The 57,671-nt window shown below is 68.9% G+C and carries 41 protein-coding genes and 2 pseudogenes (1 of these 43 running past the window's edge); 14 read left to right on the plus strand and 29 right to left on the minus strand.

Annotated features, from left to right (window positions below; all coding sequences use genetic code 11):
• The 4 genes and pseudogenes from HF519_RS05800 to HF519_RS05810 form a co-directional block, all read right to left on the minus strand.
• A partial coding sequence (locus HF519_RS05800; protein ID WP_169410849.1) for a serine/threonine-protein kinase occupies positions 1-1,244 on the minus strand: 1,244 nt, incomplete at its 3' end.
• A gap of 184 nt (positions 1,245-1,428) precedes the next feature.
• Positions 1,429-1,674: pseudogene (locus HF519_RS33505) on the minus strand (transglycosylase family protein); the annotation flags it as partial.
• 300 nt (positions 1,675-1,974) lie between these two features.
• A pseudogene (locus HF519_RS05805) lies at positions 1,975-3,408 on the minus strand (glycoside hydrolase family 140 protein); the annotation flags it as partial.
• A gap of 342 nt (positions 3,409-3,750) precedes the next feature.
• Positions 3,751-5,184 carry an aldehyde dehydrogenase family protein gene (locus HF519_RS05810; RefSeq protein ID WP_169410853.1) on the minus strand — a complete coding sequence of 478 codons (1,434 nt, stop codon included), beginning with the start codon at positions 5,182-5,184 and terminating at the stop codon, positions 3,751-3,753.
• Positions 5,185-5,448: 264 nt separating this feature from the next.
• Between HF519_RS05810 and HF519_RS05815 the strand changes: the two genes are divergently transcribed.
• Positions 5,449-5,883, plus strand: a complete 435-nt coding sequence (locus HF519_RS05815) for a CBS domain-containing protein (protein WP_169410855.1) — start codon at positions 5,449-5,451, stop codon at positions 5,881-5,883.
• A gap of 119 nt (positions 5,884-6,002) precedes the next feature.
• Here HF519_RS05815 and HF519_RS05820 read toward each other — a convergent pair whose 3' ends face one another.
• Positions 6,003-6,638 carry a mycothiol-dependent nitroreductase Rv2466c family protein gene (locus HF519_RS05820; RefSeq protein WP_169410857.1) on the minus strand — a complete coding sequence of 212 codons (636 nt, stop codon included), beginning with the start codon at positions 6,636-6,638 and terminating at the stop codon, positions 6,003-6,005.
• Between the two features lie 209 nt (positions 6,639-6,847).
• On the opposite strand from HF519_RS05820, the gene pepN reads away from it, so the two are divergent.
• Positions 6,848-9,430, plus strand: coding sequence for an aminopeptidase N (gene pepN, locus HF519_RS05825; RefSeq protein ID WP_169410859.1), 2,583 nt, complete (start codon positions 6,848-6,850; stop codon positions 9,428-9,430).
• Positions 9,431-9,568: 138 nt separating this feature from the next.
• On the opposite strand, the gene HF519_RS05830 is transcribed toward pepN, so the two are convergent.
• From HF519_RS05830 to ctaJ, 8 genes are all read right to left on the minus strand, one after another.
• Positions 9,569-11,965 carry a bifunctional polysaccharide deacetylase/glycosyltransferase family 2 protein gene (locus HF519_RS05830; protein WP_312859925.1) on the minus strand — a complete coding sequence of 799 codons (2,397 nt, stop codon included), beginning with the start codon at positions 11,963-11,965 and terminating at the stop codon, positions 9,569-9,571.
• A gap of 3 nt (positions 11,966-11,968) precedes the next feature.
• Complete coding sequence (locus tag HF519_RS05835; protein ID WP_169410861.1) at positions 11,969-12,580, minus strand: hypothetical protein; 612 nt, start codon at positions 12,578-12,580, stop codon at positions 11,969-11,971.
• A gap of 179 nt (positions 12,581-12,759) precedes the next feature.
• Positions 12,760-16,980 (minus strand): Pls/PosA family non-ribosomal peptide synthetase, encoded by a 4,221-nt coding sequence (locus tag HF519_RS05840; protein ID WP_169410863.1) that lies wholly within the window; start codon positions 16,978-16,980, stop codon positions 12,760-12,762.
• Positions 16,980-18,167 (minus strand): aspartate kinase, encoded by a 1,188-nt coding sequence (locus HF519_RS05845; RefSeq protein ID WP_246242605.1) that lies wholly within the window; start codon positions 18,165-18,167, stop codon positions 16,980-16,982. Before HF519_RS05845 ends, HF519_RS05840 begins: the two co-directional genes overlap by 1 nt.
• A 2-nt stretch (positions 18,168-18,169) precedes the next feature.
• Entirely contained in the window at positions 18,170-19,564 is a 1,395-nt protein-coding gene (locus HF519_RS05850) for an aspartate aminotransferase family protein (protein WP_169410867.1), read from the minus strand.
• Positions 19,565-21,521: 1,957 nt separating this feature from the next.
• A complete protein-coding gene (locus HF519_RS05855; protein ID WP_169410869.1) occupies positions 21,522-22,205 on the minus strand; it encodes a response regulator transcription factor in 684 nt (227 codons plus the stop codon).
• Positions 22,206-22,353: 148 nt separating this feature from the next.
• Complete coding sequence (locus tag HF519_RS05860) at positions 22,354-22,857, minus strand: DUF5130 family protein (protein ID WP_312859926.1); 504 nt, start codon at positions 22,855-22,857, stop codon at positions 22,354-22,356.
• A complete protein-coding gene (ctaJ, locus tag HF519_RS05865) occupies positions 22,844-23,086 on the minus strand; it encodes an aa3-type cytochrome oxidase subunit CtaJ (protein WP_169410940.1) in 243 nt (80 codons plus the stop codon). Before ctaJ ends, HF519_RS05860 begins: the two co-directional genes overlap by 14 nt.
• A gap of 288 nt (positions 23,087-23,374) precedes the next feature.
• On the opposite strand from ctaJ, the gene HF519_RS05870 reads away from it, so the two are divergent.
• Both HF519_RS05870 and HF519_RS05875 read left to right on the plus strand, forming a co-directional pair.
• Entirely contained in the window at positions 23,375-23,695 is a 321-nt protein-coding gene (locus tag HF519_RS05870) for a phosphatase PAP2 family protein (RefSeq protein ID WP_169410941.1), read from the plus strand.
• Between the two features lie 230 nt (positions 23,696-23,925).
• A complete protein-coding gene (locus tag HF519_RS05875) occupies positions 23,926-24,594 on the plus strand; it encodes a methyltransferase domain-containing protein (RefSeq protein WP_169410873.1) in 669 nt (222 codons plus the stop codon).
• A gap of 284 nt (positions 24,595-24,878) precedes the next feature.
• On the opposite strand, the gene HF519_RS05880 is transcribed toward HF519_RS05875, so the two are convergent.
• A complete protein-coding gene (locus HF519_RS05880; RefSeq protein ID WP_169410874.1) occupies positions 24,879-26,222 on the minus strand; it encodes a UDP-glucose dehydrogenase family protein in 1,344 nt (447 codons plus the stop codon).
• Between the two features lie 281 nt (positions 26,223-26,503).
• On the opposite strand from HF519_RS05880, the gene HF519_RS05885 reads away from it, so the two are divergent.
• The 3 genes from HF519_RS05885 (at position 26,504) to HF519_RS05895 (ending at position 29,550) form a co-directional block, all read left to right on the plus strand.
• The gene (locus HF519_RS05885) at positions 26,504-26,773 is read left to right on the plus strand and encodes a hypothetical protein (protein ID WP_169410876.1); all 270 of its coding nucleotides are present in this window, start codon (positions 26,504-26,506) and stop codon (positions 26,771-26,773) included.
• A 543-nt stretch (positions 26,774-27,316) separates the two neighbouring features.
• Entirely contained in the window at positions 27,317-28,462 is a 1,146-nt protein-coding gene (locus HF519_RS05890) for a lipid II:glycine glycyltransferase FemX (protein WP_169410878.1), read from the plus strand.
• Positions 28,463-28,494: 32 nt separating this feature from the next.
• Positions 28,495-29,550: a right-handed parallel beta-helix repeat-containing protein gene (locus HF519_RS05895; RefSeq protein WP_169410880.1), complete on the plus strand. Its 1,056-nt coding sequence runs from the start codon at positions 28,495-28,497 to the stop codon at positions 29,548-29,550.
• Between the two features lie 11 nt (positions 29,551-29,561).
• Here the strand turns inward: HF519_RS05895 and HF519_RS05900 are convergent, their stop codons facing one another.
• From HF519_RS05900 to HF519_RS05930, 7 genes are all read right to left on the minus strand, one after another.
• Positions 29,562-30,602 carry a GNAT family N-acetyltransferase gene (locus HF519_RS05900; RefSeq protein WP_169410882.1) on the minus strand — a complete coding sequence of 347 codons (1,041 nt, stop codon included), beginning with the start codon at positions 30,600-30,602 and terminating at the stop codon, positions 29,562-29,564.
• Positions 30,599-31,573, minus strand: a complete 975-nt coding sequence (locus tag HF519_RS05905; protein WP_169410884.1) for a glycosyltransferase — start codon at positions 31,571-31,573, stop codon at positions 30,599-30,601. Before HF519_RS05905 ends, HF519_RS05900 begins: the two co-directional genes overlap by 4 nt.
• A gap of 12 nt (positions 31,574-31,585) precedes the next feature.
• The gene (locus HF519_RS05910) at positions 31,586-32,845 is read right to left on the minus strand and encodes an O-antigen ligase family protein (RefSeq protein ID WP_211169603.1); all 1,260 of its coding nucleotides are present in this window, start codon (positions 32,843-32,845) and stop codon (positions 31,586-31,588) included.
• A 239-nt stretch (positions 32,846-33,084) separates the two neighbouring features.
• Positions 33,085-34,692: a lipid II flippase MurJ gene (locus tag HF519_RS05915; RefSeq protein WP_169410888.1), complete on the minus strand. Its 1,608-nt coding sequence runs from the start codon at positions 34,690-34,692 to the stop codon at positions 33,085-33,087.
• Positions 34,686-35,558, minus strand: a complete 873-nt coding sequence (locus HF519_RS05920; RefSeq protein ID WP_169410890.1) for a GumC domain-containing protein — start codon at positions 35,556-35,558, stop codon at positions 34,686-34,688. Before HF519_RS05920 ends, HF519_RS05915 begins: the two co-directional genes overlap by 7 nt.
• A complete protein-coding gene (locus tag HF519_RS05925) occupies positions 35,555-36,661 on the minus strand; it encodes a DegT/DnrJ/EryC1/StrS family aminotransferase (RefSeq protein WP_312859927.1) in 1,107 nt (368 codons plus the stop codon). Before HF519_RS05925 ends, HF519_RS05920 begins: the two co-directional genes overlap by 4 nt.
• Entirely contained in the window at positions 36,658-37,734 is a 1,077-nt protein-coding gene (locus HF519_RS05930; protein ID WP_169410893.1) for a Gfo/Idh/MocA family protein, read from the minus strand. Before HF519_RS05930 ends, HF519_RS05925 begins: the two co-directional genes overlap by 4 nt.
• A 297-nt stretch (positions 37,735-38,031) precedes the next feature.
• On the opposite strand from HF519_RS05930, the gene HF519_RS05935 reads away from it, so the two are divergent.
• The 5 genes from HF519_RS05935 (at position 38,032) to HF519_RS05955 (ending at position 43,942) form a co-directional block, all read left to right on the plus strand.
• A complete protein-coding gene (locus tag HF519_RS05935) occupies positions 38,032-38,694 on the plus strand; it encodes a sugar transferase (protein ID WP_169410895.1) in 663 nt (220 codons plus the stop codon).
• Between the two features lie 447 nt (positions 38,695-39,141).
• A complete protein-coding gene (locus HF519_RS05940; RefSeq protein ID WP_169410897.1) occupies positions 39,142-40,272 on the plus strand; it encodes a hypothetical protein in 1,131 nt (376 codons plus the stop codon).
• The gene (locus tag HF519_RS05945) at positions 40,269-41,513 is read left to right on the plus strand and encodes a carboxylate--amine ligase (RefSeq protein ID WP_169410899.1); all 1,245 of its coding nucleotides are present in this window, start codon (positions 40,269-40,271) and stop codon (positions 41,511-41,513) included. Before HF519_RS05940 ends, HF519_RS05945 begins: the two co-directional genes overlap by 4 nt.
• 330 nt (positions 41,514-41,843) lie before the next feature.
• Complete coding sequence (locus HF519_RS05950; protein ID WP_169410901.1) at positions 41,844-42,587, plus strand: RraA family protein; 744 nt, start codon at positions 41,844-41,846, stop codon at positions 42,585-42,587.
• A 395-nt stretch (positions 42,588-42,982) separates the two neighbouring features.
• Complete coding sequence (locus tag HF519_RS05955) at positions 42,983-43,942, plus strand: NAD-dependent epimerase/dehydratase family protein (RefSeq protein WP_169410903.1); 960 nt, start codon at positions 42,983-42,985, stop codon at positions 43,940-43,942.
• Positions 43,943-44,114: 172 nt separating this feature from the next.
• Here HF519_RS05955 and HF519_RS05960 read toward each other — a convergent pair whose 3' ends face one another.
• Positions 44,115-45,041 (minus strand): polysaccharide deacetylase family protein, encoded by a 927-nt coding sequence (locus HF519_RS05960; protein ID WP_169410905.1) that lies wholly within the window; start codon positions 45,039-45,041, stop codon positions 44,115-44,117.
• 200 nt (positions 45,042-45,241) lie between these two features.
• On the opposite strand from HF519_RS05960, the gene HF519_RS05965 reads away from it, so the two are divergent.
• Positions 45,242-46,090: a polysaccharide lyase family 20 protein gene (locus HF519_RS05965; RefSeq protein WP_169410907.1), complete on the plus strand. Its 849-nt coding sequence runs from the start codon at positions 45,242-45,244 to the stop codon at positions 46,088-46,090.
• Between the two features lie 31 nt (positions 46,091-46,121).
• Here the strand turns inward: HF519_RS05965 and HF519_RS05970 are convergent, their stop codons facing one another.
• Positions 46,122-47,135 (minus strand): GNAT family N-acetyltransferase, encoded by a 1,014-nt coding sequence (locus HF519_RS05970; protein ID WP_169410909.1) that lies wholly within the window; start codon positions 47,133-47,135, stop codon positions 46,122-46,124.
• Positions 47,136-48,011: 876 nt separating this feature from the next.
• On the opposite strand from HF519_RS05970, the gene HF519_RS32190 reads away from it, so the two are divergent.
• Complete coding sequence (locus tag HF519_RS32190; protein WP_169410911.1) at positions 48,012-48,995, plus strand: polysaccharide lyase family 20 protein; 984 nt, start codon at positions 48,012-48,014, stop codon at positions 48,993-48,995.
• Between the two features lie 37 nt (positions 48,996-49,032).
• On the opposite strand, the gene HF519_RS05980 is transcribed toward HF519_RS32190, so the two are convergent.
• The 6 genes from HF519_RS05980 to HF519_RS32195 all read right to left on the minus strand — a co-directional run.
• Positions 49,033-50,184 carry a glycosyltransferase gene (locus HF519_RS05980; protein WP_169410913.1) on the minus strand — a complete coding sequence of 384 codons (1,152 nt, stop codon included), beginning with the start codon at positions 50,182-50,184 and terminating at the stop codon, positions 49,033-49,035.
• Between the two features lie 4 nt (positions 50,185-50,188).
• Positions 50,189-51,322, minus strand: a complete 1,134-nt coding sequence (locus HF519_RS05985) for a glycosyltransferase (protein ID WP_211169605.1) — start codon at positions 51,320-51,322, stop codon at positions 50,189-50,191.
• A gap of 97 nt (positions 51,323-51,419) precedes the next feature.
• The gene (locus HF519_RS05990; RefSeq protein ID WP_211169606.1) at positions 51,420-52,589 is read right to left on the minus strand and encodes a glycosyltransferase family 4 protein; all 1,170 of its coding nucleotides are present in this window, start codon (positions 52,587-52,589) and stop codon (positions 51,420-51,422) included.
• A 1-nt stretch (position 52,590) separates the two neighbouring features.
• On the minus strand, positions 52,591-54,045 hold the full coding sequence (locus HF519_RS05995; protein ID WP_246242627.1) for an O-antigen ligase family protein: 1,455 nt from the start codon (positions 54,043-54,045) through the stop codon (positions 52,591-52,593).
• A 130-nt stretch (positions 54,046-54,175) separates the two neighbouring features.
• Entirely contained in the window at positions 54,176-55,648 is a 1,473-nt protein-coding gene (locus HF519_RS06000) for a polysaccharide biosynthesis tyrosine autokinase (protein WP_169410917.1), read from the minus strand.
• 167 nt (positions 55,649-55,815) lie between these two features.
• Positions 55,816-57,671, minus strand: partial view of a lipopolysaccharide biosynthesis protein gene (locus HF519_RS32195; protein ID WP_211169607.1) — the 3' portion only. Its footprint extends 568 nt past the window's final position; only the last 1,856 of its 2,424 coding nucleotides appear in the window; its start codon lies off the right edge, out of view — the gene reads right to left on this strand; its stop codon occupies positions 55,816-55,818.

The raw sequence follows: 57,671 nt of genomic DNA on the forward strand, positions 1-57,671 counted from the left end.
GTGGTGGGGGCCGCGGTGGTGGTCCGTGGGGCCGCCGAGGTGGTGGGCGCGGCCGTCGGGATCGGCGCCGCAGGTGTCGGAGCCGGGGCGGCTGCCGGGGTGTCGGAGGACGTGCGCGCCACTCCGATGACGACGCCCGCCCCCACCACCAGTAGCGCGATGAGCGCCAGCAGCACGATCATCCGGCGGTTGCGACGCGGGCGGGGCGCCGCGGCCGCAGGCACGGGCCCGCCCCCACCTCCGGCCGGCGGCGGACCGGTGAAGGCAGCGGCCGGGAGCTGGACCTCGGAGAGCGTGCGCGGGCCTTGCGTGACGGCCGCGGGCGCCGCGGCGCCCGCGCCCACCGAGAGCACCGCGGTACCGGTGACGCTGCCGGCGCCCTCCGGAACCGCGACCGCCGGGGTCCGCCCGGCCGCCACGGCGGCCAGCGCGTCGCGTGCCTGCGAGGCCGTCGGGCGCTCCTCGGGTTCGTTGCTGAGCAGCCGCATGAGCAGGGCGGTCAGCGGGCCGGCCTCGGTGGGCGGGCGCACGGCACCGGTGGCCACCTTGTGCAGCAGGGCGTAGGCGTTGTCGTCGAGGCCGAACGGCGGCTGGCCCTCGACGGCCGCGTAGAGCGTCGCGCCCAGCGCGAACACGTCGGACGCACTGGTCGGCTCCTGCCCGCGGGCCACCTCGGGGGCGAGGAAGGCCGGCGTCCCCGCGATCATCCCGGTCCGAGTGAGCTGCACGTCGTCGACCGCGCGGGACACCCCGAAGTCGGTGATCTTGGCCCGGCCGTCCTCGGCGATCAGCACATTGCCCGGCTTGATGTCGCGGTGCACCACGCCGGCGGCGTGCGCTGCGGCCAGCCCGTCGGCGACCTGCTGGCCGATGGCGGCAGCCTCCCGCGGGGCCATCGGCCCCTTCTCCCCGAGCACTGCGGCCAGCGAGCGCGACGGCAGGTACTCCATGACCAGCCACGGCCGCTCGTCGTGGACGACCACGTCGAACATGCTGATGACGTGGGCGTGCTGGAGTCGCGCGCCGATCCGGCCCTCCCGCAGGATCCGCTGCCGGGACTCCTCGACAGCGTCGGCCGCTCCGGCCGCCGACACCGCGGCCGCCAGCAGCTCCTTGATCGCGACGGTGCGGTTCAGCAGCTCGTCGGTGCCGCGCCACACCGCGCCCATGGCGCCGGCGCCGATGCGTTCATCGAGCCGGTAACGGTTCCCGATCCGGAGGGACTCGGAATCGGACGGGCTCATGAAACTCCAGCGTAGGGATCGCAGGGTGAACTCGGGGCACCGGCGGACCCATCCTATCGATCGGCCAGGTGTCCCCCGGTCCAGTGGCCGGGGCGGCGCTGATCACCCGTTGACGCCGCGGTCCGTGCCGGGCCGACCTGGGATGATGTTGCCGTACCCCGGCCCCGGACGGAAGTCACGACGCTCAGCGGGGCAGGCCGAGCTTTTTCGAGCACGCCGGCCACGAGCCGTAGCCGCCCCGGTCGTCGCGTACCCGGGTGGCCACCGCGATCTGCTGCTCCCGGGTCGCCTCGTCGGCGCGCGGCGCGAACTCGGTCCCGCCGTACCCCCGCCAGGTGGCGTCGTCGAACTGCAGGCCGCCGTAGTAGCCGTTGCCCGTGTTGATGGACCAGTCGCCGCTGGACTCACACCGGGCCAGGCGGTCCCAGACCGGTTCGGCGGTGGGTCCGGGTCCCGGAACGGCTTCGGGCTCGGGGCTGGTCTCGGGCTCATCGTCGGGCTCGCTCCTGGGCTCGTCCGTGGTCCTGAACCCGGGCTCGGACCCGGACCGAAGCTCGATCACCGACTCGGGTGATGGGGACGGGGTCGGGACCGATCGCGGGGTGGCTCCCGGCGTGCCCGTGGCCGCCGCAGCGGTGGGCGGTACGCCCCGGTGCGGGCTGCCGGAGGCCGCGCCGTCGACCGCCTCCCCCGGCGGCCCGTACCCGGCAGTGACGTCGTCCAGGACCAGTACCCAGTCCTGCCCGCTCGCGCCCCCGGGTGGCGCGAACACCGCGCGGCCGCTGCTGCCCAGCGGCTCCAGTTCTGTCACCTCGCCGGTCCGCGGGTCGAACCAGGACGGCCGCAGGGTCGCGCCGGACAGCGCGTCCAGGTCCACCTCGACCTCCCGGCCACCGGCGGTGTAGGCCATCAGGAAGGAGCCGTCGGCCGCGATCGTCGCCGCGATCCGGTCGGGCCCGCTGCCCACGTCGCCGGGCAGCACGCCCCGGCCGGGGTCCGCGCGCTGGTACGGCCGGGAGTGCAGCAGAGCCCGCAGGTGGCGCATCTGCTCCGCCGCGGGATCGTCGAGTGCCGCGGTCCAACCCTGCGGGGCATCGGTACCGAACTGCCGGACGGCGTCGTGGCCGTAGCTGTGCCCCGCGGCGCCGCCCAGGACCGCCCAGTAGGCATCGCGGCGCGCGTCGAGCGCGGTCGCGTGACCGCGCGGCGGGTCGTCCCGGCAGTAGGAACGGCCGGCGTGGATCGGCTCGCCGTCGAGGAACGGCTTGGCCGGCTCGGCGGCGCGGGTGGCCTCGATGAGCTCCCGGCGCTGCCCGTAGCGCAGGCAGTGGCCGCCGTGCAGCAGATGGAAGCCCAGCCAGTCCTCGGTGGCGAACCAGTCGGCCGAGGTCTGGCCGGCCCGGGGGAAGTAGCTGATCAGGGCGCTGCTGCCGCCTTCGCGGATGCCCGCTGCCAGTTCCCGCCAGACGTCCTCGGCGCCGTCGGCCGGAGCGTCCCCACCCATGATCCAGACCACCGGGGCGTCGGCGTAGCGCTCACCGAGGAAAACACCGTAGGACCGGGCGTTGGATTCCGTCACGAGGCTGCCCACGAGCGCGTCCGCCCATACCGGCAGCAGCGCGACACGCAGCCCGCGCTCGGCGGCCGCGGCGAGAACGACGTCGACGTGATCCCAGTAGTCGTACTGCCCGTCGTCGTCCACATCGGCGCCGTCGGTGACCGGCAGCCGGCCGAGGTGGCCCTCGAAGGGCCGGTCGCCGTAACGGTTCGCCCCCGTGCCCCGGACATGCGGGAAGATCAGCGCTGCCTGGATCACCGTGAACCCCTGGGCGGCCCGGGTGTCCAGGTAGTGGAGGGCCTCCGCCCGGTCGAGGTCGGTGAACAGGCTCCAGGCCGTGTCCGCGAGCCAGAAGAACGGCGTGCCGTCCGGGAGCGCGAAGTAGCGGCCGTCCACCGTGAGCGGCGGCAGCATCCCGGGCGGGCATGCCTGGTCGGTGTCCCCCGCACCGGCACTCCCGCCGGCCGGTGCGGCGGCACCGGCGGCACGATCCTCGGGTGGCGCGGCGGTGCATCCGGCGACCTCGGCGAGCGGGGTCACGGAGGGCACTCGCAGGTACCCGCCCAGCACCACGGCCACCAGCACGAGAGCCGTGCCGGCCACCATCGCGGTCACGACATGGCGCGGCAGAACCCGGTCGACAGAGCGCACGTCCCACCTCGCGCCCCGCCGGGGGGCGGGGCATCGGCGGATCGCCGGCCGGGTCGCCGGGCGCTCCCGTCGCGCCGCGGCGCCGTCTCCCGGACCGGCGATCCTGAGCGGCGGCACCGTCGACCGGTCAGGGGCGCCACCGCGGCTGGACGCCCACGCTCGCAGGGCGCCCGCCCGGCCCGGGCCCGTTCCAGGACACGGGTTGCGATGGTGAACGCCCCGCACAGCAGAAGAGCCGCTCTCCGCCAGGACGTGACGGGAGAGCGGCTCCTGCGATCAGCCGGACGAACCGGCGGGTCAGCGCTGGATGGACTTCACCTCGAGGAACTCCTCCAGACCGTATCGTCCGAGCTCGCGGCCGTTGCCGGACTGCTTGTAGCCGCCGAACGGTGCCATCGGGTTGAACGCGCCGCCGTTGACGTCGACCTGGCCGGTGCGCAGCCGCCGGGCGACCGCGATCGCGTGGTCCTGCTCGCCGAACACGGCACCGGCGAGCCCGTAGATCGTCGAGTTCGCGATCTCGACGGCCTCGTCCTCGGTCGAGTACGGGATCACCGACAGCACCGGGCCGAAGATCTCCTCCTGCGCGATGACGGCATCCGGCGCGACGTTGCCGAAGATCGTCGGACGGACGTACGCACCGCGGTCGAGGCCCTCGACCGAGCCGGGCCCGCCGAACGCGACGGTCGCGCCGTCGGCCACGCCGCGCTCGATGTAGGCGTTCACCCGCTCCTGCTGGGCGACCGAGGACATCGGCCCGATCCGGGTGGCCTCGTCGGTCGGGTCGCCGACGGTGTACTTCGCCGCGGCCGCCGCGGCCAGCTCCAGTGCCTCGTCGTGCTTCGCGGCCGGCACCAGCATCCGGGTCCACGCGGTACAGGTCTGGCCGCCGTTGATCCAGGCGTTGGCCAGTCCGACCTTGACCGCCTTGGCCAGGTCGGCGTCCTCCAGGACCACGTTGGCCGACTTGCCGCCCAGCTCCAGGGCGACCCGTTTGACGGTGTCGGAGGCGACGACGGAGACCCGCTTGCCCGCCCGGGTGGAACCGGTGAAGGACACCATGTCCACATCCGGGTGGGCGGCGATCGCCTCGCCGACCACCGGGCCGGTGCCGTGCACGACGTTGAACGCGCCCGCCGGCAGGCCCGCCTCGGCGGCGACCTCGGCCAGGACGGCCGCGGTCAGCGGGGCGATCTCCGTGGGCTTGAGCACGATGGTGTTGCCGGCCAGCAGCGCGGGCGCGACCTTGGCGACGATCTGGTGCAGCGGGTAGTTCCACGGCGTGATCGCGCCGACGACGCCGATCGGCTCACGCATGACCAGCGAGTTGCCGATCTCCTCGGTCCACGGGAAGTCGGGGGCGAGCGACGCGACGCCCGCCGACGTGGCCACCGGCATGGTCGCCTGCACCTTGCGCGCGAACGTGATGGGCGAGCCCATCTCGGCGGTGATCGAGGCCGCGATGTCCGCGGCGCGGGCCTTGAGGCCGTCGGAGATCCGCTGGACCACAGCGGCGCGCTCGGTGATGTCGGTCGTCGACCAGGCGGGGAACGCCGCCTTCGCCGCGGCGACGGCCCGGTCGACGTCGGCGGGGGTACCCGCAGGAACCGCCGCGACGGCCTCGCCGGTGGCGGGGTTGATCACCTCGATGCGGTCCGCGCCACCGGCGACGGCCTCGCCGCCGATCCAGTGCCCGGGTTCAGTGGTCGTGGGAGTCGTGGGGGCAGCCATCGGGCCATCCTCACACGTCGCGGCGTCACGTTGGTGTCGCATGTCCGGGAACCGCGACTCCGGCATCCGGTTGCCATGGCATCTCTCCCCGCCGGCGGTACCGCTTCCCCCACAGGACCCGCAGCTCGAGGCGTTGTTCATCGCCTCGGGGCGGCCATCTGCCCCGCAGCTACGCCGAGGGAGTGACAGGGAATTCGTTGACAGCTTTCCGGGGGTCCCGAGGCGCACCATTGACGGACCGTCGCGGAACGGAGGAAAAACCGAATGAAAATTGCGGACATCCTCGACGCCAAGGGTCGAACGGTGCATACCGCGCTGCCGTGGATCACCGTTGCGGAAGCGGTCGCACGGCTCAACAGACACCGAATCGGCGCTCTGCTGGCGTGCGACGCCGATCGCAAGATCTGCGGGATCCTCTCCGAGCGCGACATCATGCGCGGGCTGGGCCGGTACGGCAGCGAACTGCTCGACATGAAGATCGACGACGTGATGACCCACCACCCGGCCACCGTCAGCCCCGAGGAGACGGTCGCGCAGGCCATGGCCCAGATGACCCGGGGCCGCTATCGGCATCTTCCGGTCGTCGACCAGGGGGCGGTGGTCGGCATCGTGAGCATCGGGGACCTCGTGAAGCACCGGGTCAAGGAGATGGAGTTGGAGACGGGCGTCCTCCGCGACGCCGTCATCGCCCGCTACTGACGGCCCCTTCACGGCGGCGGCCCGCGTCAACCCTGAATGCAGCAAGGTGGCCTTGCTCCGAACCAGTCGGAGCAAGGCCACCTTGCTGCGTCGAATGTGCCGGGATCCGGCGACGGGGCTCAGTCGAACTGCGGGTCCTCGGTGCGGGTCCGCTTCAGCTCGAAGAAGTGCGGGTTCTCGGCCAGCAGCCGCGCCCCGTCGAACAGCCGCCCCGCCTGCTCCCCCGTGGGGACCTTGGAGATGACCGGGCCGAAGAAGGCGACGCCGTCGACGTGGATGGTCGGGGTACCGACGTCGAGGCCGACCGGGTCCATGCCGCGGTGGTGGCTCGCCTTGAGCTCCTCGTCGAAATCGGTGCTCCGGGCGGCGTCGGCGAGCGACGCGGGCAGATCGAGCTCGGCCAGCGCCTCCTTGACGACGACGTCGAAGTCCTTGTTGCCACCGTTGTGGATGCGGGTACCCAGCGCCGTGTACAGCGGCTCGAGGACTTCCTGGCCGTGCTGACGGGCGGCGGCGATGCAGACCCGGACCGGGCCCCATGCCTTCTCCATCAGCGCCCGGTAGTTCTCCGGGAGGTCACGGCCCTCGTTCAGCACGGCAAGGCTCATGACATGGAAGTTCAGCTCGATATCGCGCACCTCGCGGACCTCGAGGATCCAGCGCGAGGTCAGCCAGGCCCAGGGACACAGCGGGTCGAACCACAGGTCGACGCGGGCGCGTGCCGTCTCGGTGCTGGTCACGGGTTCTCCGATCATGGTCGTGCGGCGGTTTCGTGAGCGTTCCTACGATGGTCAACAACACCGCCGGACGCACTGTTCCCGCAGCGCGCCCCGGCCTGCTGCACTTTTTCGCGGCGCCCGCCGCGCCCACGTGGTTGGATCGACTGCCTTCGTGCTGGTGAACCGCTCGCGAACCGGCACAGAGCAGCATCGAGCCGCACTGCCAAGGAGTACTGAGGAGATTCGTGGCCCCGCCCAACCTGACCCGTACCGATGCCGAGCGGCGCGCCGCGCTCCTCGAGGTCGCCGACTACGACGTCGACCTCGACCTCACCGACGGCGACGGCAAGCCCGGTGACGCCACCTTCGCGACGACGACGACCGTCCGCTTCAGCTGCCGGGAACCGGGCGCCGACAGCTGGATCGACTTCGTCGGTGCCGGTGTCGAGTCCGCCACGCTCAACGGCGCCCCCCTGGACGTCTCCGGCTACCGGGAGGAGGACGGCATCGCGCTGCCCGGTCTCGCCGCGCAGAACGAGCTGACGGTCGTCGCCACCGGGCGGTACATGAACACCGGCGAGGGCCTGCACCGCTTCGTCGACCCGGTCGACGGCGGTGTCTACCTCTACAGCCAGTTCGAGACCGCCGACGCCAAGCGCATGTTCGTCTGCTTCGACCAGCCCGACCTCAAGGCGCGCTACCAGCTGAACGTGACCGCGCCGGCGGACTGGAAGGTCGTCTCGAACGCCGTCATCGAGCAGACCGAGCCGGCCGAGGCCGGTGCCGCCCGGCACCGTTTCGCCACCACCGAGATCATGTCCACCTACCTGGTGGCGCTGATCGCCGGCCCGTACAGCGAGTGGCGCGACGAGCATGACGGCATCCCGCTCGGCCTCTACTGCCGCGCCTCGCTGGCCGAGCACATGGACGCCGAGCGGCTGTTCACCGAGACCAAGCAAGGGTTCGACTTCTACCATCGCAACTTCGGTGTCCGGTACCCGTTCGGCAAGTACGACCAGCTGTTCGTGCCGGAGTTCAACGCCGGTGCGATGGAGAACGCGGGCGCGGTGACGTTCCTGGAGGACTACGTCTTCCGGTCGCGGGTCACCCGGTTCCTGTACGAGCGCCGCGCCGAGACCGTGCTGCACGAGATGGCGCACATGTGGTTCGGCGACCTGGTCACCATGCGCTGGTGGGACGACCTGTGGCTGAACGAGTCGTTCGCGACCTGGGCGTCGGTGTACTGCCAGGCCGAGGCGACCGAGTACACGCAGGCCTGGACGACGTTCGCCAACGTCGAGAAGTCCTGGGCATACCGCCAGGACCAGCTGCCCTCGACACACCCCATCGCCGCCGACATCCCGGACCTGCAGGCCGTCGAGGTCAACTTCGACGGGATCACCTACGCCAAGGGCGCGTCGGTCCTCAAGCAGCTCGTCGCCTACGTCGGCATCGAGCCGTTCCTGGCGGGGCTGCGCAGCTACTTCGCCGCGCACGCGTGGGGCAATGCGACGTTCGCCGACCTGATCGGCGCGCTCGAGGAGGCCTCGGGCCGCGACCTGTCGGACTGGGGCGCGCAGTGGCTCAAGACCACCGGGCTGAACATGCTGCGGCCCTCCTTCGAGGTCGACGACGAGGGCCGGTTCACCCGGTTCGAGGTCGTGCAGGGCGGAGCGCGGCCGGGCGCCGGTGAGCTGCGCACGCACCGGATCGCGGTCGGGATCTACGACGACGAGGCCGGCGAGAACGGGGACGAGATCCACGCCGGTTCGAAGCTCGTGCGCACGCACCGGGTCGAGGTCGACATCAGCGGCGAGCGCACCGAGGTCGGAGAGCTCGTCGGGGTGCCGCGGGGCAAGCTCATCCTGGTCAACGACGACGACCTCACCTACTGCGCGCTGCGCCTCGACCCGGACTCGCTCGCGGTGCTGGTCGACCGGATCGGCGACATCGCCGATCCGCTGCCCCGGACGCTGTGCTGGTCGGCGGCCTGGGAGATGACCCGGGAGGCCGAGCTCAAGGCCCGCGACTTCACCGCCCTGGTGGCGGGTGGTTTCGGTGCGGAGAGCGAGGTCGGCGTCGTGCAGCGGCTGCTGCTGCAGACGCAGACCGCGATCGGGTCCTACGCCGACGAGCAGTGGGCCGCCGAGCGGGGCTGGCCGCTGCTGACCGACGCGCTGCGGTTCCGGCTGGACACCGCGCCGCCCGGCTCGGATGCCCAGCTCACCACGGTCAACGCGCTGGCGGGCAGCGTCCTGGATCGGTCCATGCTGGACCGGATGAAGGGCTGGCTGCTCGACGTGGATGTGCCCGAGGGGCTGACCGTCGACACCGACCTGCGCTGGCGGCTGCTGCAGGCCCTCGCGGCGCACGGTGCCGCGACCGAGACCGAGATCAACGAGGAGTTGCAGCGCGATCCGACGGCGACCGGGCAGCGGCAGGCCGAGCGGGCCCGCGCGTTGATCCCGACCCCGGAGGCGAAGGCCCGGGCCTGGGACCGCGCGGTGCACGACGACGACCTGCCGAACGCGGTGAACGAAGCGATCATCTCCGGGTTCAGCCACCCGTCGCAGCGGGCCCTGCTGGCGCCGTACGTCGAGCGCTACTTCGCCGAGGTGGCCGACGTGTGGAACCGGCGGACCAGTGAGCGGGCACAGTCCGTGGTCCTGGGGCTGTTCCCGTCGTGGGCGGTGGACAAGGCGACGGTCGACGCCGCTGACGCCTGGCTGGCCGACGAGTCGCGGCCGCCGGCGCTGCGCCGGCTGGTGTCCGAGGGCCGGGCCGGGATCGTGCGGGCACTCGCCGCCCGGGAGTTCGACCGCTCGTAACGGTGTCGGCGCTCGTGCGCGGTATCGGCTGCGGTCGATACCGCGCACGAGGTGCGGGTGGACAGCCGCCCGGCCGCGCAGCCTGCGCCCGCGCACCGGCCGCGCGGACGGCGGTCCCGGCCGGCGGGGCCGCCGTGATCAGCGGCCGTCCCCGCCTCGCACCGGCTGCGCGTCCGGCCGCCGCTGCGACGGGACGACGGGCTCCGCCGGCGGGGCGGCGGGCCGCGGTGGCCCGCCCGCGGATCCCCCGCGGGGCGGCGGGGGCGGGGCCTGCCCGGGCCGCGCCGGGCCCGGCCGCAGCGGCACGTCCGTCCGCCGTGTCGGCGGGCCCGCCACGACGCGCGGGCCCGGCGCTGCTCCCCGGGGCGGGGCGGGTCGGCCGGGCACCGGCGGGACCTGCGCGCGCCCACCACCGAGCTCGGCGGCCAGCGCGGCGTTGGCCGCACCGCTGCGGTGCATCTTCTGCCAGCGCAGCCGCACGCCCCCGACGGCGGTCGCCGCCGACCGGACCAGCACCGCGTACATGAGCTGGCGGTAGGCCACCTGCTGCAGCGGCAGGACCAGCAGCCCGCGCGGTGACTCCCGGTCCAGCCCGAACGCGAGCGCGGCCACCCCGAACTGAACGATCAGTACGCTCCCCCAGCCCACCAGCGTCGCCAGCGGGTCCAGGTACAGCAGCCCGTAGATCAGCAACACGTCGATCAGCGGCGCCAGCAGCGGCAGGGCCACCTGGAACAGGGCGAGATGGGCGAGGGCCAGGCGGCCGAAGTGCCCGCCGTCGCCGCCGGCGAGCGCGGAGCGCCGGTGCTTCCACATCGACTGCATGGTCCCGTAGCTCCACCGGTAGCGCTGTCGCCACAGCTGGGACATCGTCGCCGGCGCCTCGGTCCAGGCGATGGCGCGCTCCTCGTAGACCACCCGCCACCCGGCCGCGCACACCGCCATCGTCAGGTCGGTGTCCTCGGCCAGGGTGTCGTCGCTCAGCCCGCCGACCTCGCGCAGCGCCGAACGCCGGAACGCCCCGACCGCGCCCGGAACGGTCGGCATGCACCGCAACAGGTCGTAGGCGCGGCGGTCGAGGTTGAACCCGATGACGTACTCGATGTGCTGCAGCTTCGCGACCAGGCCGGTGCGGTTGGCGATCTTGGCGTTGCCCGCGACGGCGCCCACCTCGGGGTCGGCGAAGGGCTGGACGAGGTGCCGCACGGTCGTGGGTTCGAAGACGGTGTCCCCGTCCATCATCACGATGATGTCGTGCCGGGCGTACGCGATGCCGGTGTTGAGCGCCGCGGGCTTGCCCGCGTTGCGCTGGCGGATGACCCGGACCCCCGGCAGACCGAGACCCTCGACGATGTCGGCGGTGCCGTCGGTCGAGCCGTCGTCGACCACCACGATCTCGATCGGATGATCGCTGGCAAGCAGCGACCGGACCGTCGAGGCGATGCACTCCCGCTCGTTGTAGGCGGGCACGACGACCGAGACGGGCCCGGTGACCGGCCGGCCCCAGGACCATCGGTCGGGCCGGCGCTGCCGCCTGTGCCGCACCGCGAGCACGATCACCACGAGCAGCCGCAGGAAGATCAGGACGACGGCGACGATCAGCAGCCACCCGAGCCCGTCGACGACGGTGGTGGCGATACCCACCGCCGTCAGCAGGACGGCCCCCTCCTGCCGGTGCGCCTGCGTCGCGGGCTGGTTGGCCGGCGGCAGACCCATCCCCTGGGTCACCGTGGTGAACCGGTAGCCGCGCTGCTGCAGTTCCGGGATCAACCGGTCCAGCGCGGCGACGGTCTGCTCCCGGTCGCCGCCCCCGTCGTGCAGCAGCACGATCCCGCCACGCCCGTTCTCGGGGACGGAGCTTCTGACGATCTTGTCGACGCCCGCTCGTTCCCAGTCCCGGCTGTCCACGTCGCTCAGCACCGTCAGCTGCCCGACCTCGGCCAACTGGCGGATGGTGTCCAACTGCGTGTTCGTGAGCGAGGACGCGCCTGACGAGTAGGGCGGGCGGCTGAGGTAGGTCGTCTCCCCGATCGCGCCGGCCAGCACCAGCTGAGTCTGCGCCATCTCGCGCTGGACGGTCTCGGCGGGCACCGTCGCCAGGTCCACGTGGCTGAACGTGTGCAGCCCGACCTCGGCCCCGGCATCGCGCATCTGCCGCACGACATCCGGGTACTGCGCGACCTGCGAGCCGACGACGAAGAAGGTCCCCGGCACGCCGTGTTTCTGCAGCACCCGGAGCACCTCGGGGCTCCATCGCGGATCCGGGCCGTCATCGAAGGTCAGGGCGACGGTGCGGTCCGGCATGCCGGCGGAACGCAGCCGGCCATCGGCGGCGTCGATGACCGGGCCACCGGAGCGGATCTCGCCGGGGACGGCGTCGAACGCCGGATCCTGTGGGACGGCCTCCGCATCGACGCCGATCGTCGCGCGCACGAAGCCGTCCACCATCAGGATCGAGACGAAACCGGCGAGCAGCAGGGCGACGACGATCCAGGCGGGACGCGGGATGCGGACCCTGGGGATTCGAGCTGCCACGGATCAGGACCCGGTCGGGGCGCCCGCCCCGTCCATCGACTCTCCGCCGGCCTGCGGCCGGCTTCCGGTCGGCCCGTCCGGGCTGGTCCCCCCGGTGGTCGGCCGCGACGTCGGCGACGTGGTATCCGGGGTCGTCGGAGCCGGCGTGGTCGCCGGGGGCGCCACGCTCGTGGGAGCGGCCGGGACCGCCGCAGCCGGTGTCGGAGCAGGCCGCGGCGATGCGGCGACCGGGGCCGGGGTACGGGTGGCGGCCGCGGTCCTCCTCGGCTTCGCCCGGGTGACGGCGTCGGCCGACTTGGTCGCCTCGGACTCGTCGGCCGGCGCGGGCTCGGGGCTGGCTGCGGCAGGCAACAGGCCGTCCACACCCCCGAGCAGCGGGTTCACCGATCCGCGGGCGAGGCTCAGCCCGGCCAGCACCATGTACACCGCGCACACCGCCGCGACCGCGTAGCTGATCAGGACGAGGCGCCGGCGGCGCCGACCGCTGTCGTCGACGAAGACCGGCGGCACGCGAGCGCCCGCGATCGCCGTCGTCGGGGAGTCGAGGTCCGTCGCGGACGGTCCGAGGACCGCCGTCGGGGAGTCGATTGCCGTCGTCGGCGAGTCATCGGTCACGAGGAAGCCGTCCTTACCTGTGGTTCCCCCGTCTCGGCACGCCCTGCGACAACCGGCTGCCATAGACGGAGAACGCGTTTCCCGGTGACGGAGGAGCTGGGGGTCGCACCACAGGGCTTGTCGAACGCCAGGCCCGCGCGTTACACGTTCGAGTGACAATCTGGCTCGCAAATCTCACTCTACGTGCCTAAAGGGACGTACCGCCCTCCTCGTTCGGCGGCATCACCGCTCATGGCCACCCCCTGGGCCGGCTCGGCCCTGACGCTGCGGGGGAGGCTGGCCCGGTTCTCTACGAGCGTGCCGTGGCGGATCTCCGTGGCTGGATTGCCCCGCCAGCACGCGCCGGGCGCGACCTCCTCGCCCTTCATCAGGAACGAGTCCGCGTCGATCACCGCCCCGGAACCCAGCGTTGTGCCGTAATGCACGAACGCCTTGACACCGAGGGTGCTGCGGGGCCCGATCACGATGCGGTCGGACTTGAAGGTGCCGTCCTCCATCGAATGGCACTGCACGACCGAACCCGCGTTCAGGTTGCAGTCGTCCCCGATGGTGACGAGGGACTTCTCCGGCATGCCCGTCCCGTCGTCGAAGACGCGGCGGCCCATCCGCACGCCCAGCAACCGCCACAGCACCGGCTTGAACGGGGTGCCGTTGAACAGCGCGAGGGCGCCGGACGCACTCAGCTTCCAGAACCGTTCGTGCCACCAGAAGTAGGGCTCGTAGATCGAGCAGAACCGCGGCCGGAGCGCACGGAAGCCGGCGACGCCGCGTTCCTGGAGCACCGCGAACGTGATCGCGAACAGCGTCATCGCGAGGATGCCGACGGCGATGACCACCTCGCCGAACCGGTCGTAGTAGTCCATCGCGATCAGGCCGATCAGGCTGACGCCGTAGACGTTGAGCCACCCGAGGAACAGCGCGAGCAGGATCGTCGCGATGTTGTAGCGGTTCTTGGCCGCGAGCCGGCGGCGGAACTCCTCGCCGGTCTTGAGGTGGTCGAACCGGGTGTCGCGCTGGACGGTCCGCGGGATCTCGAAGGCCGGCGAGCCGAGCAGGCCGACGTCGCGCCGGACGGGTCCGTCGATGGGGATCATGACCTTCGTCCCGAGCAGGCAGTTGTCACCGGTCCGGCCGCGGGAGGGATAGGCGATGTCGTTGCCGAGGAAGCTGTGCGACCCCAGCGACGTCCGCCGGACGCGGAAGGAGGTGTTCGAGTAGTCGGCGTTGAGGAACGTGAGCCCGTCGGAGACCATCGTTCCGCGACCGACGGCGGACAGGTACGGGATGTCGTGACGGACCTGCATCCCGAAGTTGGAGCCGGTCTGCTCCACGTGCGAGAGGTCGTACCCCACCCCCCGCAGGTACGTCACGATGTAGGAGCTGTCGCCGAACAGGCCCGTGAACATGGCCGAGTTCGTCATCCGCGTGATCACCCGCTGGATGTAATGGCGGAAGCCGTAGAGGCGGTAGACGGTGTCGGGCTGCAGGAACCGGAACAGCACCCGGGGAACCGTGACGATGAACAGCAGGGCCAACAGCACGCCGCCGAAGAACAGGACCGCCGTGTAGACCAGTACCTCCAGGTAGAACGCCCCGGTCGCAGGAGCCTCGTGGCCGGGACCCAGCAGGGTGCGCAACCACGGGATGTCCTCGAGGAGCGTGTACACGACGGCCAGCGCCACCGGGCCCAGCAGCACAACGCTGAGCAGTTGGACCGCACTGAACAGGAACCGGCGCAGCCCGCTGACGCGCAGCCGGCCGACCGCCCGGTAGTCGACCGTGGTCGGCTGGGCCGGCGATCCGTGCCAGCGCTCGCCCGCGGGCACGACCTGGCCTTCGTGCAGCGAGGACGCGTGACCGAGCTGGGACCGGTCACTCATCGTGGCGCCGATGTCGAGGACGGTGTGCTCGCTGACGACCACGTCGCGGCCCAGGGTGACCGGGCCGGTCTGGATCATCCCCCCCTGCGCCCGGTAGCCGCTGAAGAACACCTCCCTGCGGATGACGGTCCCGTCGCCGATGGTCAGCAGGTCGGTGCAGACCGGCACCGTGCGGGAGAGGATCACCACGTCGCGGCCGATCCTGGCGCCGAGCGCCCGCAGGTAGACCAGGTAGAGCGGGGAGCCGGCGAACATTGCCATCGGGTTGGCCCGGATCAGCGTCTTGACGACCCAGAACCGTACGTAGCGCAGGCTCCAGATCGGGATCTCCGTGGGCTTCCACCTCCCGATGAGCAGCCATTTGGCCGCGATCGGCAGACAGCAGTAGGCGACGAATGTCGCGGCCCCGAACCCGACCGAGCGGAGATAGGCGTCGACCCAGCCGGTCGCGGCGGACACCCACAGGAAACCGCGTTCGAGGACGACGGCCGCCAGATAGGTGGAAGCGAGGAACAACATCAGCTGCAACGCGCCGCACATGGCCCACCGGACACCGCGGACGGGTGCCCGCATGCTCCCGCCGCTCACCGCGACCGGGGGCGCCTCGGGCGGGGGCCCGACCGTGCCGAGCGCCGCGGCGAGGCTCCGGACGGTCGGATTGAGGTAGACGTCTCGCATCGACACCGCGGGAAGATCCGCCCGCTTGCGTACCCGGGCGCAGAACCGCGCCAGGAGCAGGGAGCTGGCGCCGAGATCGTCGAAGAAGTGGTCGGTGACGGAGACCTGTTCCAGCCCGAGGGCCGCGGCGAGGGCGTCGGCCAGACCGGCCTCGGCGCCGGTGCCGGGCTCGGCGTAGGTCGTCGACGCAACGGCGGAACGCCGTGCGGTCGGTGGGGGCAGTCTCTTGCGGTCGGCCTTGTCCGAGGTGGTCATCGGAATGGCCTGGAGGTGCTCCAGGTAGGCCGGGACCATGTAGGCCGGCAGACCGGCACGGAGCCGGGCGTAGACGGCGTCGCGGTCGAGCGGGGGGTGGCCGCTGCGCAGGCTGTAGTAGCCGACCAGCTCGACGATGCCGGGCTCGGGTTCGTAGGTGTCGACGACTGCGGCGGCGATGCCGGGCACCTGCAGCAGCACCGACTCGATCTCGGTCAGTTCGATGCGGTAGCCGCGGATCTTGACCTGGGTGTCGATCCGGCCGTGGTACTCGATCTCCCCGGCCGGGGTGACCCGGCCCAGGTCCCCGGTCCGGTAGATCCGCCCCGAGGGGTTGCCCGCGATCCCCAGAAAATCCGGGATGAACGCCTTCGCGGTCAGGTCCTCGCGATTGAGATAGCCGGTGGCCAGCCCGACCCCGGCGATCCCGATCTCCCCGATCTCGCCGTGGGGCAGCGCCCGGTACGGGTCGTCCGGGTCCAGGATGACCGTGGCGTAGGTGGGCAACGGCACCCCGATGGTGACCGGACGGTCCGGATGCACCACGGTCCAGGTCGCCGACACCGTCGCCTCGGTGGGCCCGTAGACGTTGAGGAACCGCCGCCCGGGGCGGTGCCAGCGCGCGATCAGGTCCTGCGGGCAGGCCTCTCCTGAGACGAGCAGGAACCGCAGGTCGGGCAGGTCGTCCTCGATCGTGGCGAGCAGGGTCGGCACGCAGCACATCGCGGTGACCCGCTGCTCGACGAGGAACCTGTGCAGATCCACCCCCAACAGGCTCGAGCCCGCCGGCTTGGGCACCAGCGTCGCGGCGGCCATCCAGGACACCCAGATCTCCTCGACGGAGAAGTCGAACGCGATCGTCATCCCCTGGTACATGCGGTCCTGCGCGCGGACCCCGTACACCTCGGCGGCGACCCGCACGAAGTTGCAGATGCTGGGGTGCCCGATCGCCACCCCCTTCGGCCGGCCGGTGGTGCCCGAGGTGTAGATCAGGTACGCCAGATCGTCGACCGGCTCGCCGCGCTCGGCGTCGGCCAGCCGGCGGTGGTCCTCGCGGCCGATCCGGCCCGCCATGTCGTCGACGCAGACGAGTAGTGCGCGGACCTCGCGCAGGTGGCCCCGCAGGTGCGACAGCGTCAGCACGACCACGGCCCCGGCGTCGGCCACGATGTAGGCCAGCCGGTCCGTCGGGAAGCCCGGGTCCAGCGGCACGTACGCCGCGTTGACCTTCAGCACCGCCAGCATCGCGATGTAGGACTGCACGGGGTCGTCGAACAGCAGTGCCACCCGGTGGCCGCCCCGGATGCCCCGGGCGAGCAGGTGCCGCGCCAGTTGGTTGGCGCGGGCGTCGAGCTCGTCGTAGGTGAGCGCACCGGTGCCCGCGTCGACCGCGAGGGCGTCGCTGCGGCCGTCGGCCCACAACTGATCGCACCGATCCTCGAACAGCCGGTCCAGCCGCTCCCCCGGCCGCCAGCGGACGTCGCCCGGGTCATCGGGGCAGACGAGCAGGAGGTCGGACGGCAACGGGGTGTCGGGCCCCCCGACGGGGAGGTCACCGACGTCCCGCGGATCGACGGTAGTGCTCATCAAGCCGACCGGACCGCAGCGGGCAGGTCCGGGGCGTGCAGGCCGAACACGCTGTGCAGGAGCCGGACCGCGTGCTGAACAGCCGCCACCGGGATGTGGAACGAGACCCGGCTCGGGGTGCTCGTCACCAGCTGCGGCTGGATACCGACGTCCGCCAGGGCGCCCAGGGCGCGCGCCGCCACCTCGGGGCGGCGGCTGATCCCGGTGCTGACGACGCTGACGGTGCCGAGCGCGTTCTGCACCGTCATCCGGGCACCGGTCGCGACGAACGCCGCGGCGACCTCGGTCTCGTCCAGCCCGGGCACGGTGAAATGGACCGCGCCGCCCTGGCGGACGATGGCGCCGAAGGCCGCGCCACGCTGCGCCAGCACGGCCGAGATCGTCGCCGGCGACATGTCACGCACTGTGTAGAGGGCCTCGCGCTCCCGATGCGCGATCCCGGTGATGTCGGATGCCTCGAACATCGGCCTCTCCTCCAGGATCCAGGTGCCGGCATCGGTCGTGAAACTCGATCGCACGTGGATGTCGACGTCGTGGGCCATGGCCAGCTCCACGGCTCGCGGTTGCAGAACACCGGCTCCGGCGGAGGCCAGCTGGAGCATCTCCTCGCGGCTGAGCGCGCTGAGCAGTCGCGCATCCGGGACCACCCGGGGGTCCGCGGTGTACACGCCGGCGACATCGGTGAAGATCTCGCACTCGTGCAGGTCCAGCGCCGCGGCGAGCGCCACGGCGGATGCCTCCGAACCGCGCCGGCCCAGGGTGGTGACATCACCTGTGGGCGAGAGCCCCTGGTAGCCCGTCACGAGCACGATGGCCCCGTCGTCGAGGGCCGAGACGATCCGGTCCGGCCGGATCTCGTGCAGCCGGGCGTTGCCGTGGCTCTCGTCGGTGGCGATCCCCGCCTGGGGGCCCGTCAGGGGGACGGCGTGTACCCCGAGCTCGTGCACGGCGATCGCGGCGAGCGCACACGAGATGCACTCCCCGACCGACAGCAGCGCGTCGAGCTCGCGCAACTGGTCCGTCGACGAGCCCATCGCCGAGAGCACCGCGACGACCCGGTGGCCCTCCCGGTGCGCGGCGACCATGCCCTCGGCGCCGGCCCGCAGCCGCTCCGGATCCGCGACCGACGTGCCACCGAACTTCCACACCACCAGCGGGCGGGAACGGAGGTCTGGCTGACGTGGCATGGTCACGGAACGACCGAGAGAGTCCCGAGCGAGGGCGGCGCGCACTGTTCGAACGCGTCGAGCAGGATTGCGCAGGCCTCGCTGATGACCTCGGCGGTCACGTTGAGCGGCGGCAACATCCGGACGACGCCGTCGTCACGGCCGCCGAGCTCCAAGATGAGACCGTGACGCAGCGCCTGGGTCTGGATGGCCTGCGCCAGCGCGCCGGCCGGTCGACCGTCGAGCGGGTCCGCCAGCTCGACGCCCCACATCAGCCCGCGCCCGCGGACCTCCCGCACCCAGGGGTGGCTACGCAGTTCTCCGAGCAGCTGCTCGAGCTGCTCGCCGCGCGCCCGCACGTTCGCCAGGACGTCGTCGCGGCGCACGATGCGCACCGTCTCCGCCCCCGCGGCGAACGCCAGCTGGTTGCCGCGGAACGTCCCGGTGTGCGCTCCAGGAGCCCAGGCGTCGAGCCGCTCGTCGTAGATGATGATGGCGACGGGAGCGCCGATCCCGCTGAGCGCCTTCGACGCGATGATCACGTCCGGCTCGATGTCGTACTGCTCGAACGCGAACCACGTGCCGGTCCGCCCACACCCGGTCTGCACCTCGTCCACGACCAGCGGTATGTCGAGCTCGCGGGTCAATGCCCGCAGCCGGCGCACGAAATCCGGGCGGGCCGGAATCACCCCGCCCTCACCCTGCACCATTTCCAGCACCACGGCGGCCGGCAACGGGACGCCCCCGTTGGGGTCGCCCAGCGACCGTTCCAGCAGGCCGATGCAGTTGGTCGCGCACAGGTCCGGGTGCAACCCCATCGGGCACCTGCTGCAATAGGAGTACGGGAAGAAGTGCACGCCGGGCACCCCGTTCGCGACCGGCCTCTTGTGGGCCACCAGGCCGGTGAGAGCCATCGCGGCGTGGGTGGTCCCGTGGAATCCGCCTTGGAAAGAGACCACGTCGCCCCGGCCGGTCGCGGTCTTGCAGAGCTTGAGGGCGGCGTCGACGGCGTTCGCCCCCGTCGGCCCACAGAAATGCAGCTTCATCCGGTCCCGCATGGCCGCCGGGAGCATCGACAGCTGCGCCGTGGTGAACGCGTCCTTCGCCGGCGTCGGGAAGTCGAGACCGTGGGTCAGCCGCCCGAGCTGTCCGGTCACGGCCGCCACCAGTTCGGGGTGGTTGTGCCCGAGCGAGAGGACTCCGGCGCCTGTCAGGAAGTCGATGAAGACGTTGCCGTCGAGATCGCGTACGAAGCTGCCGGCGGCCTCGTCGATCGCGATGGGGAGGTGACGTGGGTACACCCGGGCGTTGGACTCGCGGCGGCTCTGGCGCTCGAGGAGTTCAGCGGAGCGAGGTCCCGGTACCGCTCCGTACACGTGGGGCCGGGTGGCCCCACCGAGATGATCGAGAAGGGTCATCCGGACCTCCTGACATGTTGGGTGCGTGCGGGAGCGACTGCGGTGCGCTCCGCGCGTCTCCGGCAGCGGGTGCCGTCAACCTCATCCCCGACCTGCACGGGGGTTGGAGGCGTCTCCCCGACCGGGGAACGGTTGCCGTCCCTACTCGTTCCGGAGAGGCCGCCCTGCTTCCGATAAGCGACTGGGCGGCTCTCACTGTGGACATCGAACAGTTCGATGGTGATGTTTCGCTCATCCGAGATTGACCACTCGAACGGCGCTGATGAGCAAGCGCTCACCCGAACGGGTCAGGAGGCCCGCTCACCGGAACAGACGAGGGATTCTGCACCTACCGCTCCCCGATCAGCGGCCTGTTAACAGCAAATCATGGTCCGAGCGGGTTGTTCCCTTCGCCATCGCAAATAACGCCTCGGAATCGATCCGATACGCAGCGCGAAACGGAACCGCAAATCTATGTCAGGACGCCGTGGCCGGCCTCGCCGGCCGAACGGATTCGCCTTCCGCAGCCCGGCAGTGGCCGCCGTCGGGGAGCGTGACCACGCCGGGGCGGCCCGCGGGACCCCTGGGCGTGTGGAATCCGATCGGGACCCCCACGCGGGCGGTCGGTCCTCGGCCGATGTGCGGTCCGAAGCCCGGGGAGCACGTGTGCCCTCCGCGGCGGATCCGGGCCACCCTGAAAGGCCCGGGTAACCGTCCCGGGCGGCGTCGCATGGACAGGCGGGCGGCCATGACCGAGGTCGGGGACGGGCCCACCCTCCCGGACCTCGCGCCCCGCGCCGGGTCGGAACCGGGGTGGTCTGCGATGGCCGCGTGGAGTCGGGGATGGCCGTACCCGGTGATCCAGCCAGGTGAAGCCCTTCGACGACTCGACGGTCGGGGCGGAGAGCCCGGGAGGGTCTCCGCTCGCGACCTGACCGCCCTGTGGGCGCAGTCGCGGATGCACGATGCCGCGCACCGCCGCGGTGCCTGTGCGCACCCCCCCGTGCGCACAGGCACCTACGGGCCGCCGGGATCCGCCCGCAGAAAGCGTCACCCACACGTCGAGCAATTCCTTTACCGAATGAATTGGACTTCAAGACCGATCCTTGACTTCGTCCAATTCTCCGACGGTGTCGGACTCGTCGCCCGGCCCTGCCTCGTTACCTCATCACCGAAAATTTCCATCGATGGCTGGCGAAGTTCTCACCAGAACGTACATGTCGGCATTTAACGGATCATTTTCGAATAGGCCAACGAGCCCATACCACACATTTCTACAACGCTGTCCGCATCGTCCTGCCACCCTCGGTGTCGTCCCCACGTGGTGCGGTGGCCCAGCACGCCACCGGCCGCAGTGCTCGGGCCACGGCGGGGTTCCTGGACGGCGGCGCGCCGGACGCCCTTGTAACGGCCGTCTGCTTCATGGTCCTCGCCAGTTGCACGCCGGGCCGTCGCCGTGCCCTGGACCGAATCGGTTGCGGCCAACGGGAGGGCAATGGCCTCCTCACCGGCGCCTGTCACCTCACCGGCCGTCAGCGGGCCCGTCACGCACGACTGTGTGACCTTCTACGCCGGCTACGACAACGGCCCGTCCGACAGCGCGGTCATCGCCCACCCCGACAACCGGCACCCCATCGCCGGGGGGCGCCGGCACCATCGAGGACCCTGGCACTCGGGACCGGCGCGAACGTCCGGTCGATGCCCTCGTACCACCCGCGCCGCAGAAGTACTTCGTCATGGAGGACGACTGCGCGACGTGCATCGAGGAGTAGGAAGCGCTCCGCCGCCCGCACCTGGACCTTGGATCTCGGCCACCAGCGACCGCACATTGCTGTAGAGCAATACCGAAGACAGGAGAAGCTCTACATCGGGCACGGTTGCGGAACTGATCAGGGTCCTGCTGAACGGTCACAGCTGGTCGCCGGGGATCGCACGGGGCACCCCGCAGGGCCGAGCGCCTGCCCGGCATCCGGCATCGTCACCAACGGTGGGCACTCCGGTAGAGCGCCACCGCCTCGAGTTGCGAACCGACCTCGAGCTTGGTGAGCACAGCCCGGATCTGGGTCCGGACGGTGGCGAGGGAGACGACGAACTGATCCGCGACCGCCTGGGCGCGGCGGCCGCGCGCCAGCTCGGCGAGCACCTCGCGTTCGCGCTGAGTGAGCCGGTCGAGCTTCTCCGCGATCGCGCTCTTCTCGGCCTCACGATCGTGGTGCAGATCGATGAAATGCTGCCGGCGTGCCTCGCCCATCACCTCACGGCCGGCTGCAGCGTCCCGGACCGCGCGCAGCAGCGTCGGGAAGGGAGCGTTCTTGGGCACCCAGGCCAACGCCCCCGCCTCCAGTGCGGCCCCGATACGGCCGTGGTCGGCGCTGCCGGACAAGACCAGGATCCGCCAGCCCCATGAGCCCAGAGGCTCGACCAGGTCGATCCCGTCGATCCGGTTGCCGTGGCGGTCGCGGCCCAGGTCGAGGTCCAGCAGGGCGAGCCCGGCAGGCAGGGCGGCGGCCTCGGCGAGGATGGCGTCGACGCTCCGGGCACCGCAGTGGTACGCCTGCATGCCCTCGGCACGCAGGCTCAACGCCAGGGACGTCCCGACCAGTTGGTGGTCATCGACGATGAAGACGGGCAGGTCCGAGGCACCGGGTGACGATTCGGTCATGACGTCGATCAGCTGGCGCCGCCAAGCACCGCCAGAGGTGGAAGCACCCAGACATCGCAGCATGTACTGCACCGAACAGCCCACATGCTACAACCATATGGGGTCTGACAAGTCGGAGCGTATCGAAACAGCCGACCGGGTTGCGGCGTCAGCGGGTGCGGGCCCGGCCGCCCGCCTGGTCGGCCAGCATGCGCAGACCGCTGAGCAGCCCGCCCAGCAGGTCGCCCTCCCTGAACGATGCGACCATGCTCATCACGGCCAGCTTCGCGCCGCGGTCGGGCAGGCGCAGCCGGGCCTCGGGGCCGGTCAGCACCTCCACCACCCGGTGCTCCGGGTCGACCGCCACCATCACGGCCTCCGCGGAACCCTCGAGCTGGTCGTGCAGCTGGGCGACCCGCTGGTCGGGCTTGTCACCCAGGTCGCCGAGGTAGACGCTGAATCGCAGGCCCGTCTCGCGGCTCGCGAGGGTCAACGCCTCGTCGAGGCGGGAGAGCTGAACCGGGCTGAACGGCTGGTCGGCGCGGGAGAGCTCCTGGAACACCTCGGCCGTGGAGACCCGGCCGGAGGAGGTGACAACCGAACCCTCCGGCAGGTCGTTCGGGTCGATCTCGGCCAGCGCGCCGCCGTGTCCGCCGTGCTCACCAGTTGCCACGGGCACCTCCCCGACCACCGGCCGCAGCCGCATCCGACCCGGGCTCGTCGTGCGCAGGCGGAAGCCCCGCACCCTCCGGGTTCGCCGTCCACCACATGGGCTCGTAGGACCACGGCTGACCGGCCCGGTACCGCGGGCGGCGCGCCATCTTGGGCGCCATCACCAGGAGGGCGATCAGCAGGTACAACGCCAGCGGCGGCACGACGAACAGCAGCACCGTCTCCACCATGCTCACAGGAGAAACCTAGCCGACCCGGATCACCGTCGGGCCACCAGGTCGGCAGGCGTCGACCACCCCACCCGGCCACGACCTCGAGCTGCGCACCCAGGGCCAGGAGCAGGGCGTCGTCGCCGGGGCGGCCGACGAGCTGGACGGCCGCCGGCAGCTCCGGGCCGTCCGGTGTGTCCGTCTCGTCCCGAGCCCAGGCCACGGGCAGGCTGAGCGCCCTGCCCCGTTCCCGCCACCACCGGGTCCGGCGCCAGCAGCGGCTCGGCCTCCACGGGCACCGGGTGCACCATCGACGGCGACTTCGCCTTCCCGAGCGGGCACGCCGGTGCTGCGGGCGCGTTGGGCCTGGTCGCCGCGCCGCTGCTGGTGAGTCTGCTGCGGCCCGAGCCACGAGTCGCGGCCGTCGCCCTGGTGGCCGACACCTCGCTGACCGGAGCGGGCATGGCGCTCACGCTCGTCGCCGAGGACATCCACTATGCCACCGACACGGTCGGCGGGCTCAGCATCGCGGTGGCCGTCGTGCTGACCACGGCGCTGATCGACGACCGATTCGCCGAACGGCGGCCACCGACCTGGCCGCGGTCGCCGAACTCACCGGGTCGGACCTGAGGGAGCGGCCACCGCAACGACATCCACTTGCCGACGTCCTGCGAGTGTCGAAGCCTCGCGGCGCGACGAAACGTTCGACGACCCGCCAGCGAAACCTTCGGTAAGGGTCTGGCGCGCCTCGGAGCAGCTGTTCATCGCTGAGTCGTGAACGCGGTAGCACCGCCATAGCAGTCCAACGACCGGTTCACCCCACAACTCACTGAGTACGACATTGCAGAGAGGGAGCTACTGTGATCGCTCACGTGTTCACGAAGGCACTCAAACCGCCCTATGTGTGGGCACGGGAAGCGGTCATCGACATCGTGTTTGAGAGGCGTTACGGCGTAAAGACCTCGGGCGAGGTCAGTTTGGAAGAGCTCGGGCTGCACGGAAAGGAGCGCCGGGACTACCTTCCGTCCGGTATCCTTACACTACGGCGAATGCTTCCCGTCAAGTCGGTCACACCTGAGGACGTCTTCATCGACTTCGGATCGGGCAAGGGCAGGGTCGTGCTCCTGGCTGCGCTCGGCTACCCATTCCGCCGGGTCATCGGAGTGGAGATCTCTGAGCGACTTCACAGGATCGCTCAGCAGAATCTGCAGCGCAACAGAGATCGGCTCCGATGCCGGGACGTCGAGCTCATTCACTCGGATGTACTCGACTTCAGCATCCCGGACGATGTCACCATCGCCTTCTTCTACAACCCCTTCGGCGGCAGGACGTTCGAGACTATCGTCGACCATCTCCTGGCCTCGGTGGACCGCAACCCTCGACCATTGAGGATCATCTATGGAAACCCGGTCGAGGAGAGTGCCTTGCTCGCCACCGGACGAGTGCGGCAGACCGGCGCCGTTCGCGGGCTGCGCCCCGGCTCTGAGTGGGCACGGTCCAACGCCTTCCGGATATACGCCATGAACTGAGTGAGGGAACTGCCGGCGCACGATCGGGCGGTGAATCCAGCTCTCGTCTGTGGTGCGAACACCTCCGATGCGGTCGCGCCACGATTCCGGGTGCCGACCGGCCCGCAGGGCCACCGATCACGACATCAACGCAGGCGGCGGCTCGTCACGCTGTCCATCCCACCGTTGTGGCAGCGTACTCGGACAAGGAGGGCGGGCCGCCGACGTTCACGGGTCGCGACGCCACCCCGCCTGTGAGCGTTCCTCAACCTTGGGCCAGAGGTTGCGCGTCGACACTCGTTGGATCACGCAAGGGTCCTGCGATTCAGGGTGCGTCCTACGCCCACCCAGTAGAAGCCAGCCCGCCGTACAACATCCGGGTCCAGCAAGTTCCTGGTATCGATGATGACGGGACGCCGCACGATCGTTGCGAGATGCGGCCAGTCGAGACTCCGGAAGTCCGCCCATTCGGTCAATATCACGATCGCGTCAACGTCCTTGGCGACGAGATACGGGTCATCCACCAGTACAACGCCGGGGGTGTTGATTCTGGTGTCAGCCGGAAGTGCGGGGTCATAGGCGATCAGTTCTGCGCCGGCCTGACGCAGTTGGGCAACGACGGCAAGGGCAGGCGAACCGCGCAGGTCGTCCGTCCCCGCCTTGAATGTGAGCCCGAGGACAGCCAACCGCTTCCACCTGAGGGAGCCGGTTCGCTTGCCAGTGACCGCTTCGCGAACCTTGTCAACCATGCGCTGATACTGGCGGATATTCGTATCGATCGTAGCGCGCAGTAGTCGAAACTCGAAGTCGACAGCGTCCGCAACCTGCAACAGCGCTTGGGTGTCCTTCGGCAGACACGATCCACCCCAGCCGGGCCCCGGCGACAGGAATGCCTGCCCGATCCGCCGATCGTACCCAATTCCCTCGGTCACATCGACAATGTCCGCATTCAGTCGCTCACACAACTCAGCGATCGCATTGACGTAGGACAGTTTCATCGCCAAGAAGCAGTTGGCCGCATACTTGACCATCTCGGCACTCGCCGCATCGGTGAGGACGGTGGGCGCACCCAACCGAGCGTAGAGCGCCGCAACGCGCTCTGCGGCATCCGAAACATCCGATCCGACGACAACCCTGTCAGGGTTCAGAAAGTCCCGTACCGCACAGCCCTCCCGGAGAAACTCCGGATTACTGACGACAGGAATATCCGATCGCATGAGCAGTTCGGTGGCTCGTTCCGCGGTGCCTACCGGAACCGTTGACTTGTTGACCAGCACACAGCCGGAGGGTAGCTTCTCCCGAAGCTCTTCCAGTACCGCCTCAATCGCTTCGAGATCAGCGACTCCGCCAACACCCATCGGCGTCGGCAGGCAAAGGAATATAACCTCGACCGGCTTTGCATCTGCCGCCAGTTCATCCAAAGCCCCAGTCGCACCCACGACGAACGACAATCGGCCGGCAGCGACGCCTTCAGCCACCAAACCCGCAAGTCCGGGCTCGCGGATGTCGATTTCACCGGCCTGCAATCTGCCAATCTTGTCCTCATCGAGATCTGCGCACACTACCCGATGACCCAACGACGCCATGCACGCAGCGGTCGTCAGTCCGACGTAACCCGCGCCCACCACAGCGATCCGACGTACGAACACTTCAGAACAGTCCCTTCGCATACCCATCGTCGAGCTCTTTGCACAGCTGCACACCGCAGCGAGAGTGAATGTCGGCCGAGTGCATGTGCAGGAAACCGGTGTCGGCCTCCGGTCGGGATGACCGTTCCACGGAAGACCCCCTTGGCGGCAGGCGAGCGGCGCATCGATGTAGTGGCTTCGGGAGTGCTCGACCGCAGGCGATGATGCGTTACCGCTCGACCAGATCCGGGACTCACGAAGTGATCCAATTCAGCGATACGCGTTTCCCAAGGTGGATCCGCATGACCGTCGCGACACCGGACGTCGTGCCTGCGCACGTGGGCCGGCAGTGGTCTCAGCACGTCGGGCAGGACCGGGCGGCGCTGTTCGGCGCTTCGCACGCCGGGCAGGTGGACGAGCAGACACACCGACCGGGCCGCTCGACCGGTGTGGAGGTCGCCGAGCGGCTGCGGGGCCCGACGATCAGGTCGTCCCCGGTCCTTGATGCGGGCACGCTCGGGGACTGCGGCCCGCTGGGATGCGAACTCGAACACCTTGCCCTCACGGGGTGAGGATCAATGTCGACCAGGCGGGACCGCCGACAGCCTTTGCGGGCTGGCTGAGGTGGGCTCGGGCGGTCGCGGCGTGGCTGCTCAGTGCACGTAACGGCACACGGCCTCGTAACGACCTCCGGTGCGTGTCGGGCGACACCGCCCGGCCGTCCTCGCAGGTCCGAGTCCAGCACTCGTCGTACCGCACTCGGACCCATCAGAGGAATCGTGACGTCGCGAAGGGGGCAGGTTGTCGGGCCAGGTCGAACAAGCGGCCACCCCGGGACGGATTCCGCTCCGGGCTACGGCACCAGCAGCGTTGCCATCGACCGAGCGCGGGACTGAGAGGTCGCACGCACAGGAGCCCTGCCCTCGGGTGGCTGACGGGCCGCGGGAGGGACAGCGCTGGTCCGTGACGTCAGTCGATGTGGCCTTCGGTCCAAGGCAAGTCGATTCGACTGTGATGTGATCGGCGGTTCGCAGGATTGCCGCCCATATCGCACTCGAAATCCATGCTGCCGCCGTGGCGCGCCCAACCGTCTTCGAGCAGAGGAGTTCAGCCGGATGCCGGTCTCATCAGAACAGGATCTGTCGATAGAGGCATCACCTCGGCCTGACCCTGGGAAGCTGATCGAGTGGGATCGACTGGTGGCCGAAACACCCGGTAGCGACGTGACCCAGCTTTCCGGATGGGCGACCTTGCGCGCCACGACGGGCTACTCGCCCCTGTACATCCTCGCGACACAGCGTGGCCGAGTCCTTGGCGGCGCCCAGCTCCTGACCCGCCGGATTCCTGTCCTCGGCAGGATTGCGTACCTCCCGAACGGCCCGATCATCGACCCCTCTTCACCCCATCCCGGGGATGTGCTGGCGAAGCTCTGCGCGGCGCTGGAAGCGGTGGGTCGGCACCGAGTCCGGATGCTGTTCGTACAGCCGCCGGACGGCGGTCAGGATGTCACGATCGAGCTCCTGCGTCACGGATTTCAATACTCGGAAGTCGGTATCGCACCAAGTGCAACACTCAGGATAGATCTCGAAAAAACCGAGGAGGAACTCTTCCGCAATGCGAATGCAACGCTCCGTCGGTGGACCAAGAGGTGGGCTGCACACGGCGTATCGGTGCGTCAAGGCGATGAATCCGATATTCCTAAGCTAGCAGAACTCGTTCATATCACCGCGGCACATCAAGGCTTCAAGCCCTTCTCCTCGAGCTATCTCTGTACGATGTACCAGGAGCTCGCGGCAGCCGGGCACATGGTGCTGTTCGCCGGCGAAGTGGATGGCCGTACTGTGGCAATCGACGGCCTCACTGGTTGCGGCGGTGTGCTGCACGCCCGACTCGGTGGCTTCGACCGATCTGCCGAAGCAACTCGCCTCAACGTCACCAGCGCCGTGCAGTGGAGGGCAATTCAGTGGGCAAAGGAGAACGGCTACCGCTGGTTCGATCTCGGAGGCATTAAGCAGGCGACGCTGCACGAACTGCTGTCGGGTCGCCCACCAAATCTGGACATGATGTCCGGCGGAGATCGGTTTAAGGTCAAATTCGGTGGAGCCCCCCACCGCTTCCCGCCGGCAGTCGAGTTGATCGCCTCACCGATCCTACGAAGGGCTCTCGAGCGGCTTCGCGGGTCGAGGGCTGGACGACGCACTCTGGAACGAGTCAAGGCCTTGGCGCGAGGGGGTCGTATTCCGCGGTCCCCGGCGCCGTGATGGCTGCGCGACGGCCGCGAACGGGGACGACGATGAGCAGGCGCAACCGGCCGGTCCGGCAGATCCTCGTCGTCTGTGCTGTCACGGCACTCGCGATCTCCGCCCTGCTGACGCTGTCGGCGCGCGACGAAGCAGGCACGGCTGGCCCACCCACGGACTGTTGGCGGACCGTGAGAGACGCCGCATCCCTAGCGGATGCCGTGGCGGTCATCGAACCTTCCCAGAGGCTGTGCCTTGCCGGCACAGGCCTCGCCGATGTCACGCTGGCGCTTGACCGGTCCGGAAAGCCTGGCTCCCCAATCGTCCTGTCCGGCGCGGGCGCGGCATTGTCTGCAATTGCGATCAGTGCGGATGACATCGTCGTGCAGGATCTGACGATCGTCGGACCCGGCGGGATCAAGCTGCGCGGCAGCAGACTCACCGCTCAGGACAACACGATATTAAGCGGCCACGGAGGAATCCTTTGTGAATGCGCAGATTCGGTAATCGAGCGCAACGAGGTCACCGGGGCAGACGGCGCAGGAATATACATCGTCGGCGAACAGATCACAGTGAACGGGAACACCATCAGTGGATCCGTGGCCCTCTCAAGGGATGCCGACGGCATCCGATTCTTCGGAACTGGACTGCGCATTGTAAACAATGTCATCCGTGATATAAAGGATGATGGATATCCCTCCGGAGATAGGCCGCATACGGACTGCTTCCAGACTTACGACAACGACAGTCCACCGACTTACGACGTCATCATCGCGGGCAATCGGTGCACGAATGTCGACCATCAATGTTTGATTGCCACTGGCGATGAACGCCGAAACTCGGGCACTCCGGACGGTGTCAGGACAATCGTTTTCGAGGACAACACTTGCGAGGTAGAAGGCTCCCAGGCCGTGCTGCTCCGCGGATACCCGCACGTCAGCGTGCGCAACAACTCTCTCAATGCGACCTATCACGGGGTAGTGCTGACCGAAGGTTCGACTGACGTGACAGTTATTGGCAACGAGGTTGGTGGTGGTGCACAGATCTATTATCTCGACAGCGACTCAGAACCAGATTTCCGTGAGGCGAGAAACCGCGCCGTTCACTGAGTAGGTGGTCGTCAGCAGAAGTAGCGGTACAGCAACGCCCCTGCACGCGTTGTGATTTCATCGGAAACTCCGTCCGCGACGAACAGCTTGGTGATTTCAGTCAGCAGATCGTCTGCCTCTGCATTCCTTTCTCGCTCACCTGAACTCAGCGTTGCAATGCGGCGCTCGAAGCTTGCCCACTTTCGTTTGTAGGCGACGAGCCCTGACTGTGTCAGATCACTGAGGCCCCAGTCGAGAAGACCCAGCCCTCGGTCCGTCGCCCATTGAATTGCAGCCCAGTGCACTGCATCATTCGGGCGCACCGATAGATACCCTGCGAGCGAAGCTCCAAACTTGTAGTACAACACATCCTGCCAGACGAGATAGATCGCGCCGGCGATCGGCCGACCCTCGAGGTAGGCAATCGCGGTCACGATAGCGTTGTCGGCAGCGAAGTTCTTCCACACCTGCTCGAAGAAGGCGAGTGGCTGGGCGAGCAGCCGATATTTGTGTCTACGCAACGCGACGTGCAGGCCGTGATAGACGCGTACTGACTCGAGCGACGTACTCGTGACAACTCGTACCTCCTCCCGCTCTGCGGTGGCGATGTTTCGGCGAACCGATGGGTGGAATCGGCTGCGTAGCTCGTCCGGTGAAGGGCCCAGTGGCGTGCCGTGCCAGGCGGCTTCGCCCACTTCGGTGAAGCGCGGATCCGTGGTCGGAGCCGCGCCGTCTAGGCACCGCACCGTGAGGTGTGGACCTGCCGCCAGGGCCGGACCTGCCAGCACGGGCCACGTCGTGGGGTCTACGAGCGGTGGCTCCGCCCGATCGGAGAAAGGCAGGCTCAGCAACCGCTCGCCGCGGATGTCGCGCACGGGCACCCACGCGAATCCGCCCAACACTCGTCCATCGCTGTCGACTGCCAGTCGGCCCTCTGGTGTGAAGCCGTAGGTCTCGCAAATCGCGCTGATCCACCCGGGCGCGGTGAAGAGACTGCCATGTGGCCCCGCAGCCAGCCCATGCCAGCAGGGATCCGTTCGGGGGTCGACTGCCACGACGTCGAGCGTGGTCATGGGCGGAGCCGGAACGGAGGCGGGCTCGAGTTGCGCATTATGGCCCTCGACATGGAAGCAATCAGGTCATCGACGGTGATCGCATCGGGTTCGCGAACCAGTGCGAGCCCTCGGCGTGTGAGTTCGGCACCGAGCTGTTTCTGGTGATCGTCGCCGATTTCTCCCCGCGCGGACGCCCGGGGAGCCAGAATCGGGTATCGGCCCTGCTCCAGAGCAGCGACGGCCGATCCGGTCCCGGCGTGGCTGACAACGATGTCGGCTCTGCGCAACGCTGTGGCGAAATCACCAGACGGAATGGATGGCAGTGCCCGAATCGGCAGGTCATCGACCTCGGTGCCGGCCGTCTGCCACAGCGTCCGCACCCGACGGTCCACTGCTCGGGCCAGCGGCCCATCGGGTGTGAGAAGCGGGATAAGGTGTTCAACAAGCCGGCGGAACGGGAACCCGGTAGCGATTCCGAGCGTCACGACGACGCGCAGTTCATCGCCGGAGCTGGCGAACCGCTTAGTGGGTTGATAGCTGTCGAAGATGTTTCCGGCATACATCCAGCGCCGACCCGCCCACCCAGTGTACTGGCTGTACAGGCGAATGAGTGGAATTCGGCCGAGAAGCCGCCCGGTGAGCGACGGCCCGACGACTCGGGTCGCGCTCTCCACGTAGTGGCAGGAGACACCTCGGGCGGCGAGATACGGCAGATAGCCGAGCGCTATGCCGGAGCCGGTCGAGATCGCTCTCGTGATCTTCCACTCGCGCCATAGGCGGTGGGCCGTCGGTACGCAGCGGAGGACCCCGCGCACATCCCTGGGGTGGACGTCAGCAACGAAGTGAGCCGTCCGGTCACAGAGGATCGATGTACTCAGGTGATCAGCATTCGTCACCCAGAGAGCATCCCCCTCGGGGGCGATCCGCTCGGACAACTCTGCGAGTTGACGAAGGTGGCCTCCGGTCGTGGCCAGGAACAACGTGGTCATCGGCGACTCTCCTCACACAACGCAACTCCTCTGTGGCGCCTGCTGGACACGTCGATCACCTTCGATGACTCCTGTCGTGATGGCAATGAGGGTGAAGATCAGATCTCCTGACCCGCGCAGCAGGAGATGGATGTCGATCAATGACAGGACCAGCACCATCCACCAGGCAACCTCTAGCGCAGAGGCACAGGCACCGGTGGCGCCCGGATGATCCGCGCTGCTTCGTATCTGGCGATTCAGCATGATGGCGAACCACGCGAACCCGACAAACAAAGGAATTCCGCCCACCCACAACAGCTGCAGGTATCCGGCTTCGAGATACAACAGTTCACGCCAGACGTCAGGCGCCGGTAGCACCGAGTTCGGCGAGACGCCGATCAAGAATCCCCAGTCGGCGATGTGCGGCCAGTAGACACTGGCGATATTGTCCCATCTGGTGAGCCAGCTGATCGGTAGCCCGCGCTCTCCACCAAAACCCTCCAGCCGAGCGCTGACAACCGGTGCCCCCACAATGAGCAGAGGCACGGTGACCGGAATCAGACGCACAGCTCGCCGACGCAGTCCAGGGTACCGGCAGAGGATCACAACCACAGAAAGCAGCGCAGCGATCCAGGTGGAGAACTGGCCGGATGCCAGTACACCTGCCGCCAAGAAAGATCCGAGAACGATCCTCTCCCGCCGGCCGAGGATGCCTCGCACACTGCTGGCGATCACTAGAGCGAGCCCGATGGTGATGAAGTCGCCTGTGGCGATCGCGTGGCCCAGTGTCGTGGTTCCACGGTCGGTCGTCACCGGAGAATCCTCGGGCGACCAGAATGTGTTCAAAAGGCTCACCACCGGACCGAAGCCGCGTGTCTGCAGCAGCGCTAGAACTGCGATTACGGCGGCCGTCCACATGATGATCCGGATGCACCGGAGTCGCTGCTGCTCGTTTAGCACCGTCGTTCGTACGAGCAGCAGTAGTCCGACCAGCTTGCAGATAGGCAGTACTGCCATCATGTCCGACAACTCTGGGGTTTGACCACGGAGCATCATCGACGTGATCGGCCACAGTGTAGACAGCAGGACGAATGCTGCTAGCGGTCCGTCGATGGGTCGGAACCGTAGTCGAAGCGGCTTTCCGTTGAGATAACGAAGATATCCCCCTGTCATTGCTGCGGCTATGCACAGGAGGAGCAGAGCCTCGTTCGGTCGAAATACCGGAAGGACACGATCGCGCCCGAGTCCGGCCAGGAACGGCAAGGTCACGAGGTAGACGTAGGTCCCGGCCACGGGTCGCCACGCGACGAGTGCGAAAAACCCCCCAGCGGCTACTGCCGCGACCGCCGCCCGGCCTCCGACAACGCTGGAGAGTGCTAGGACCACCACCATTCCGCCGCCGGCAGCGACAAGCACGACGGGATCCACGAAGGGTGGACTGCTCCGCGCGAGATTGGACGAGGCGGCGTGCTCAGCCGAGCTGGCGGACCCCGGCTCCGAGGTCATCGGCCCACCGGATCGGGGCGTCCGTATCACGGCGTCGCTCCGATCCGCCGCCACAGCGCTCTGATCGTCAGAACGAAGGTTGTCAGTCCGATCGTTGCTGCCACCACGACGATCACCAGTTCACCTACGCGGCCGGAGGTCGTGTGATCGACGACCGACCGCCCGAGGACAACCGCGGGGAGCATCGCGATGGTCGCCACGAACGCCGCGCCCAGCTGTCGGTGGTCGGCGATCGCGTCGGGCCGGAGTCTGTTGCGGAGCATCACGAGGACCACGCCTGTCGCGACAGCGTCGGCTGCAAGCACGGCGAGGCAGATGCCGACCAGGCGTGGAGCCCCCGTGGGGAGGAGCAGCGCGCAGCTTCCGACGACAGCAGTCGTCACGACCGAGACCACACTCGCCTGCTGGGGCCCGCGGAGATCGAGCCGAGCGAACAGCGCTTGCCGGCCGACCTCCTGTACCCCCGCAGCGAGCTGCGATACGCCGAGGACCATGATGCAGGCCACAAGGGACGTGGTCAGTGCGGTGGAGCGCAGCTCGCCGTTGGCGAGGATGTTCGCGATCGACTCCGCGAAGACGACCAGCATGCACAGCGGTGGCAGGCTCGCAATCGCGACATAGGTCAGGGCGCGCCGCCAGGACGAGGCAAATCCCGCTGCATCGCCGTGCTCGGCAGCGGATGCAAGCCCGGGGAGCACAGCGGCCGATACCGCCCTCGCTCCCAACGCGGTCGGCAGCTGGTAGATCGCCCATGAGATCTGCAGCACGAGCACGCCACCCGGCACCGTTGCGGCCAGCAGGACCAGCATGAAGTAGCTCGCGCAGGGGAACGCCGTGACGCCTACCGACCGACGGAGCCGAGCTGCCACCTCTGCCGCATGAGGGTCGGCGCTCCAGCCCCGCATGGGTCGCACAGGCAACCCGGCTGCAGCGGCGCCGGCCAGCTGGGCCGCCGCGTGCAGGCCGACGGCGATCGTGCTGCCGAGCCCGAGGGTGACGACGAGACCCAGCGGGACTTCATCCACCTCGGGTCCCGGACGGAACAACAGCGCAGCGACGATCATCGTGGCTATCAGGCCGATGTTCTCCAGAGCGGGGGCGGCAGCCGCCAGTGCGAATCGGTGCCGCGCCTGCTGCACCGCAGCGCCGATCGCAGCCAGCGTATACAGCACAACCTGGGCAGCGACGGAGATCAGCATTATCAGGCAGAGCAAGTAGGCGCGGGAACGATCAGTGTCGACTCCCAGCGTCATGGCCCACGCCAACCCGGGTGATGCCACGACGAGCAGGGCCGCCAAGGCAGCGGAGACGCCAAGCAGATATCCGGTGACCTTGCCCATGGTCCCGGCCGCGCCGGCCACTCCGCGATCGGAGACAGCCCGGACCAGTGCCGGCACGAGCACCATGGCCACGGCAGATCCGCCCAGGGCACTGAAGATCAAGGTCGGAGTGACGTTGGTCGAGGCGAAGACGTTCGCGAAGTACGTCGGGCCCAGGACAGCGCCGATCACCACCACACGCGCCAGGCCCGTGGTCCGGCTCACAAGAGTCCATGCGGCGACCGAAGCGGAGTTACGCGCTGGCCCGCGCTCGCGCCCGACCGGAAGGCTCGACCGGCGCATCGGCTTCAGCATCGCGTCCAGCGCCGAGCGAGCAGTGCGATGACCGCAGTGGCGACGAGCATCGCCGTGAGCCCCCCGGTTGCACCAGCGAAGGCCGGTCGCGGGCTCACCGGTTCGTCGAGCGCGTACGCGGGCACAACGGTCCTCGCCCGGGTCGCGTCGAACGTGTTCATGCGGACGTTGTCGATCTGGCTGAGAACCGCGGCTTCCCGCTCGGCGAGGGACAGAAGCTCCTCGGGCCGAGCAGTTCGCTGTCGTTCACGGACGTCGGCGAGCTGCACATTGAGGAAGTCGAGTGCGGGCTTGTTCTCCAGAGGGGTCGAGTTGTCGAGGTACTTGTCGCGGATCGCCTCGACGAGGCGTAAAGCTGTATCCGGGGACGGATCGACCACTTGGACCTCGATGATCTTGCTGCTCTCGACGACCCTGGCGTTGACACGTGCGGCGAGGTCGTTCACAGGGAGCCCGAAGGCCGTGGCAACCGGTCCCAGCACGCTGCGGCCCTCTATCAGCAGGACCTGGGTGGTCAGGGTCCGGTCCTCGCGGAGGTACTCGGTCGGCTCGGCGGTGGTGATCGTGTAGAGGAGTTCGGTTCGGGCCAAGTACTCCTTCGGCAGCAGCAGCGCCACGCCGTAGCTCCCCGAGGCGCCCACCATTATCAGCACCAACCCGATCACGGTGAGTTTCATGATCTCGCGGGCCGTCAACGATCTCCGCGGCGGAGAGCCCGAACCTGCGTTGGTGTCCTGCTGAACGGGACTCGCATCGGAAAAGTCCTCGGTCCGTACGGGCGTGACGCCCGCGGAACCGTTGCACCGTTCAGATCCTGGCTGCCTCTCCATCGGCGGCGGAACTGCCGTACCGCTCTTGTCGATCATTGCAACGTACCCTTCACAACATTGCAGACCCGCTCCACTTCACGCTCGGCCAGAGTCGGGAACATCGGCAACGAGAGAATCCTCGGCGCTGCCTTCTCGACCTCCGGAAGGTGCTCGGCGAATTCCGCGAATGCAGGCTGGCGGTGGCACGGGATCGGGTAGTGAACGCCCCACCCGATCTTCGCTGCCGACAGGACCGCCGTCGTTCGGGCACGGTCCGGAACCTGAACGACTGCGAGGTGATGAACTGGTTCCGACTCAGGATCCACCGCGACCGGAATGCAGTCTTCTGGCAGGTTTGCCCGGTAGTGGGCCATGACACCATTGCGGCTCGCGTTGGCCCGATCGAGTTCGGGGAGCTTCGCGGTGAGCACGGCCGCCTGTATGGAGTCCAGCCGGCTGTTCCGACCCCGATCATGGTGGCGGTGGCGATCGTCGACGGACCGACCATGGTCGGCGAAACGGCGGACGCGGGCGGCGAGTTGCCGGTCGCTCGTCACGACAGCACCACCATCCCCGAAGGCACCAAGGTTCTTTCCCGGGTAGAAGCTGAATGCAGCTGCATTACCGACGCTGCCTGCTCGGCGCCCGCCGAAGCGAGCACCGTGTGCCTGGGCTGCGTCCTCCAACAAGGCCAGCCCGAACCGCTCGGTAATCGAACGCAGCCGAGCTACATCCGCCATCTGACCGAACAGGTGAACTGCAATCACCGCAGCCGTCGAGCTGTTGACCGCATCAGCGACCGCCGCTGGGTCGATCAACAGGGTGTCCGGCAGCACATCGACGAATCGCGGCCGCGCGCCGACCGCGCACACCGCCTCTGCGGTTGCGACGAACGTATTGGCCGGCAGGATCACCTCGTCGCCTCGGCCGATGCCGAGACCTGCCAAGATCAGCTCGATGGCATCTGTTCCATTGCCGACCCCGACACAGACCTCGGCTTCGCAGTAGGCAGCAAACTCCTGCTCGAACTCCTCCACCTCCGGTCCCCCCACGAACCGTCCGTGATCAAGGATCGTCTTGAATGCGAGCTCGACACCGAACCGGTACTCCGCGTTGACGGCCTGCAGGTCGAGGAAGGGAATCGCCGGTCCGGGGTTCACAGCGCGACCGGACCGGTCAGACGGGGCTCCAACACGACCGGCTCCCGGCATCCGAGAACGGGCGTAAGCTGTCCGGTGGCCAGGGCGACGTCGGTAGCTGCCAGTACCCGTACCACATCGGCCCCTCGCTCACCGGGAGTGTTCGGTGGCTGGCCGGTTCGGACACACTCGACGAAGTGACTGTCCTGTGTGAACAGCGGCTCACTGAACGGGATGTACGGGGAAAGTATGTCACCGCTGCGGTACGTCACCGGCATCGCATGATTCGCGCTCGTGTCACTCAGGTCGGTGGGGTCGACCCCCACGTCGTATACCCGAATTCGCTCGTTGTCCGACATGTCATCGTATGTCGCCATCTTGCGTTCACCGACGACCGTGACCCGGCGTACCTTCTGTGGACTCAGCCAGCTCACCCGGACAAATGCATCTATGCCGCTCCGATCGAACCGCAATCGGACATAAGCAACATCAGCATGTGGCCCGTTGCCGACATGCCGCTCGGCCCACGCCGCCGCGCTCCTCGGCATCTCATCGAGCAGGTACGAAATGATCGAGATGTCGTGAGGAGCGAGGTCCCAGATGACGTTGACGTCACTTTGGTAGAGTCCGAGGCTCAGCCGCGCCGAGTCGATGTACAGGACCCGGCCGAGCATGCCGGACGATACGATCTCTTTGAGCCGTCGTACCGCGGCGTTGTACTCGAAGGTGTGCCCCACCATGAGATGGACATGGTTGGCGGACGCGGTCTCCACCATGAGCTCGGCGTCGGCGACGGTCGTGGCCAGCGGCTTCTCGACCAGGACGGGCTTCCCGGCGTTCAGTGCGGACAGTGCGATGGCAGCGTGACTCGTCGGCGGCGTCGCCACGACCACCGCGTCCACATCGTCCAGGACGGCTTCCAGCCGGTCGGCTGTCCGAACGGAGGGGTAGTTGGCTCGAGCCTCGGCGGTGCGATTGAAGACCCCATCAATAACGATCACCTCGACACCGGGCAGGCTGGCAAGCACGCGCACGTGCTTGCTACCCCAGTAGCCGTAACCGACTACTGCAATCCGCGTCGCTAGCTGGAGCATTACGTCCTACCTCCGATTTGAGTCTCGATCAAAATGATCAGAGGAGACCTCCTGCGGAACGTACTCGCGCACTCTGGTGTCGACGTTACGGCGTATTTCGCACGATCCCGGAGCCACCGACGGGATCGCCCGACACCGTGATCGGCGAACGTAACGGATGGTCGGCCAGGTTCGAGTCAAAGGTCAGCTGAGGTCATTCCCGGTGGAACCGACCAGGAAAGCCCAGGCTCGATCATGACGACAGCTACACGATCGGCAGCGTCACGGCTCTGATCGGACGGCGGCGAGGAGCCCTTGATGCCGAACCTCCAGTCACTTCGGACAGAGCGATCTCAGCGGGCGTGGGAGGCGCCGGCACGGTACGTGGCCGACCTCCTCATCGTGGTGACTGGTGTCCTCGTCGCGTTCCCGATCTTGCTGCTGATCGTCGTTCTGATTCGATTGGACAGTCCTGGCCCGGTCCTTTTTCGTCAGGAGCGAGTAGGCCGGAACAAGTCACTGTTCACGCTGTACAAGTTCCGCACGATGTACGTCGGCGAAGACGACCACGCCCACCGGGAGCTGATCACCAGGGAGCTGCAGGGCAAGGTCACCGTGATCGATGGCAGCAGCAAGTTGCATGCCGACCCTCGGGTGACCCGGATCGGGCGGTTCCTGCGCCGGACAAGCCTTGACGAGCTGCCACAGATCATCAACATCTTGCGCGGTGAAATGGCTTTGGTTGGCCCTCGTCCGTGCCTTCCCTGGGAGGCCCGGATGTTCCCGTCCGAGTTCGACGATCGATTCTCGGTCAAGCCCGGAATCACCGGTCTCTGGCAGATAAGTGGCCGGAGCCGACTAGGAACCCTTGACATGTTGGATCTGGACGTTGCATATGTCAAGGCGCGGGGTTTCTGGAGAGACCTGGTCATCATCATTCTGACCATCCCCTGCTTTTTCCACGGGGACGGTGCGAAGTGAGAAGGCAGACGACCTCTCGGGGGGCCGGGCCCTCGACCCGATCACGGAATCTCTGGCCCGGTGGCCTGACACGCACGAGAGCTCGAGGCATGCCGTTGACGTCAGGCTCGGGCCCTCACCGGGCGAGACTCGGTGTGACACGACCTGTGGGAGCACACGCGGCCGACGATGCAGACACCGCTTCCGCGCGATCAGCAACGGTCGCGGTGAATCGGAACATGATGATCAAGTTCGTCGCGATACAGAAGGACAGTTTCGACCTCGACTCCTGATAAGACGAGGACGTATACGGTCAAGGAACCGCTCGCTGCCTCTTCCAGAATGCCGTCGGATGATCTAGGGGAACATTACGGTGCTCAAGCAAGACAGTAAGCAACGTATGACTCGCTCCACCTCTTTCGATCCAACGCGCACGCACGTGCCCATCACCGCCGTCCCGTTCTCGATATGAGTCAGACTGCACACTTTGCGGCGCACATCGAGCTCGCGACCGGACTGTTTCGCGATCTGCTGTCCTCCGAGCGCCGCGCAGCCCGGGCGCTGTACACGGCCTTCTACCGCGAGCTGTGGATATCGGCGGCGACCGACGTGGGGGCAACGGTCAGCGAGTTGTCCGACGGCACCCTGGAGATCGGCCTCGGCACTGGACGGGTGCGGGTACGGAACACCCACTGCTCGATCGACGGCCGCGAGGTGATCGACCGTTCCCGGAACAAGGCTCTGGTCTGTCGCATGCTCACGAAAGCGGGATTGCCTGTGCCCGCTCACAAGGTGTTCTCGCTCGCCACGCTCGGAGCCGCACAGGGGTTCCTCGCCGCCGCGCAGAGTCCGTGCGTGGTCAAGCCCGCCCGGGACACCGGGGCCGGCCAAGGCGTCACGACCGGTGTACGGATGCCTGTCGATCTGCAACGGGCCGCCGTCGCGGCAGCGGCAGCAGGAGCCCGGGGGGGCCGGAAGGGGCGCTCCGGGGCACTGGCATCCCGCCTCGTCGGGATGCTGCGGAGCCTCAGCACCGTGCCGCTGCTCGTCGAACACCAAGTGTCCGGAGCCAACTACCGCCTGCTCTACCTCGATGGAATGCTCCTCGACGCGATCCGACGCGATCCGCCGACCGTGACCGGGGACGGGCGCAGCTCGGTGAAGGCGTTGATCGATCGGGTCAACTCCGAGCGGCTGCGGTCGGGCGGCCTGCATGGTCAGCGGCTCATCACGCGTGACCTTGACCTGGCGCGGACGCTGGCCGCCCAGGGGCTGCATGAGACGACGGTGCCAGCCGCCGGGCTCGTGGTCAGGCTCAAGACCACAATCAACGAGAACTCCCCAGACCGGAACCACCCCGCCCGTCACGAGCTGTGCGAGGAGATCATCGAGGACGGCCGCAGAGCAGCTGCGCTGGTGGGCGCTCGGCTTGCCGGGGTAGACATCCTCACCCTCGATCCCAGTGTGCCGCTGGCCAAGTCCGGTGGCTGCCTACTGGAGGTCAACACGACCCCGGGGCTCGCCATGCATCACCACAGCCACCCCGGCCAGGTAGCACCTGCGATCGCGCTGCTGCGGCAGCTCGCCACCCGGTCATGAGCAGGACCCGCTCGGGGAATCCACGATCTGACCTGCCGCCGGTCATCGTGCTCGGGGGAGGAGCAAACACGCTGTCGATAGGCCGGAGCCTCGCAAAGCTCGGCGTCGACGTGTACAGTATCGGCGCCGCTCCCTACCTACGGTACTCGCGGTTCCTGCGGCCGATATCACCGGGCCCGAGCGGTGACCTGGAACGAGCATGGGCCGAGTGCCTCCTCGGCCCGGCCACCGATCATTTGATCGGAGCGGTCGTGCTAGCCGCCAGTGACGTCGGAATCACGGTACTTGCCCATAATCGACAAGCGATGCTGGAGCGCTTCAACCTCGACATCAGCAACGTCAACGCCCAGCTGAATATGCTGGACAAGCTTGCCACCTACCAGAGTTCGAAGAAGGCTGGCGTGCCAACCCCGCGATTCTGGGAGGTTCACTCGTGGAGCGAGGTTGAGCGCCACCGCGAGGAACTGGTCTTCCCGTTGATCGTGAAACCCCTTCACTCGCACGCCTACGCGGCTGCCTTCCCGGGCCGGAGCAAGTTCCGCGTTGCCCACAACATGGACGACCTGAAGGACGCCTACAGCGAATTGACAATGGCTGGCCTCGCCATCATGCTCGTGGAGAAAATTGCCGGCCCCGACGACCTGTTATGCAGCTACTACACGTACATCGATACGTCCGGATCGCCAACATTCGACTTCACCAAGCGCATTCTGCGGCGCTATCCACCGAACATGGGTGTCGCCAGCTATCACATCACCGACTGGAACCCCGCAGTCCGGGATGTTGCCCAGCGGCTTTTCAAGCATGTCGGCCTACGCGGCGTGGCGAACGCCGAGTTCAAGCTCGATCGTCGCGACGGGCAACTCAAGATCATCGAGTGTAACGCCCGGTTCACGGACGCGACGCCCCTGCTGGCCGCTTCCGGAATCGACCTGGCTCGTTACGTCTACCTGCAGGTTCTGAGGCGACCCGACCCGCCGCCTCAGCGCTATGTCACCGGTCGGCGCCTGCTGTACCTCTCCAACGACGTGCTTGCATATCGCGAACTACGGCGCTGCGGTGAGCTGACCCTTTCCAGCTATGTGAGCAGCCTGGCGCACAAGCAGACCTTCGGCTATCTCAGCCCCAGGGACCCCCTGCCGGCTCTGGCCAGGGGCGTGATGCGGATCAAGAGCGTCCTGACCGGACATTTCTTCGAAGGCCGTCGCAGTTCGACGGTCGAGCCGAACCGCCCGCTATGAGCCCGCGGATGGACCACACGACGTCGAGCTGAAGATCAATCGCATGGACCTGGGGACACCAGCAACAGGAGTTGCATCAGGAGAAACGTTATCGAACCCGAATCCGACACCATCCATGCACTTCCTACAGAGATTGCATCACGTCTCGACCAGAGATCATCATGACTTGGGCCAGGCACGACGAACGCCAGTCAAGCAGGGCAAGCGTTGTAGCCGAAGGCGTGTGCACGGGAAACGTCGACCCGAGCTTGTCTCGGTCGACAGCACATGATCAGGACTGCGGCGGCCGCACGCGCCGCAGCGACGGAGCCAGCCACGAGGAGAGTTATCTTGACCACCTCGATCCAGTCAGACATCAGCACCGGTTCACAGCGCCCGCGCTCCGCCGATATCCATCCTGGTCCAGGATTTCGGATTCGGCCCGACGTCCCGAGAACCGACTCCACTGTCATCCAAGGGTTATCCGAGTTCCCGACGCCAGAGATCTCGGACCTGCTCAACCGCCTCTACGCGATCGACTCGGAGATCCGTTGCCTCAACGGCGCACAGCGCCCGCTCTGCGGCTCGGCGTGCACAGTCCGTGTGTATCCGGGCGACAACCTCATGGTGCACAAGGCGTTGGACATAGCCCGGCCCGGCGACGTCATAGTCATCGCAGCGAGCGGAACGCGATCGAACGCCGTGCTGGGCGACATCATCTCCACCAAGGCACTGCACCGGGGGGTCGCCGGGTTCATCGTGGACGGCTTGATCCGTGACCTGCCCAGCATCAAGCCGCTCGAGCTACCCGTCTACGCGAGAGGAACGACGCCCATCGGTCCCCTGCACCGAGGACCAGGGGAAATCAATTTCCCGGTGGCATGCGGCGGTGTGGTCGTCAATCCGGGCGACGTCATCGTCGCCGACGACGCCGGCATCGTGGTCGTCCCTCAACAAGCTGCCATTGACTTGCTGCAGCGGCTTCAGGCCCACGCACACGGCAACGCGGCGTATCTCGCCGCGGTCAGACACGGCAACTTCAACAACACATGGGTCGACGCTCAGCTGGAGCAGCAGGGCTGCCTGATCGTCTAGGACGCAGCCGGACCTCCTGGCGTCGCTCGGCGTGGCGGTCCTGGACGTGGCACGGCCACCGCGCGATCGCCCTTTGTCGCGTCGACATGGGCTGGTGCGGCGGCCTCATCAGGACACGGGGTGGTCACGAGCGAAGGTGGGTTGCTGAAGGGCTGGCCGCTCGATCCGGCCGGGTCGCGACCTGGCACCGCTTCGCCGGTCGCTGCCGACCTGCTGCGAGAGAATCAGATCGGCTGAGCATTGAGCCGGCCCTCTCGTCCGATGTACGAACGGCACGATTGGCGGGCCGAGCATCTCGTGGTCGTGGTGCTGACCACCGAGATGCTCGACAACCGCGGGGCTGGACGCGGGCCTCAGACGTGACCGCCCCGACCGGTCGGATACGGTTGGCCCCCGTGCGAGCGGCGGTCACCGGCGGAGCCGGATTCATCGGGTCGAACCTCGTCGACGGGCTGGTGCGCTCCGGCGCCGAGGTCCTGGTGGTCGACGATCTGAGCACCGGCCACGAGGCCAACCTGCGTGACGCGCTGGCGGCCGGGGCCCGGCTGGAGAAGCTGGACGTGCGCGACGCCGACGCGGTGACCACGGCCTTCACCGCGTTCGCCCCCGAGGTCGTGTTCCACCTCGCCGCCCAGATCGACGTGCGGGTGTCCATGGCCGAACCCGCCCGTGACGCCGCGACCAACGTGCTCGGTTCGGTGAACGTGTTCGCCGCGGCAGCGGCGGCCGGTGCCCGCCGGGTCGTCAACACATCGACCGGCGGCGCGATCTACGGCGAGACCGACGCCATCCCCACCCCCGAGACGGAGCCGGCCCGGCCACTGTCGGCCTACGGCCTGAGCAAGCGGACCGCCGAGGAGTACGGCAGCTGGTTCCGCCAGGCGCACGGCCTGAACGTGGTGACCCTGCGGTACGGCAACGTGTACGGGCCGCGGCAGGACCCGGCGGGCGACGCCGGCGTGATCGCACTGTTCTGCGATCGGGTGCTCACCGGCCGCCGGCCGCTCGTCTTCGGCGACGGGCTGCAGACCCGGGACTACGTGTTCGTGGGTGACATCGTGGCCGCGAATCTCGCGGCGGCCACCGCCGAGGCGCCGGCACACGACCGCTACAACGTCGGTACCGGCACCGAGGTGAGCGTGCTGGAGCTGATCGCGGCGGTGGCCGAGGCCGCCGACGTCGACCCGGCCACGTTCGCACCCGAGTTCCGTCCCGCCCGGGCCGGTGAGGTGCTGCGCAGCTGCCTGGACGTCTCCCGGGCGCGCGGCGATCTGCGGCTCGCGACGCCCACCCCGCTCGCGGACGGCCTGCGCCAGACCCTGGACTGGGTGCGCACGGTGGCCGCAGCCCGCTGACCGTCGCGGGCGCGACTGAAGGACGCCCGCGGCGCGCGTGGCCGGTCAGCCGGCGCCGCCGTCCGCACCGGTCGCGGGTTTCGGTCCGGACCGTTGACTCTCGGAGCGACAACGGCGGGGCTCCGAATGGAGCCCCGCCGTTCGTGTACCGCCCGGATGGGGACCGAAGCCCTCAGGCCGCCGTCCGCTCCTTCACCAGATGCTTGACGATCTTCGCGAAGTCGACGGGCCCGCGGTGCGGGTTCATGACCCACCGCGGGATCTCGTGCGGCGCCGCATCGCGGGTGGTGCGCCCGTTCCGTGTCGTGATCGAGTAGGCGTACCCGGCCTTCTCCGCCGCCGCGATCGTGTCGGCGGTGTAGTCCACCTTCTTGCCGTTCGGGTAGGCCAGCACGTCGATGTCCGCACCCAGCTTGTCGCGCAGCTGACGACGCGACTCCGCCAGGTCCTCGTGCTGGGCCTGCGCCGACTCCCGCGACAGGATCGCGTGGTACATCGTGTGCGAGCCGATCGTCATGTACTCCTGGAGCTTGCGCGCCCCGTCCCAGTCGAGGAACTGGGACCGCAGGTCGTAGGTCCCGGTGGGGGCGAGCCGCTCGGTCAGATCGTCGATCGCGGCGTCGCGCTCGTGACGGTCGACGAGCTTGAGGTCCTCGGCGACCCGCTTGAACACGGAGTACCGCTGCGCCCGGTCCGGCAGCGCGTGGATCGCGTCCTTCCACTCCAGCTTGTCAGCGGTCGCCTCGGCGAACGCGTAGGCGAGCCGCTCCCACCACGGCGACGTGTCGCCGTTGAGGATCCCGGGGACGAGGAAGCAGGTCGCGGGCAGACCCAGCCGCCGCAGGATCGGTCCGGCGAGCTCGAGGTTGTCCGCGTAGCCGTCGTCGAAGGTGATCGCCACGGCGCGTGGGGGCAGCGGCCGGCCCTCCGTCAGGTCACGCAGCGCCGACTCGAGCGGGACCACATTGGCCAGCGTGCGCAGCATCTTGAACTGCTGCTCGAGCCCCTTCTCACCGGCACCCGGGGCAGCCGGGAAACACCACGTCGGCCGCACGTTGTGCCAGCCCAGGACAATCAGATTCGCGCCTGCGGACAGCATGATCTCCTCGGATCGTCGGCGGCAGCGCGCCGCGCGTCGGTCGTCGTGACCGCTCGGACGGTCATCCGCCGTCGAACCGGGTGGACGGCGGCCCCGAATGTCGGACCGGGGCTCCGATTAGCATATGGTCGGCTCGATCCAGGCCTGATCGGGGTCGCACCCAGCGAGGTCAGGACACGAGTGTGACGCGGGGAGTAGCTGTGGGACGTCGGGTACCGGGCCGGTCCGCGCTGGCCGCGAGCGCGGTCGTGCTGGCCGCGCTGCTGGCGAGCTGCGGGACCGAGACCCCGGACGAGCCCGCCCCCGCCCCGGCGCCGACCGGAATCCCCGATCTGCTGTGGACGGGCGACGCCGAGACCGGGGACCTGTCCCAGTTCCAGGACACCCCGTGGAACGTCGCCGGGGGCGCCACCCCTCCTGAGATCGTGAGCGACGGCGCGGTCGTGCGCGACGGCCGCTACGCGGTGAAGATCACCATTCCCGGCGTGTCCAACGGCGAAGGGATCACCAGCGACTCGCGCAACGAGCTGGTGCCCTCGATCCCGGACTTCAAAGAGGGTGACGAGTACTACTTCGGCTTCTCGACGCTGCTCGCCGAAGGCTTCCCGGTGCAGGACGAGTGGCAGGTCATCACCCAGTGGAAGAACGAGGGTGAGGGATCGCCGCCGGTGGAGCTCAGCGTCCAGGAGGGCCGGTTCGACCTGTCCGGCGGCTCCGGCCACCCCGAAGAGGCCGAGCCGTTCCGGCTGACCCTGGGCCCGGCCGTGACCGGGACGTGGATCGACTGGGTGTTCCGGATCCGCTTCTCCCCCGACCCCGCACAGGGCGAGGTCGAGGTCTGGCAGAACGGCCAACTCGTCCTGCCGACGTTCCGACCGGCATCCGGCACGATGTACCCGCCGGGGAACGACGGTTCCAGGGACGTGCCGTCGAGCTACCTCAAGACCGGGTACTACCGCGCGGCCGAGATCAGCGCACCGGGCACCGTCTACTTCGACGACTGGCGGGTCGGTACGACCGCGGACGCGGTCACGCGCCCGGCCGGCTGACATACGCCGGCACAGCGGGCCCGGCCTCGGGTCACTGCGACGCCCGGGTCCTGACCAATCCGCGCAGACCGTGCGGTCCGGCGGCTCGTCTAGCCCGGCGCGCGATACCCGCCGCCACCCGGTACCCGTGCCGGACCGCAGCCGACGACCAGGCGTGCAGGTGCTGGTGCTCGATCACGTGGGTCATCGACTGCCTCTTGTACGCCTGCTCGCCGCGCATCCAGTCCCACGTCGTGAAGCGCTCGTCGGCCAGTGCCGAGCCGATCGCGGCGGAGTCGCAGATCCGGCCGGCCGAATAATCCATCCATCTCGACGCGACGCGGCCGTCCCACGTCCGATAGATCGGGCCGTCGAGGAAGCCGAGCACATATCCGATGAGCTCGTCGCCGACCAGCATCACCGTCAGTTCGAGCTCACCACGACGCGCGAATTCCGATAGGGCATCACGATAGAACCGCTCGAACTCCGGGTCGTCGAAGTCGCTGCGACGCCCCAACTGGTGATCACGGTTCCTCCGCAGCGTGACGACCCGGTCCAGGAGGCCCGCCACCTCCGCCGGGTCGCGGACCAACCGCAGGTCGGCCTCGTGACCGTCCCTTCGCAGCCGGTTCCAGCCCTTGTTGAACGTCTTACGGGCGTTCTTCGACATGTGTCGGCCGAGCGTCCTCGGTTCGGTCAGGCTCAGTTGGATCGCAGGGATCCCCGATCGCACGTGGACGTGGGGCAGCAGTCGCTGCAGGTGCGCGAGCACCGGATCGCCCGCGGGGAGTTGCTCGAGCCGCAGGCGCCAGGGCCGCTGGCCTCGCCGGACCTGCTCGGCGATCGCCTCCGCCAGCCGGCGGGCGGCGTCGTCGTCGATGGCCGGCAGCGCGGCGTAGTCGCTCACGCTGTGGCCCAGCGCGGTCCATTCCACGACGGGCCCGTCGACGCGACCGAGGTAGGCCAGCGCGATCAGGCGCCCTTCTTCTTCGACCAGAATTGCGACCGGCTGCTGCTTAGGAAATGCATCGACGTAACATCTGAGCCAGGTCGACCGGGCCGTCATGGGAACGTCGAAATCGCTCCAGAGTGATTCCGCACGTTCGAACTGCAGAAGTGCTGATTCGCCCTCGACGACTCGGTTCACACGCACCCGGGAAGGCTATCTCCGGCGGCGCGGCCCGGGCCGGGCAGGGTGGCGCGGCGGAGCGCGGCATCCGCCGAGCCGACAGCAGGTGTCGGTGTCACCCGTCAGCGGTCGACCGGCCAGGTCTCCTTCCGGGCCGCAGAAGCACGCCCAGTGCGGTGTCGACCGCGACGAACGGTGTCACCGCGACATGTCGGACGCGTGGCCGCTCCCCCTCATCGTTACGAACGGCCTAACGATGGGCCCGTCGCCGACGGTGATCGTTCGGTCGGCGCCCGGAGCGCGTACCCCCACTCTTGAGTGGAGACGGGTAACGATTAGGCAACTTAGGATGGTCCACTGTGACCCCACGCGACGACGGCGCCACCGTCTCCCCCTGGCGTGTCGGACCCGATCGTGCCCCTCCGTCGCCGGATTCACTCGACCGTAGCGTGACATCTCGCCGTTCGCCCAATGGAGACCGCCGACAGCGCCCATACTCGGCTCGTCCTGTCAGCGAGCGACCGAGTGAGGTACCCACGGTGCATCCACCCAGCCGATCCGCGCCCCGTCCGGGGGGTCGGTCACCATCCGTGACAACGGAGCCTCGACCGGAACCGCACGGGACCACCGAGACCGTCCACTGACGACCCGGCCGGCACCACCCGGCCACTGTCCGTTCCCCCCGACTGACCACGCACACGGTCGGCGCCGACGCTCCCTGCCGTCCCCCACGGCATGTCGCACGACGCCACCGGCAGACCGCACCCGAACGCCACGGCCCAGGCTCGCCCCTCGGCCGGGAGGTGATGCTCCGTGATCCGCCACGTCATGGCATCGGCCGCACTGGTCGCCGTCACCCTCGTAACGACCGACCTCTACTTCAGTCACGCCGCCGCCGATGAGCACGAACTCGTCACGGCTGCCAACACGACCCAGCCCGTCCCGCCGGCCGATCAGGACGACCGAGGGGTCGAGCCCCAGCCGCCGGCGACCCGGCCGAAGCTCCACAGCTCGCAGCGGCCGCCCAGCGACCCCTTCACCGCCCTGCTCACGCCACCGATCGGTGGCCTGCCCGGGGTGATCCCGCCGATCGTCGGTCCGGAACGGCCGTCACCGGTGCCGGCGGGTCTCCGCGAGGTGTTCGTCGGCGACTTCGGGACCGGCGACTTCAGCCAGTGGGAGACCTGCCAGTCGGTCCTCATGAACGCCGCATGCTCCGGCTACAGGCTGACGCACCACAGCATGCAGCTCGTGGACGGCCCCCGGCAGGGCGTCAAGGCCGCCCATTTCGAGGTCCGCGACGGCGACGTCCCCGACTTCGGTGGTGGCGAGCGCTCGGAGGTCGCCGCGCACAACGAGGGGGCGCTCACGCGGGAAGGTGACGAGCGCTGGTACGAGTTCTCGATGCGGTTCCCGGAGAACTTCCGCAACCCGCAGGGCGGCTGGTTCATCGTCATGCAGTGGCACAGCGGGAGCGGCTCGCCCCCGCTCGCGATCGACATCAGTAACGACGGCGACATCTACATCGGTGGCGACGGCGTCGAGCACGAGAAGAAGTCCATCGGCAAGGTGCGGCCCGGCGAGTGGGTCGACTACGTGCTGCACGCGAAGTTCTCCAACAGCGCGTCGACCGGGTTCGTCGAGGCCTGGGAGAACGGCGTCCAGACGGTGCAGCGCTACAACCGCGCCACCATGAGCAGCGACGAGAACTACCTCAAGATGGGCATCTACCGCGACGACGAGGACAGCGGAACCGCCGAGGTCTCGATCGCGGGATTGCGCGTCACCGCGCCCTGATCGGGCCGGGCACGCGCGCCCCTCGCGCCCGTCCGCGTCAGCGGGCGGGCGCGAGGGACGTCAGCAGCCGTTCGAAGTTCGACGCGGTGTCCTCGATCCGGAACTGCCCCTCGGCACGCGCCCGCGCCTGCTTCCCCAGTTTCGCCCGCAGCGCCGGATCGTCCGCGAGCCGGCCGATCCGATCCGCGAACCCGTCGACGTCGCCGATCCCGACGACGTAGCCCTCGTCGCCATCGGTCACCATGTCCCGCACCGCCCCCACGTCCGCCGTGACGACCGGGATACCGACGGCCATCGCCTCGATCACCGACAGCGGCGCGCACTCGTACCGCGACGACAGGCACGCGAGGTCGAGACCGGGCAGCAACGCCGGTACGTCCCGGCGCATCCCGGTGAACAGTACGTTCGCGCTGATGCCCAGGGTGTCGGCCAGGGCTCGCAGCTCGGCCTCGCGCTCACCGCCGCCGATGCAGACCAGGCGCAGCCGCGGATGGGAGGGGGCCAGCTTGGCGATCGCGTCGAAGAGCACCTCGTGGGCCTTCACCTTGGCGAGCCGGGCCACGATGCCGACCGCGAACTCGTCGTCATGCAGACCGAGTTCCGCACGCGCCGCGCTGCGATCGGCGGCCGAGGGGAGCGGCGGGAGCGGGATCCCGTTCGGGATCACGACCTCCCGGGTTCGGCTCCAGGGGCGCTTTCCGACCCCCTCCTCGCGGTGGAAGTAGCTGCCCTGGCTGGGCGCGAGCCACACGATGGCATCGGACAGGAACAGCGTCTCGACATCGTGACGCGGCAGGCAGCGGCGGCCGGAGTAGCCCACCGTGTCCATGCCGTGGGGCGTCACCACGCTCTTGCGCCCGCTCAAACGGGCCGCGATCCGGCCGAGGGTGAGTGGCGCCGGGTGCAGGTGATGGACGAGCACGACGTCGGTCCCGGTCTCCCGGAAACGGCGCATCAACCGAGGCACCGTCCGCATGTCGTGGCGGCCGCCGCGGCCGAGCACCTCCACCGGGAACCCGGCCGCCTCGAACTCGGCGCCCATCGCACCGAGCCCCTTGAGGCAGATCACCCGGCACCGCACCACCGCGGGGTCGAGATGGCGGAACAGGTTGAGCAGCAGGACCTCGGCACCACCGATGGCGATGTGATCGCAGACCAGGGTGAGACCGATCGGTCGCCGTGGGGTCATCGGCTCAGACACTCGTGGGAACCCGGCCGGCCGTCTCGTTGATGGCCAGTTCGGCTCGCTGCAGCGACCGCTCCAGGGTGAACTCGCCCTCCAGCCGTTCCCGGGCGGCGACACCCATGGCCCGCGCCCGGGCCCGGTCGCCGAACAGCGTGAGGAGGCGCTCGGCGAGCTCCGTGGGGTCACCCGGTTGCACGAGATACCCGGTGACGCCCTCCTCGATCATCTCCGGCATACCGCCGACGGCGGTGCAGACCGCGGGCCTGCCGACGGCCATCGCCTCCAGCAGCGCCATGGGGAAGGCCTCGGTGAACGACGTCAGGACGAAGACGTCCATCAACCTCAGCAGCGCATCGACGTCGCTACGGATGCCCGTGAAGATCACCCGGTCACCCAGCCCGAGCTCGGCGGCCAGGCTCTTGAGCTCCGCCTCCAGCGCACCGCGGCCGATGACCAGGAAACGCGCTCGGGGCTCACGCTCGAGCACCAGACGCGCGGCGCGAAGGAACGTCGCGTGGTCCTTCTCCGGACGCAGGACGGCAACGATGCCCGCCACCGGTTCGTCGAGCCCGACGCCCAGCTCTGCCGCGAGGGCCGGATCACGCATCGCCGACCGGTCGGCCTCGAAGCGGGTCAGGTCGACCCCGTTCTGGATGATGCGAACCTTCTCGCGCGGATAACCGAGTTCATCGACCAGGTAGGGCAGCTGTCCGAAGGCGACGCCGTAGTAGGCACTGGTGACGGGCTCCAGCACCCGGTCCGCCAGGCGGCGCAGGCGGCTGCGAGGCGTCACGTCGGCGTTGTTGTGCACCCACAGCACGGTGCGCGGCACACCGCTGATCACCGCGGCGATCCGGCCGAGTGCCTCCGCGTTGGCGCCTCGCAGAACGACCATGTCCGGGCGGGTGCGGCGCATGTGGACGACCAGTTCGGCCAGGGCGAGCGCCATCTCCCGGCGGGTCCGGTTGAGTGCCCGCGCCGGGATGCCCGCTGCCACGACCTCGTCGAAGAGCATTCCCGCCTGGCCGATGCAGACCAGCGACGGCGCGAAACGAGCCGGGTCCAGACGCGGCATGAGCGTCGCTACGTGGCGCTCGGCGCCGCCGATACCGAGCCGCGGGACGATGAACAGAACTCGCAACGGCCCGGTGGACCTGACTCGGCGGCGAAGCACCGAGCGATCGTAACCGGCTCGCGGAGGTGATCCCGGGGCGCCCTCGGACACTCTGGGCAGGCGGTCAAGACCTCGTACGGAGGTCGCCGTCACTCTGCGGTGCCGCGGGGACGAGCTCCCGATACAGCGCGTCGAACCGCCGCCAGATGACGTCGACGTCGAAAGTGGAGCGGGCACGGTCCAGTGCGGCCTGCCCCAGCCGGGTGCGCAGGTCAGCGTCGTCGATCACACTGTTCAACGCCGCGGCCAGCGCGTCGACGTCGTCGGGTGCGACCAGCACACCGCTGGCGCCGTCCTCCACGAGGTCCGGGATGCCGCCCACGTCGGTGGCCACGACGCACAGGCCGCGGCCCATCGCCTCCAGGATCGACATGGGCTGGCCCTCGTTGCGTGAGGGCAGGGTCAGCACCTGCGCGGTGCCGAGCAGGTCTGCCACCTCGTCGGGCGACAGCCACGACCGAACGTCGACGGTGTCGGCGAGGCCCAGCCGGGACACGGTGTCCCGGGCCCGCTCGACCTCCCCGTTGCCCGCCAATGTCAGCCGGGCCGGCACGCCGGAGCTGTTCGCGACCACCTTGGACCAGGCTTCCAAGAGGACGAACGTCCCCTTCGGATCGCCCATCGTGCCGAGGAAGACCACATGCACCGGGTCAGCGGCGTCCGGCTGCCGGCCCGCACCGACGATCTGGACCGGATTGGGAATGGCGACGATCCGGGCGTCCGGCGCGATCTCGCGCAAGCGCTGCGCCCACCTGCCTCCGAGCGCCACCACGACGCTGGCCCGGCTCAGCGTCCAGCGGATGGACCACCTGACCGACCGGGGCATGCGGTCGTAGAACAACCGGAACTCGCCGGCGTGAACGTGCAACACGATCGGTACCCGCCGCAACCGTGCGAGCCAGAGCAGCGCCGCCTTGCGGAAGTAACTGCCGTCCTTGGCCATGTGCAGGTGCACGACGTCCGGTCGGCGGACGAGCAGTGTGCCGGTGAACGCGGCCACTGCCCTGGCGAACACCAGGGTTCGGGCCGCGACCGATCCGCGGCGGTGGGTGCTGATGAACTGCACGTTCCAGAGGTTCCACAGCGGCGTTCGCGCCACGGTCTCGACGAAGCTCGTGATCCCCCCGCGGTTCTGCAGGCTCGTGGACACCCACAATGCCCGCAACGGCCGGACCCCGTGTGACCCGTCGGCCTCCTCGGGACGGGCCGACCCGTCACCTACCGCGCCAGTCACGTCACCGAAGGTACAGGAGATCGTCGTCGGACTGCTGTTCGGGGACCATCGGGAGGCGCTCGGTGAGCACCAGGCGTTGCGCTGCGCCGACGACGATCCCGACGAGCAGCATGAGCAGCATCGCGATGAACTCGAAGAAGCGCAGGTCGGCGGTGAACCCGGTGAGGACCCACACCCCGAACAGGATCGACACGATCACGGCCAGCTCGCGTCCGGCGACGCCCTCGTCCGGCAGCGTCCGCGCCGCCTGCCACAGCCCGCGCACCAGCAGAGCGTTGACGGTCAGCCAGAGCGCAAGACCGATCACACCGAGCTCGGCGAAGATCCCCAGCTCGGTGAAGTGAGAGACGATGCCGTAGCCACGGATCCAGTCGACGTCCTGCGACCACTGCTGGTGGTGATACGTGTTGACCTGCGAGAACCGTCCGATCCCCCACCCCAGGACGGGGCGTTCCCCGATGGCCCAGAACGCGGTGGCGATCATGTTCAGGCGGTCTTCGACCTCATAACCCGAGCCGACACCGCCCGATGAGCGGTCCTCGCTGGTGAACGTCGCCCAGTTCGCGGCGACACCGAGCACCATCGCCGTGATGATCCCGATGTAGATCGGCCGGCTACGGCGGAGGAACACCGCGGCCAGGACGACGAAGAGCGCGAAGCCGAGCCAGACCACACGCGTGTAGGTCAGATAGATCGCCCCGAGCGAGGACAGCACGAGCCCGCCGAGCAGGACCCGTTGCCATCGCCGAGTGTCCGGCTGATAGGCCAGGTGGACGGCGAGTGCGAACCCGATGACGAGCATCAACCCGTTGACGACCGGCTGGCTGAACACACCCACCGCACGGTGCGCCCAGCTGGCGTCCTCGGGGAACTCGAGGATGTAGCGCGGCCAGACCAGCGCCGGCGCGGCGAACTGCGCGATGCTCACCCACGTCGAGTACGCGTAGCAGCCCATGACCACCCACAGCAGCGACCGCACGGCGGACTGGCGGTCGAAGACGAACCGGCCGACGACGTAGCAGACGAACGGCATGACGATGCCGGTCAGGATGAAGTGGTAGATCGAGGACCGCTCGCCGATGGTCAGGGATCCGTCGGTGGAGTACTGGTGAGGCGCGATCGCAGATCCGATGTTCCACACGATGTACATGGCCATCGCGCACTCGATAGCCCCGAGCTGCGGCGCCTGGTTCACCCGCCGGGTGACCGCGATGGCGCCTGCCGCGAGCACCAGGGCCATTGCGAAGAACGCCGGCTCCGCCGGCAGGGCAGGGTTCTTCAGCGCTTGGCGCAGGAACGTGGCGATGAGCAACAGAGCGATAGCCAGGACCGGACGGTTCAGGGCGTAGAACACCACCGCGGCGCCGAACCCGAGGGCCGCGATCCCGATACCCGGACCGAGCGCACCCGGCAAGGCGCCCGCGGCGCCGACGGCGACGAGCGCCGCGAGCAGCATCACCCCCGCTTCCCGGAGCCGGGTCGGCTCCGACCGGGGACGGCCCCGCGCCGGCATCCAGGAGTCCGGGCCCCCGGTCAGCGGCGGCGATCCCCCTGGAGGGGACCCCGGCAACCGGGTGGTCGGGGCATCAAGCACGAACGTCCATCTCGTCGTACACGCCGTTGGAGCTGGAGTTGCCCGGCGCACCGGCCGGGAGTGCCGAGGCGGCTCTGCGCGCGGCGGACGACTCGGTGCGCTCGGCTCCCACCTGTCCGATCACCGCGCCGAGGATCTGGGCATGGACCCGATCAAGGCGCTCGCGAGCCTCGACGGCGTCGCTCGCCCGGGTCGTCCCCTCGGCGACGACCAAGATGGTCCGATCCGCCGACGCACAGATCACCTGCGCCTCCGCCGCGTCGACGATCGCCGGGGCGTCGATCACGATGAGGTCGGCCAGGTGACTGGCCTGCTGGATCGCGTCGTGGAACCGCTCCGGTCCGAACAACGCGTAGGGGTCGTCGCGCGAGCTGCCTGCGGGAAGCACGAGCATCCGTCCGAGCCCGCTGGGCAGGACGAACGGCTGCAACCGGACGCCCGGGCCGCCCGCGAGGAAGTCCCCGAGGCCCGGTCGGCCGGTGTGGGCACCACGCGAGCGGGCGGACTCGAGATCCGCCCGGATGAGCAGCGTGCGCTCACCCTGCTGCGCCCGGTAGAAGGCCAGGCTCTCGGCGACCTCGGCGGACAGCTCGGCCGATCGGACCGAGGTGACGGCCAGGATGGCCGGCCGGCTCATGTCGCTCAGGCTGACGACGTTGGCCAGGCTCTTGAGCTGCTGCTCACGCTGCTCCTCCCCGCCACCGCGCTTGATCCTGGCGAGGGTGTCGAGGCCCAACCGCTCGCGGACCTGCTGCGGGCTGACCAGGCGGTCTTCCGCGCTGGCCAGCACGAGTGCGGCGACGACACCGAGGATGAACCCGCCGACGAGCCCGAGGACCGCGTTCTGGACGACGTTCGACGACTTGCTCGTCACGCCCGCGTTGAGCGACAGCTCCTTGAGCTGGTTGTTGAAGGTGTCGGTCTGGATCTGCTGGATCCGAGACTGGATGTTGCCGATCTCGTTGCTGAGCAGGCTGCTCTGCTGGCCGTTGGCGGGCACCTCTGCCAACCGGGCCCGGGCCGTGTCCAGCTCCGCCCGCAGATCCGCGATCTGTTGTTCGGTCTGCTGCGCGACGCCTCTGTTGATCTCTTCGCGGAACGCCGTCGCCAGGGCGCGTGCGGCCTCGGTGGCCTGCTCGACCTCCGAGGCCGTGGCCTCGATGTACATGATCGGGCTGGTCGCCGAGTTCCGGGCCTCGAACGAGACGGTGCTCGGCAGGCCGGTGCGCTCACGCAGCGTGTCCTGGGCGAAGTCCTGGTTGAAGTACTCGACATACCCCCGGGCCAGCGAGGCGTCCTGCTCCGGCGTGCGATCGGAGGTGACCGACAGCGCGGCGCGACCGGTGTAGGAGGTGCCGGCAATCAGGGAGAACGCGACCGCACCGGCCATGGCGACAACCATGATCGCGATGACCAGCCACTGTCGGCGTCGCACGCGATCCAGTTGGGCCTGCAGTGGACTCACGCCCTCACCCCTCCTACTCCGTCCGCGCGTCAGGCGACCGGGTGCCGGTCTCGTGTGTGCGGAACCGGCGCCCAGCATACGGGCCACCGTCCGGGGGTCGTCGCTCGACCGGGCGTCGTCCGAAAGGCCGGAAACGCGTGATCATTGCATCCGCACGGCTCTCCCGGCTAGTCCGGGTGGGGCCGCGACCCACCGTCGCCCGCCTCCCGGTCGGCGTGCTCCGTTCCGTTGTCACGCGGCGCCGGGCCCGCCGGGTCGGACCCGGTCGGTGGGGCCACGGCGCGCGGCCGGGGCGAGGGACGAGGTCCGCCCGGGGCGGACGGCCGTTCGCTGCCCGGCGCCGCTGCGTTCGATGCCGGGGCCTGCGACATGCCGTTGCCCGGCGGGACCGCGTTCGGTCCCGGCGCCGCGGGCCCACCGTTCCCCTGCGGGATCCCGTTCACCCGCGGCACCGGCGGCTCCACCGACCCGGCGGAGCCGCGCGGACGACCGCTCGACGGGACCGCGATCAGTTCCTGGGTCGCGTCGTCGCCCGCCGAGGTCTCGCCGGGTGCCGGCGAGACCTGCCCGGCCCGGCCGGTGTCCGGAGGGGCCCCGTTCGACGGCGGCGCGACCGGCGGCACCGGGCCGCCGTGGTTCGGAGGCCTCCCGCCGGGCGCGGGCGCCATCGGCCCGGGCCGGCCGACCCCCGGCAGAGCACCGTTCGGTCCCGGTCCACCGGGCCCGGCGTTCGGCGGCCATCCGCGCGCACCCGGCGCACCGGGCCCCATGACGCCGGGCCGCGGTGGCACACGGTGTGCACCCGGTCCGCCGGGACCCGTGGGCCGGCCGTACTGCGGGCCTCCGCCGGGCCAACCACCCGGGCCGGGCCGAACCCCGGGCGGAGGGGTCCGCGGGAAGGGCGAGGGGCGCCAGGCCGGCCCCCGGTACAGCCTGGTCGTCATCTCCCCCGCGTCCGACACCGACAGGCCCATGGCGACCGCCGGGAGGATCATGGTCTCGGCGTCGCCCAGGTCGTAGCCGTCCTCGTCGGCGTCCGCCTCCGGCTCGCCCTGGCGCCGCCGGCTCAGCTTCGACCGGATCCCGCCGATGACAGCGGCGAACATCTCGCGGTCCAGCACCCGCAGGACGGCGAGATAGACGAGGCCGAAGCCGATGGTCTCCACGATGAGCAGCAGCAGACCGATGACGAAGAACCGCTCGTCGGACGCGCTCACCCAGAGCTCGAGCGGGCCGATCACGAAGAGCGCGACCAGCGCTCCCACGACCGGCGGCAGCAGCGGGCGGACGACCTCGCCGATCCCGAAGTCGACGACCCGGCGGGCCAGCACCAGGGTGAGGACACCGAGCGCGATCTCCGTGGCCGAGATCGCCAGGCCGACACCGACGAGTCCGAACGGCAGCAGCGCGACGAGCAGGCCGAGCCCGAGCACCAGGTTCACGGCGGAGGTCCAGTTGAGCAGCTGAGTCCTTCCGCTGCCCTTGATCGCCTCGCTCGCGACGGACTGCAGCGCGACGCCCAGACCGAAGCCGGCCATCGCGACGAAGAACAGCCCGGCCTCCCGCCACTTCTCGCCCAGCAGCACGACGATCGCCGGCTCACCGAGCGCGATGATCAGCCCGGCCACCGGTGCGGCGCCGAACCAGATCCACCGCAGGGCGCGCAGGAACGCGCTCTTGAGCCGCTCGGGGTCCCCGTTGAGCCGGGAGAACGCCGGGAAGATCACATAGGAGCCGACCTCGATGACCGCGGTTCCGGGAAGCATCGCGAGACGCCGCCCGTAGCGGTAGCTGCCGAGCGAGGCCTCACCGAGACCGCGGCCCAGCAGCGCCGTCTGTCCGCTCTCCCGGGCCTGCTCCACGACGCGGTCGATCAGCAGGGGGAACGAGAAGCGCGCCATCTCCCGCCAGAGCCGGTAGGAGAACCTGCCGCGGCCCGGCCGCCAGCCGGCGAAGACCCACACGCCGACCAGCCAGACGCCGAGGGAGACGTAGTTGCCGACCACGAGCGACCAGACGCCGA

It is taken from the genome of Pseudonocardia bannensis (assembly GCF_012911875.1).
Taxonomy (GTDB): Bacteria; Actinomycetota; Actinomycetes; order Mycobacteriales; family Pseudonocardiaceae; genus Pseudonocardia; species Pseudonocardia bannensis.

Coding starts and splice junctions, on each gene's coding strand:
- HF519_RS05930 (WP_169410893.1), bottom strand. CDS start 37,734: ATGCTCCAGCTAGCGACGCGGATTGCAGTAGTCGGTTACGGCTACTGG.
- HF519_RS05815 (WP_169410855.1), top strand. CDS start 5,449: ATGAAAATTGCGGACATCCTCGACGCCAAGGGTCGAACGGTGCATACC.
- HF519_RS05980 (WP_169410913.1), bottom strand. CDS start 50,184: ATGACCCCACGGCGACCGATCGGTCTCACCCTGGTCTGCGATCACATC.
- HF519_RS05895 (WP_169410880.1), top strand. CDS start 28,495: ATGAGCAGGCGCAACCGGCCGGTCCGGCAGATCCTCGTCGTCTGTGCT.
- ctaJ (WP_169410940.1), bottom strand. CDS start 23,086: ATGGTGGAGACGGTGCTGCTGTTCGTCGTGCCGCCGCTGGCGTTGTAC.
- HF519_RS05960 (WP_169410905.1), bottom strand. CDS start 45,041: ATGCTGTCCGCAGGCGCGAATCTGATTGTCCTGGGCTGGCACAACGTG.
- HF519_RS05935 (WP_169410895.1), top strand. CDS start 38,032: ATGCCGAACCTCCAGTCACTTCGGACAGAGCGATCTCAGCGGGCGTGG.
- HF519_RS05995 (WP_246242627.1), bottom strand. CDS start 54,045: ATGCTGCTCGCGGCGCTCGTCGCCGTCGGCGCCGCGGGCGCCTTGCCG.
- HF519_RS05915 (WP_169410888.1), bottom strand. CDS start 34,692: ATGCTGAAGCCGATGCGCCGGTCGAGCCTTCCGGTCGGGCGCGAGCGC.
- HF519_RS05840 (WP_169410863.1), bottom strand. CDS start 16,980: ATGAGCACTACCGTCGATCCGCGGGACGTCGGTGACCTCCCCGTCGGG.
- HF519_RS05890 (WP_169410878.1), top strand. CDS start 27,317: ATGCCGGTCTCATCAGAACAGGATCTGTCGATAGAGGCATCACCTCGG.
- HF519_RS05885 (WP_169410876.1), top strand. CDS start 26,504: ATGACCGTCGCGACACCGGACGTCGTGCCTGCGCACGTGGGCCGGCAG.
- HF519_RS05850 (WP_169410867.1), bottom strand. CDS start 19,564: ATGACCCTTCTCGATCATCTCGGTGGGGCCACCCGGCCCCACGTGTAC.
- HF519_RS05845 (WP_246242605.1), bottom strand. CDS start 18,167: ATGCCACGTCAGCCAGACCTCCGTTCCCGCCCGCTGGTGGTGTGGAAG.
- HF519_RS05900 (WP_169410882.1), bottom strand. CDS start 30,602: ATGACCACGCTCGACGTCGTGGCAGTCGACCCCCGAACGGATCCCTGC.
- HF519_RS05920 (WP_169410890.1), bottom strand. CDS start 35,558: ATGATCGACAAGAGCGGTACGGCAGTTCCGCCGCCGATGGAGAGGCAG.
- HF519_RS05945 (WP_169410899.1), top strand. CDS start 40,269: ATGAGCAGGACCCGCTCGGGGAATCCACGATCTGACCTGCCGCCGGTC.
- HF519_RS05940 (WP_169410897.1), top strand. CDS start 39,142: ATGAGTCAGACTGCACACTTTGCGGCGCACATCGAGCTCGCGACCGGA.
- HF519_RS05820 (WP_169410857.1), bottom strand. CDS start 6,638: ATGATCGGAGAACCCGTGACCAGCACCGAGACGGCACGCGCCCGCGTC.
- HF519_RS05970 (WP_169410909.1), bottom strand. CDS start 47,135: ATGACGGCCCGGTCGACCTGGCTCAGATGTTACGTCGATGCATTTCCT.
- HF519_RS05905 (WP_169410884.1), bottom strand. CDS start 31,573: ATGACCACGTTGTTCCTGGCCACGACCGGAGGCCACCTTCGTCAACTC.
- HF519_RS05855 (WP_169410869.1), bottom strand. CDS start 22,205: ATGACCGAATCGTCACCCGGTGCCTCGGACCTGCCCGTCTTCATCGTC.
- HF519_RS05810 (WP_169410853.1), bottom strand. CDS start 5,184: ATGGCTGCCCCCACGACTCCCACGACCACTGAACCCGGGCACTGGATC.